39 protein-coding genes are annotated in these 55,603 nt (G+C 72.4%); 8 read left to right on the top strand and 31 right to left on the bottom strand.

The genetic code is table 11. The features are described from left to right. Window positions 1-54: 54 nt before the first annotated feature. The 9 genes from ACFWBB_RS31355 to rimP form a co-directional block, all read right to left on the bottom strand. Window positions 55-1,002: a bifunctional riboflavin kinase/FAD synthetase gene (locus ACFWBB_RS31355; protein ID WP_385279054.1), complete on the bottom strand. Its 948-nt coding sequence runs from the start codon at window positions 1,000-1,002 to the stop codon at window positions 55-57. A gap of 166 nt (window positions 1,003-1,168) precedes the next feature. After that, window positions 1,169-5,065, bottom strand: coding sequence for a serine protease (locus ACFWBB_RS31350; RefSeq protein WP_385279058.1), 3,897 nt, complete (start codon window positions 5,063-5,065; stop codon window positions 1,169-1,171). 574 nt (window positions 5,066-5,639) lie between these two features. After that, window positions 5,640-6,548, bottom strand: a complete 909-nt coding sequence (gene truB, locus ACFWBB_RS31345) for a tRNA pseudouridine(55) synthase TruB (RefSeq protein WP_385279052.1) — start codon at window positions 6,546-6,548, stop codon at window positions 5,640-5,642. Beyond that, window positions 6,545-6,997, bottom strand: coding sequence for a 30S ribosome-binding factor RbfA (rbfA, locus tag ACFWBB_RS31340; protein WP_385279050.1), 453 nt, complete (start codon window positions 6,995-6,997; stop codon window positions 6,545-6,547). Before rbfA ends, truB begins: the two co-directional genes overlap by 4 nt. A 51-nt stretch (window positions 6,998-7,048) precedes the next feature. After that, entirely contained in the window at window positions 7,049-7,342 is a 294-nt protein-coding gene (locus tag ACFWBB_RS31335; RefSeq protein WP_385279048.1) for a DUF503 domain-containing protein, read from the bottom strand. A gap of 182 nt (window positions 7,343-7,524) precedes the next feature. Beyond that, window positions 7,525-10,692, bottom strand: coding sequence for a translation initiation factor IF-2 (gene infB / locus ACFWBB_RS31330; RefSeq protein WP_385279046.1), 3,168 nt, complete (start codon window positions 10,690-10,692; stop codon window positions 7,525-7,527). A 147-nt stretch (window positions 10,693-10,839) separates the two neighbouring features. Next, entirely contained in the window at window positions 10,840-11,136 is a 297-nt protein-coding gene (locus tag ACFWBB_RS31325; protein ID WP_385279044.1) for a YlxR family protein, read from the bottom strand. 101 nt (window positions 11,137-11,237) lie between these two features. Beyond that, complete coding sequence (gene nusA / locus ACFWBB_RS31320; RefSeq protein WP_385279042.1) at window positions 11,238-12,245, bottom strand: transcription termination factor NusA; 1,008 nt, start codon at window positions 12,243-12,245, stop codon at window positions 11,238-11,240. A gap of 2 nt (window positions 12,246-12,247) precedes the next feature. After that, window positions 12,248-12,784 carry a ribosome maturation factor RimP gene (rimP, locus tag ACFWBB_RS31315; protein ID WP_385279040.1) on the bottom strand — a complete coding sequence of 179 codons (537 nt, stop codon included), beginning with the start codon at window positions 12,782-12,784 and terminating at the stop codon, window positions 12,248-12,250. 225 nt (window positions 12,785-13,009) lie between these two features. Between rimP and ACFWBB_RS31310 the strand changes: the two genes are divergently transcribed. Genes ACFWBB_RS31310 through ACFWBB_RS31300 form a run of 3 tightly spaced genes read left to right on the top strand, consistent with a single transcriptional unit; the run spans window position 13,010 to window position 15,046 of the window. After that, window positions 13,010-13,603, top strand: coding sequence for a hypothetical protein (locus tag ACFWBB_RS31310; protein WP_385279038.1), 594 nt, complete (start codon window positions 13,010-13,012; stop codon window positions 13,601-13,603). Further along, on the top strand, window positions 13,600-14,118 hold the full coding sequence (locus tag ACFWBB_RS31305; RefSeq protein ID WP_385279033.1) for a ferritin-like domain-containing protein: 519 nt from the start codon (window positions 13,600-13,602) through the stop codon (window positions 14,116-14,118). Before ACFWBB_RS31310 ends, ACFWBB_RS31305 begins: the two co-directional genes overlap by 4 nt. 28 nt (window positions 14,119-14,146) lie before the next feature. Then, window positions 14,147-15,046 carry an aminoglycoside phosphotransferase family protein gene (locus ACFWBB_RS31300; protein ID WP_385279031.1) on the top strand — a complete coding sequence of 300 codons (900 nt, stop codon included), beginning with the start codon at window positions 14,147-14,149 and terminating at the stop codon, window positions 15,044-15,046. Window positions 15,047-15,666: 620 nt separating this feature from the next. On the opposite strand, the gene ACFWBB_RS31295 is transcribed toward ACFWBB_RS31300, so the two are convergent. The 12 genes from ACFWBB_RS31295 to ACFWBB_RS31240 all read right to left on the bottom strand — a co-directional run bounded on the left by ACFWBB_RS31295 (window position 15,667) and on the right by ACFWBB_RS31240 (window position 28,766). Next, on the bottom strand, window positions 15,667-15,885 hold the full coding sequence (locus tag ACFWBB_RS31295; RefSeq protein ID WP_385279029.1) for a ferredoxin: 219 nt from the start codon (window positions 15,883-15,885) through the stop codon (window positions 15,667-15,669). A gap of 1 nt (window position 15,886) precedes the next feature. Continuing rightward, window positions 15,887-17,107, bottom strand: coding sequence for an NADH-ubiquinone oxidoreductase-F iron-sulfur binding region domain-containing protein (locus ACFWBB_RS31290; protein ID WP_385279027.1), 1,221 nt, complete (start codon window positions 17,105-17,107; stop codon window positions 15,887-15,889). Continuing rightward, complete coding sequence (locus tag ACFWBB_RS31285) at window positions 17,104-17,685, bottom strand: ferric reductase-like transmembrane domain-containing protein (RefSeq protein WP_385279025.1); 582 nt, start codon at window positions 17,683-17,685, stop codon at window positions 17,104-17,106. The genes ACFWBB_RS31290 and ACFWBB_RS31285 overlap by 4 nt, the downstream gene beginning before the upstream one ends. Next, window positions 17,682-18,656 (bottom strand): FAD:protein FMN transferase, encoded by a 975-nt coding sequence (locus ACFWBB_RS31280; protein ID WP_385279023.1) that lies wholly within the window; start codon window positions 18,654-18,656, stop codon window positions 17,682-17,684. The genes ACFWBB_RS31285 and ACFWBB_RS31280 overlap by 4 nt, the downstream gene beginning before the upstream one ends. Further along, window positions 18,656-19,078: a hypothetical protein gene (locus tag ACFWBB_RS31275; RefSeq protein WP_385279021.1), complete on the bottom strand. Its 423-nt coding sequence runs from the start codon at window positions 19,076-19,078 to the stop codon at window positions 18,656-18,658. The genes ACFWBB_RS31280 and ACFWBB_RS31275 overlap by 1 nt, the downstream gene beginning before the upstream one ends. 115 nt (window positions 19,079-19,193) lie before the next feature. After that, window positions 19,194-20,894: a proline--tRNA ligase gene (locus ACFWBB_RS31270; RefSeq protein ID WP_385279019.1), complete on the bottom strand. Its 1,701-nt coding sequence runs from the start codon at window positions 20,892-20,894 to the stop codon at window positions 19,194-19,196. Window positions 20,895-21,001: 107 nt separating this feature from the next. Continuing rightward, window positions 21,002-21,532, bottom strand: coding sequence for a GNAT family N-acetyltransferase (locus ACFWBB_RS31265; RefSeq protein ID WP_385279017.1), 531 nt, complete (start codon window positions 21,530-21,532; stop codon window positions 21,002-21,004). A gap of 21 nt (window positions 21,533-21,553) precedes the next feature. Beyond that, window positions 21,554-22,402: a GNAT family N-acetyltransferase gene (locus tag ACFWBB_RS31260; protein ID WP_385279015.1), complete on the bottom strand. Its 849-nt coding sequence runs from the start codon at window positions 22,400-22,402 to the stop codon at window positions 21,554-21,556. Between the two features lie 341 nt (window positions 22,403-22,743). Continuing rightward, window positions 22,744-23,901: a flavodoxin-dependent (E)-4-hydroxy-3-methylbut-2-enyl-diphosphate synthase gene (gene ispG, locus ACFWBB_RS31255; RefSeq protein ID WP_385279013.1), complete on the bottom strand. Its 1,158-nt coding sequence runs from the start codon at window positions 23,899-23,901 to the stop codon at window positions 22,744-22,746. A 230-nt stretch (window positions 23,902-24,131) separates the two neighbouring features. Continuing rightward, entirely contained in the window at window positions 24,132-25,436 is a 1,305-nt protein-coding gene (locus tag ACFWBB_RS31250) for a M50 family metallopeptidase (RefSeq protein ID WP_385279011.1), read from the bottom strand. Continuing rightward, window positions 25,433-26,686 carry a 1-deoxy-D-xylulose-5-phosphate reductoisomerase gene (gene dxr / locus ACFWBB_RS31245; RefSeq protein ID WP_385279009.1) on the bottom strand — a complete coding sequence of 418 codons (1,254 nt, stop codon included), beginning with the start codon at window positions 26,684-26,686 and terminating at the stop codon, window positions 25,433-25,435. Before dxr ends, ACFWBB_RS31250 begins: the two co-directional genes overlap by 4 nt. 109 nt (window positions 26,687-26,795) lie before the next feature. Continuing rightward, the gene (locus ACFWBB_RS31240; RefSeq protein ID WP_385279007.1) at window positions 26,796-28,766 is read right to left on the bottom strand and encodes an acyl-CoA dehydrogenase family protein; all 1,971 of its coding nucleotides are present in this window, start codon (window positions 28,764-28,766) and stop codon (window positions 26,796-26,798) included. Between the two features lie 414 nt (window positions 28,767-29,180). Between ACFWBB_RS31240 and ACFWBB_RS31235 the strand changes: the two genes are divergently transcribed. Continuing rightward, the gene (locus ACFWBB_RS31235; protein ID WP_385279005.1) at window positions 29,181-30,194 is read left to right on the top strand and encodes a LacI family DNA-binding transcriptional regulator; all 1,014 of its coding nucleotides are present in this window, start codon (window positions 29,181-29,183) and stop codon (window positions 30,192-30,194) included. Between the two features lie 151 nt (window positions 30,195-30,345). Beyond that, window positions 30,346-32,388: a TIM-barrel domain-containing protein gene (locus tag ACFWBB_RS31230; RefSeq protein WP_385279003.1), complete on the top strand. Its 2,043-nt coding sequence runs from the start codon at window positions 30,346-30,348 to the stop codon at window positions 32,386-32,388. Between the two features lie 73 nt (window positions 32,389-32,461). Here ACFWBB_RS31230 and ACFWBB_RS31225 read toward each other — a convergent pair whose 3' ends face one another. The 7 genes from ACFWBB_RS31225 to ACFWBB_RS31195 all read right to left on the bottom strand — a co-directional run bounded on the left by ACFWBB_RS31225 (window position 32,462) and on the right by ACFWBB_RS31195 (window position 43,671). Further along, window positions 32,462-33,175, bottom strand: a complete 714-nt coding sequence (locus ACFWBB_RS31225; RefSeq protein WP_385279001.1) for a hypothetical protein — start codon at window positions 33,173-33,175, stop codon at window positions 32,462-32,464. 46 nt (window positions 33,176-33,221) lie between these two features. Next, entirely contained in the window at window positions 33,222-35,471 is a 2,250-nt protein-coding gene (locus ACFWBB_RS31220) for a glycoside hydrolase N-terminal domain-containing protein (RefSeq protein ID WP_385278999.1), read from the bottom strand. Continuing rightward, complete coding sequence (locus ACFWBB_RS31215; RefSeq protein ID WP_385278997.1) at window positions 35,468-37,447, bottom strand: beta-galactosidase; 1,980 nt, start codon at window positions 37,445-37,447, stop codon at window positions 35,468-35,470. Before ACFWBB_RS31215 ends, ACFWBB_RS31220 begins: the two co-directional genes overlap by 4 nt. After that, window positions 37,447-39,645: a 1,4-beta-glucanase gene (locus tag ACFWBB_RS31210; protein WP_385278995.1), complete on the bottom strand. Its 2,199-nt coding sequence runs from the start codon at window positions 39,643-39,645 to the stop codon at window positions 37,447-37,449. Before ACFWBB_RS31210 ends, ACFWBB_RS31215 begins: the two co-directional genes overlap by 1 nt. Window positions 39,646-39,975: 330 nt before the next feature. Beyond that, complete coding sequence (locus ACFWBB_RS31205) at window positions 39,976-40,911, bottom strand: carbohydrate ABC transporter permease (RefSeq protein ID WP_385278993.1); 936 nt, start codon at window positions 40,909-40,911, stop codon at window positions 39,976-39,978. Continuing rightward, window positions 40,908-41,942 carry an ABC transporter permease gene (locus ACFWBB_RS31200; RefSeq protein ID WP_385278991.1) on the bottom strand — a complete coding sequence of 345 codons (1,035 nt, stop codon included), beginning with the start codon at window positions 41,940-41,942 and terminating at the stop codon, window positions 40,908-40,910. Before ACFWBB_RS31200 ends, ACFWBB_RS31205 begins: the two co-directional genes overlap by 4 nt. A gap of 25 nt (window positions 41,943-41,967) precedes the next feature. Then, window positions 41,968-43,671: an extracellular solute-binding protein gene (locus tag ACFWBB_RS31195; protein ID WP_385278989.1), complete on the bottom strand. Its 1,704-nt coding sequence runs from the start codon at window positions 43,669-43,671 to the stop codon at window positions 41,968-41,970. 324 nt (window positions 43,672-43,995) lie between these two features. On the opposite strand from ACFWBB_RS31195, the gene ACFWBB_RS31190 reads away from it, so the two are divergent. Beyond that, on the top strand, window positions 43,996-46,893 hold the full coding sequence (locus ACFWBB_RS31190) for a glycoside hydrolase family 3 C-terminal domain-containing protein (protein WP_385278987.1): 2,898 nt from the start codon (window positions 43,996-43,998) through the stop codon (window positions 46,891-46,893). A gap of 134 nt (window positions 46,894-47,027) precedes the next feature. On the opposite strand, the gene ACFWBB_RS31185 is transcribed toward ACFWBB_RS31190, so the two are convergent. The 3 genes from ACFWBB_RS31185 to gabT form a co-directional block, all read right to left on the bottom strand. Beyond that, window positions 47,028-48,473 carry an aldehyde dehydrogenase family protein gene (locus ACFWBB_RS31185; protein ID WP_385279056.1) on the bottom strand — a complete coding sequence of 482 codons (1,446 nt, stop codon included), beginning with the start codon at window positions 48,471-48,473 and terminating at the stop codon, window positions 47,028-47,030. Window positions 48,474-48,511: 38 nt separating this feature from the next. Next, entirely contained in the window at window positions 48,512-49,288 is a 777-nt protein-coding gene (locus ACFWBB_RS31180) for a phosphatase PAP2 family protein (RefSeq protein ID WP_385278985.1), read from the bottom strand. 443 nt (window positions 49,289-49,731) lie between these two features. Beyond that, a complete protein-coding gene (gene gabT, locus ACFWBB_RS31175) occupies window positions 49,732-51,066 on the bottom strand; it encodes a 4-aminobutyrate--2-oxoglutarate transaminase (RefSeq protein ID WP_385278983.1) in 1,335 nt (444 codons plus the stop codon). Between the two features lie 237 nt (window positions 51,067-51,303). Between gabT and ACFWBB_RS31170 the strand changes: the two genes are divergently transcribed. Both ACFWBB_RS31170 and ACFWBB_RS31165 read left to right on the top strand, forming a co-directional pair. After that, window positions 51,304-53,685, top strand: coding sequence for an ATP/GTP-binding protein (locus ACFWBB_RS31170; protein WP_385278981.1), 2,382 nt, complete (start codon window positions 51,304-51,306; stop codon window positions 53,683-53,685). A 122-nt stretch (window positions 53,686-53,807) separates the two neighbouring features. Continuing rightward, window positions 53,808-55,436 (top strand): PucR family transcriptional regulator, encoded by a 1,629-nt coding sequence (locus ACFWBB_RS31165; RefSeq protein WP_385278979.1) that lies wholly within the window; start codon window positions 53,808-53,810, stop codon window positions 55,434-55,436. Window positions 55,437-55,603 lie beyond the last annotated feature (167 nt).

Genomic DNA, 55,603 nt, shown 5'->3' with positions numbered 1-55,603 from the left:
GTCCTGGGACACCGGCCGCCCTTCGGCCGTTCATGGGTCGAGCCCGTGGGGCGGCTACTGCTGCGCCGCCACCAGTTCCTTGCACCGCCGCACGTCCACCGCCATCTGTTCCAGCAGCCCGTCCAGCGAGTCGAACTTCGCCTGGCCGCGCACGAAGGCGAGGAAGTCGACGGCGACGTGCAGGCCGTAGAGGTCGAGGCCGACACGGTCGATGGCGTACGCCTCCACCGTGCGCTCGGTGCCGTCGAACTGCGGGTTGGTGCCGACGGAGATCGCGGCCGGCATCGCCTCGCCGTTCGCGTGCAGCCAGCCCGCGTAGACGCCGTCCGCCGGGATCGCGGTGTGGGGCAGCGTTTCGACGTTGGCCGTCGGGAAGCCGAGTTCGCGCCCCCGCTGCGCCCCGCGCACCACGATCCCCTCCACCCGGTGCGGGCGGCCGAGGATCTCACCGGCGCCCGCGAGATCGCCCTCGGCGACCAGCCGCCGGGTCAGCGTCGAGGAGAACGGCTGACCGCCGCCCGCCTCACCGCACAGCACCAGGTCGACGACCTCGACGTCGAAGTCGTAGACCTTGCCCTGCTCGGTGAGGAACTCGACGTCGCCCGCGGCCTTGTGGCCGAAGCGGAAGTTCGGACCTTCCACGACCGCCTTGGCGTGCAGCTTGTCGACCAGGACCTTGACCACGAAGTCAGCGGGGGACAGCTTCGAGAACTCCGTGGTGAACGGAAGGATCAACGACGCGTCCACGCCCAGTTCCGCCATCAGTTCGGCGCGGCGGTGGTGCGGGGCGAGCAGCGGCGGGTGGCTGCCGGGGCGGACGACCTCGCTGGGATGCGGGTCGAAGGTGACGACGACGGCGGGAATCCCCAGTTCACGGGCGCGGTCCACGGCGTGCCGGATGATCAGCTGGTGCCCGCGGTGGACCCCGTCGTAGGACCCGATGGTGACGACGCTGCGTCCCCAGTCCTCGGGGATGTCCTCCAAGCCACGCCAGCGCTGCACTGTGACCGCTCCTCGAACCCGTGTCCGTAACTGACATTGCCTCTTACGCAGGACTAAGGGTGCCATGCCGGGTGCTTACGGCCCGCATCGGCATGGGGGCTGTGACCCTGCCCACGTGACCCTGCCCACGTGCCGGGCCACGACGGCGACGCGTGCGAACGACGCGTCACGCGGGCACCCGCGTCCCCGCCACGTTCTCGATCATCCGGCGGGCGCTGGGGCCGACCACCGCCGCCCACTCCCCCGGCGCCTGCGTGAGCCAGTCCACCACCTGCGCCGCGAAGCCCGGGACGTGCCGGGCCAGCTCCACCAGGCCCCGGTCGAAGCGGGTCGCGCCCTCGGGGGTGCGCACCAGGAGCAGGCCGGTGCGGTGGACGAGAGCGCGCAGTTCCTCGCCGCTGCGCCCGGCGGCCGCGTGCAGCACGGCGTCCAGGACCGCCGGGGCACTCTCGCGGGTGAGGAGGTGTTCCAGGAGCTCGTCACGGAGGGGGCGGGACTCCGGAAGGCCGGGCGCGGCCACCACACCGGCCAGGGCGGCCCGCACCTGCTCGGGCCCGTCGGCGTCCAGCATCCCCGTGACCAGCGGCAGGAGGACGGCCCTGGCCGCGGGGCCCTGGTCGAGACGCCGGTCGACGTGCTCGGCCACGTGCCCGGCGGCCTCCGGTCGCCGCTCCACCGTCTCCCGGACGAGGGCGGCGACCCGGTGGGCCAGGGCGGGTGTGGTGACGTCGGCGAGCGCGCGCAGGATGCTGCCGGTGTCCGCACGGCCGGGACCGCGCAGACGGGACCGGAAGGCGTCCAGGACCTGCTCGGGGTGGGTGCTGAGGGCGGCGAGCAGGGTGCTCGGCGGCAGCTGCGGATCGCCCGCCGTGAACCGCTCCAGTGCCTGCGGGAGATGCCGGGAGCGGGTCTCCGGGTCCCGGACGAGGAGCGCGAGGGCACCCCCGTGCAGGGTGCGGTCGGTGGGGCGGGCGAGCAGCGCCAGGGCCGCGTGGCGCAGCAGTCGGCGGTCGGCCTCCGTCCCGATGTGCGGGGCGGTGCGCAGTCCGTACGTCACCGCCGCGACCCGCCGGGCCGACCGCTCGTCGTGCGACCACCGGTCGACGGCCCGGCACAGCGCGGACGGCTCCTCCTCCGCCAGTACGGCGAGCAGCTCGTCGGCGCGGGGGTGCGCGCAGTCGACGAGGACCTCCGTCAGGTCGTCCAGCGCCTGGTGCCGGTGGGTGTGCAGCAGCGCCTGCGCGGCCGTCGCCACGGTGGCGTGCGGGGTCGCGGGCAGCGGCCGCTCGTCGTCGAACCAGCGGGCGAGGTACGGCTGTACGGCGTTGGCGTCGGCGGCGAGCAGCCGGGCGACGGCGTCCAGGTAGCGGGGGGCGTCCGCGTGGTGCGGGGCCCCGTCGGCGGGGACCAGCCGGCGCAGGAGGTCGAGACGGGCGTCGGGCGGCAGCGCGAGTTCCGCCCAGAACGCCGGGCCGAAGTCCACGAACCGGCCGTGCGGCTGGGCACCCGCGCCGATCAGGTCCGCCAGCAGACGCAGGACACCCGTGTACGGCGTCGCGTCCGGGACGCGCTGCAAGGTCTCGGTGAGCAGCCTGGCGGCCCACCACGAGTCCGGGTCGGCGTCCAGGGCATGAATCAACTCACGCAACCTCAGGGCGAGTTGATGTGGCCCCTGCTGGCGGGCGAGGAGCAGCAGGGCCTGCACGACGGGGCCGACCCGGTGGTGCGGGACGGGCAGCGGGGGCCTCCCGTCGGGCGTGCGACGGCGGTGGACCAGGGCGCGCAGCGCCTCGTCCAGGTCGAGGTGGAGGCCCTGGATCCAGTCGGCGAGTTCCTCGTGGGCGAAGCGGTAGCCATGGCCCGCCGGCACGAGGAGGCCCTCGGTGAGCACGGCGGACGCCCAGCCGACGCCGCCGCCGAGCCGGGCCGGTGCCCGCCCCCAGGGGAACACCGCCTCGAACGACGCCCGGTCCAGTTCGCCCTGTCCCGGCCCGAGGCTGCGACGGGCGGCTTCGTGCACCTGGCCGGAGACCTTCGCCGCGAGGCGTCGTACGGCGGTGCCGCGCAGCCCGTTCTCGGCGGCCAGGCGGACCGCGACGCGCAGGCACATCAGGTCGAGGTACGCGGAGAGGACGTCGTCCCGGTCGACGGGGGCCGGGGCCTGCGGGGCCGGGAGGGCGGCACGGACCTCGGAGAGCAGACGGAGGGTGAGGGGGTGCCGGTCGTCGGGGGCGGCCAGGGCGGCCTCGGGCACGGAGTACCGGGCGCGGGCCTCGCGCGCCTCGTCGGCCGTGAGGTCGCCGAGGCGGACGCAGGGCGGCAGCGCGTCCCCGGCCGCCGCGGTCCCGTACAGCAGCTCGGGCGGGAAGTCGGCGCCGACCCGTTCCCAGTACTCCCCCCGGCACGCCACCACCAGCCGCGTCCCCGTCTCCCGCAGCCAGTCGGCCGTGCCCTCGGTCCACTCGGCGAGCCGGTGGGCCAGGGCCGACGGCATCTCCTCGGGCCCGTCGAGGAGCAGCAGCAGGGGGCGCCCGACGGCCCGGGCCAGTCGTGCGAGCCGCTCCGGCGTGACGTCACCGAGGCCACAGGCCAGGGCAGACCCGGCCGAGCCGGAGCCATGCCCCCACCCCGAACCCGACACCGAGCCGGACACCGAGCCCGAGTCCGAGCGCACGGTCGAACCCGAGGCCGATGCCCGTCCCGGTACCGAGGCCCATCCCGAGCCCGGTGCCGACCCCCACCCCGATGCTGACTCCGAACCCGATGCCGAGTCCGAACCCGAGCGCAAAGTCGAACCCGAGGCGGATACCCCTCCCGGTACCGAGGCCCGTCCCGAGCCCGGTCCCGGCCTCGACGCCGACCCCGACCCCGACCCCGAGGCCGTCACGATGCGGGCCGCACGGTCCAGGGCACGGCAGGCCGCGTCGGCGAGTGAGTCGTCCCCGTCCCTCAGGTCGGCGCCGCGCAGCCACAGGGTGGGGGCCGGCTGAGCCCCCCGGGCGCGGCGTGCGGCGAGGGCGGCCAGGGCCGTCGTACGGCCGCTGCCCGGTGCGCCGACGAGGGCGAGGACGGCCGCCGGGCTCGCCGCGAAAACCGCGAACTCCCTTGCGAGAAAGCCGCGTTCGACCGGTTCCACCCCGGCGGCGAAGGAATCGGTTCCGGTGCGGCCGAGGTGGCCGGGCAGCGCTCCGGGCGGGCCGTCCGAAGCAACCGAGGTGGCCGTCAGCTCGAGGAGACCCGCCAGGTTGAGGTCGACGCCGTACGCGGGCACGGTGGCCGCGTTGCGGGCGAGCAGTTCGGCAAGCGGCCCGTCGGCGGGAGCTCCCGCATCCCACGCGGTCCCTGCCCCCGCCACACCGCCATGGCTACGGCCACGGCCACCACCGGCACCGCCACCAGCACCAGCACCAGCACCAGCACCAGCACCAGCACCAGCACCAGCACCAGCCAGCGCCTCCCCCACTCCCGCGGACGGCGTCGTCGCCAGGTCGCCGCCGCCGCTCGGTGGTGAGTCAACACCGTCGGCGTCGGTGGCCGGAACGCCGGGACGCAGGGGCACCGCGAAGCCGACCTCGCGGTGGCCGGACTGGAGCGCCGTGCCGAGGACGGCGACGACCGCTCCGGTCTCGGCGTCGAGGACCGGTCCCCCGGCCGCGCCCCCGCCCAGCCGCAGCGCGTCCCGGCCCGCCGTGCCGATCGCCAGCTCCAGGGCGCCGTCGAGGAGGTGGAAGCGGTCCGTGGCCGTGTACGTCACGGATGTCTCGGCCAGCACCCGCGCCTCGCGCCAGCAGCCGGCGGCCAGCCGTACGTACCTGCCGGTCTCGACACCGTCCCGCACGGTGACCGGCAGCGGGCCCACGCCGAGGCCCTCGGTGCGTACGAGCGCCAGGTCGAGGTCCGGGAGGGGGGTGACCGCGTCGGCGGTCACCACGCAGCTGCGGTCGCCGTCGGCGCACAGGACGAGCCCTGGCAGGCCGTCGACCGCCTCATGGCTGGTGATCACCGTGCCGTGGTGGTCGGCGACGAAGCCGGTGCCGCGCGGCCGGCCGGCGAGGTCGCGGATGCGGACGAGAGAGCCATCGGCGGCAGGGGCGACAGACGCGTCCGGAAAGTCCGAGAAGCCGGAGGAGGAGCCCAGGGGGCAGTCCGAGGAGTCCAAGGAACCCAGGGAGCCGGAGGAGGAACCCAAGGAGCCGAGGGGAGAGCCCGGAGAGCCCGAGGAGCCCGGAGAGCCCGAGGAATCGGGAGAATCCGCCGGCTGGTACCGGCTCGCGCCCCGCTGGGAGTCGTGCCGCGGTGTCCGCGGGCCGCCTCGTCCCGCCATCGTCGTACCTCCCGCCCCGCCCGCGTGTTCTGTGTCCGACGGTAGGGGCGGAATGATCAGCAGGACAGATCGCGGAACGAACGCGCCCCCCTGCGCTCCCTCGGTTCACTCCGAGCGCCTGCCCGGACGGGTGAATGAAGGGGGGCCGTCGGACACACCCTAGGAGTGGGGGAACCGAGGGGGGACCGTGGAGCGGCGGCGCAGCACAACCCCGTGTTCGCCGCTCCACGGGCACCTCGGAACCGCCGGTCCCGGAACGCGTCTCGGTACACGGGGGACGCGCCTCGGGCACCGGAAGACGTGCCTCGGGCCGTTAGCCGCCGAAGACGGCCAGGCTCTTGGCCTTGCCCTTCTGCTCCTCCACCAGGGCCAGGAAGCGGCCCTCGGGGTCGAAGACGGCTACGGCGCCCGCGCCGGCGTACTCGTCGGGCATCTCCAGGCGTACGCCGTTGGTGAGCAGCTGGGCGCGCTTGGCGTCCACGTTCCAGCGGGGGAACGCGGCGGTGGCCGCCTCGGCTACCGGCATCACGGTCAGCTCCTGCTGGAGCTGGTCGAGCGTCTTCGCCGAGTCCAGCTTGTAGGGGCCGACGCGGGTGCGGCGCAGGGCGGTGAGGTGGCCGCCGACGCCGAGACCGGCGCCCAGGTCGCGGGCGAGGGCCCGGATGTAGGTGCCGGAGGAGCAGACGACGGACACGACCAGGTCGAGGACCGGGGTGCCGTCCTCGGCGACGGCGTCCCGGACGTCGTACACCGAGAAGGAGGAGACGGTGACCGGGCGGGCCGGGATCTCGAAGTCCTCGCCGTCGCGGGCCCGCTTGTAGGAGCGGACGCCGTTGATCTTGATGGCGCTGACCTTGGACGGCACCTGCATGATGTCGCCGCTGAGCTCGGCGATGCCCGCGTCGATCGCTTCCCGGGTGACCTTCGAGGCGTCCGTGGACCCCGTGATCTCGCCCTCCGCGTCGTCCGTCAGGGTCGTCCGGCCGAGCCGGATCGTGCCCAGGTACTCCTTCTCGGTGAGCGCCAGGTGCCCGAGGAGTTTCGTCGCCCTCTCGATGCCGAGGACGAGGACGCCCGTCGCCATCGGGTCGAGTGTGCCGGCGTGGCCGACGCGGCGGGTCTTGGCGATCCCCCGCATCTTGGCCACGACGTCGTGCGAAGTGAAGCCCGACGGCTTGTCGACGATGACAAGGCCGTCGGGCGGGGTGTGCTTGCGGTTCATTCGGTGGAGTCGTCCGTCTCGTCCTCGTCACCGGGCTTCTTGTACGGGTCGGCCTCGCCGGCGTACCCGGCACCCGCGGACACCTCGCGGACCTTCTCGTCGGCGGCACGCGCCTTGTCGAGGAGGTCGTCGATGGTGCGGGCGTTGTCCGGCAGTGCGTCGGCGACGAAGGCCAGCGTCGGCGTGAACTTCACGCCCGCGGCGCGGCCCACCTCGGAGCGCAGGACGCCCTTGGCGCTCTCCAGGCCGGCGGCCGCGGCCGCCCGCTCCTCGTCGTCCCCGTACACGGTGTAGAAGACCGTGGCCTCCCTGAGGTCACCCGTGACCCGGGTGTCCGTGATGGTGACATGGGAGCCGAGCCGCGGGTCCTTGATCCCGCGCTGCAGCTTCTGGGCCACCACCTGCTGGATGAGGTCCGCCAGCCTCTTGGCGCGCGCGTTGTCGGCCACTGGTCCGTCTCCCGTTCTTTCTTCTTCTCTTGCGTTTGCGTGGTCGGTCGGTCAGTCGTCTTCGCCGTGGAAGCGGCGTCTGACCGACAGCAGCTCCACTTCGGGGCGCCCGGCGACCAGCCGTTCGCACCGGTCCAGTACATCGGTCAGGTGCTCCGCGTCACCGGAGACCACGGCGAGGCCGATCACGGCCCTGCGGTGGAGGTCCTGGTTGTCCACCTCGGCCGCGCTCACCGCGTACTTGCGCTGGAGCTCGGCGACGATCGGACGGACGACGGAGCGCTTCTCCTTCAGCGAATGTACGTCGCCGAGGAGGAGGTCGAAGGACAGAGTCCCCACGTACATGTGTAACCGGTTCACCCGCCGGTACGGGATCGATGGCCCTGCCGCCATGGGACAGGGACATCAGGAACGGTACAGCGTTCCCGGCGGTGACTCGACGGGGTTTTACCCGCCCGTGCGTCCGCCGGACGCCGGACCGGCCGGCGGGGAACGATCCCCCGCCGGCCGGTACGGACCATGGGTGCTTACACCCGCGGCTTCTCCCGCATCTCGTACGTCGCGATGACGTCGTCGATCTTGATGTCGTTGAAGTTGCCGAGGTTGATACCGCCCTCGAAGCCTTCGCGGATCTCGGTGACGTCGTCCTTGAAGCGACGCAGCCCGGAGATGTTGAGGCTTTCCGCGATGACCTTGCCGTCGCGGACGAGGCGCGCCTTGGTGTTGCGCTTGACCTCGCCCGAGCGGACCAGGACACCGGCGATGTTGCCCAGCTTGGACGACTTGAAGACCTCGCGGATCTCCGCCGTGCCGAGCTCGACCTCCTCGTACTCCGGCTTCAGCATGCCCTTCAGGGCCGCCTCGATCTCCTCGATGGCCTGGTAGATCACCGAGTAGTACCGGACGTCCACGCCCTCGCGCTCCGCCATCTGCGCGGCACGACCGGCCGCACGGACGTTGAAGCCGATGACGATGGCGTCGGAGCCGGTCGCCAGGTCGATGTCCGACTCGGTGACCGCACCCACACCGCGGTGCAGGACGCGGATGTCGACCTCTTCGCCGACGTCGAGCTGGAGCAGCGAGGACTCGAGAGCCTCCACCGAACCGGACGCGTCGCCCTTGATGATGAGGTTGAGTTCCTGCACCAGACCGGCCTTGAGCGCCTCGTCCAGGTTCTCCAGGGAGAACCGGACTCCACGCCGGGCGAAGTTGGCGTTGCGCTCACGCGCCGCGCGCTTCTCGGCGATCTGACGTGCCGTGCGGTCCTCGTCGACAACCAGGAAGTTGTCGCCGGCGCCCGGGACGTTGGTGAGACCGAGGACGAGGACCGGGGTCGAGGGACCCGCCTCTTCCACGTTGTCGCCCTTGTCGTCGAGCATCGCGCGGACACGGCCGTACGCGTCGCCGACGACCATGGTGTCGCCGACCCGCAGGGTGCCTCGCTGGACCAGGACGGTCGCGACGGCGCCGCGGCCCTTGTCGAGGTGGGACTCGATCGCAATACCCTGCGCGTCCTGCTCCGGGTTGGCCCGCAGGTCGAGCGAGGCGTCCGCGGTCAGGACCACGGCCTCCAGCAGGCTCTCGATGTTGAGGCCCTGCTTGGCGGAGATGTCGACGAACATCGTGTCGCCGCCGTACTCCTCGGCCACCAGACCGAACTCGGTGAGCTGACCGCGCACCTTGGTCGGGTCGGCGCCCTCGACGTCGATCTTGTTGACCGCGACCACGATCGGCACGTCGGCCGCCTTGGCGTGGTTCAGCGCCTCGATCGTCTGGGGCATCACACCGTCGTTGGCCGCCACCACGAGGATCGCGATGTCGGTCGACTTGGCACCACGGGCACGCATGGCGGTGAACGCCTCGTGACCCGGTGTGTCGATGAAGGTGATCCTGCGCTCTTCACCGTTGACCTCGGTGGCGACCTGGTACGCACCGATGTGCTGCGTGATGCCGCCGGCCTCGCCCGCGATGACGTTCGTCTTGCGGATGGTGTCGAGCAGTCGGGTCTTACCGTGGTCGACGTGACCCATGACGGTCACGACCGGCGGACGCGCGACGAGGAACTCCTCGCCACCCTCGTCCTCGCCGAACTCGATGTCGAAGGACTCGAGCAGCTCGCGGTCCTCCTCCTCGGGGCTGACGATCTCGAGGACGAAGTTCATCTCGTCCGCGAGGAGCTTCAGCGTCTCGTCGGAGACGGACTGCGTGGCGGTGACCATCTCGCCGAGGTTCATCATCACGCCGACGAGCGACGCCGGGTTGGCGCCGATCTTCTCGGCGAAGTCGGTCAGGGACGCACCACGCGACAGGCGGACGGACTGTCCGTTGCCGCGAGGCAGCATGACGCCGCCGACCGACGGGGCCTGCATGGCCTCGTACTCCTGGCGCCTCTGACGCTTCGACTTGCGACCGCGACGCGCGGGACCACCGGGACGGCCGAAGGCGCCCTGTGTGCCACCACGGGCACCCGGACCGCCGGGACGACCGCCGAAGCCGGGACGGCCACCGCCGCCACCGAAGCCGCCACCGCCGCCGGGGCCACCGCCACCGGGACGACCGGCGAAACCGCCGCCGCCACCCGGACGCGCGCCGCCACCGGGACCGGCCGGACGACCTGCGAAGCCGCCGCCACCGGGACGACCGCCGCCGCCGGGACGACCGGCACCGCCGCCGCCACCCGGACCGCGGCCACCGGGGCCACCGCCGGGACGCGGGCCGGCAGCGGGACGCTGCGGCATCATGCCGGGGTTGGGACGCGGACCGCCGCCGGGACGCGGACCGCCGGGACCTGCGCCCTGCGGGCGGGGCATGCCGCCCGGAGCCGGACGAGCGCCGCCCGGAGACTGCGGACGGGGACCGCCGCCCTGGCCACCGGCGCCCTGCGGACGGGGACCGGCGCCGGGAGCGCCACCGGGGCCGCCGGGACGCGGGGCGCCCTGCGGACGGGGCGCCTGGGGGCGCGCCATACCGGCGTTGCCGCCGGACGTGAAGGGGTTGTTGCCCGGACGCGGACCCGTGGGACGGGCACCGCCCGGACGCGGGGCACCGGCGCCACCGGGGCGCTGGCCCTGCGCGGCGGCCGGACGACCCTGACCGCGGTCACCACGGTCACCACGGTCACCGCGGTCGCCACGGTCCTGGCCCTGACCGGGCGCGGGACGGCCACCGGGACGGGGCGCGCCGGGGCGCGGACCCTGGGAGGCCGGCCTCGGGCCGGACGACTGGGCCGGAGCGGCGGGGGCGTCCGAAGCAGCCGGAGCCGAAGCGGCCGGAGCCGGAGCAGCCGGCGGAGCGGTGAACTCCGGGGCGGCGGGGGCCGGACGCGGCGCGGGCTTGGGACCCGGACGCGGGCCGGAGGCCGCCGGTGCGGGGGCCGACGAGGCGGCCGGGGCCGCCGGAGCAGCCGGGGCCGCGGGCGTCTGCGCCGCGGGAGGCTTGGGGGCGGCCGGCCGCGGTGCGGCCGGGCCCGGACGGGCACCTTGCGCCGGGGACGGCGCGCCGGGCCTGGGGGCTGCCTTGCGCGGGGCGGGCTTGCCGCCGCCCTGGAAGGCGTCAGTCAGTTTGCGGACAACGGGCGCTTCGATGGTCGAAGACGCCGAACGGACGAATTCACCGAGTTCCTGGAGCTTGGCCATGACAGCCTTGCTCTCCACCCCGAACTCCTTGGCGAGTTCGTATACCCGGACCTTAGCCACTTCGCTCCTTTTAGGTCCGGGTGTGTCCGGACCGTCGCTACTTCATGGGCGTACTCATCGCGTGCTCATCGAGTGCTCATCGCAATCTCGACCTACTTCCAACTCGCGGGGTACCAGAGCCGCACGGAGGTTCCGTGCGACGCCTTCTTACGGTGTTGCCTGTTCGGCAACGGTCGTCTGCTCGACGTACTGGCGCAACACCTTTGTGTCGAGCGCTCCCGGGGCTCGCAACGCCCTCGTGAACGCCCGGCGGCGTACCGCCTGGTCGAGACAGACCGGGGCGGGATGCAGATACGCACCCCGGCCGGGCAGCGTACCGCGTGGATCGGGGACGCATGCGTCCTTGATCGCCACGATGCGCAGCAGCTCCGTCTTGGCCGCCCGCTCCCGGCACCCCACACAGGTGCGTTCAGGGCGTGCTCCGGCGTGCGTCCGGCCAGACACTATTAAGTCTACCTCCTCGCGGCGACCTCACCCCTTCGGGTCAGGCTTCGAACACTTGCCGCGTCACATCTGTCGTGATCTGAGCCCCGGGAGGCCGAGATCTATTCCCCCGCTGCCCGGCGCTGCTCGGTGGGCTGTTCGACGTCCGGACGGATGTCGATGCGCCAGCCGGTCAGTCGGGCGGCGAGCCGGGCGTTCTGGCCTTCCTTGCCGATCGCCAGGGAAAGCTGGTAGTCGGGCACCGTCACCCGCGCAGAGCGGGCCGCGAGGTCGACGACCTCGACCTTGGAGACCCGGGCCGGGGACAGCGCGTTCGCCACCATCTCGGCCGGGTCGTCCGACCAGTCGACGATGTCGATTTTCTCACCGTTCAGCTCGCCCATCACGTTGCGCACCCGGCCGCCCATGGGGCCGATGCAGGCACCCTTGGCGTTCAGACCCGAACGGGTGGACCTGACGGCGATCTTCGTACGGTGACCGGCCTCACGTGCGATGGCGGCGATCTCGACCGAACCGTCGGCGATCTCCGGCACCTCCAGGGCGAAGAGCTTCTTCACCAGATTGGGGTGCGTACGGGAGAGCGTCACGGACGGGCCGCGCACCCCCTTGGCCACCCGGACGACGTACGAGCGCAGGCGCAGGCCGTGCGGGTACGTCTCGCCGGGGACCTGCTCCTGCACGGGCAGGATGGCCTCCAGCCTGCCGATGTCCACGAGCACGTTCTTCGGGTCGCGGCCCTGCTGGACCACGCCGGTGACGATGTCGCCCTCACGGCCCGCGTACTCGCCGAGCGTCGCGTCGTCCTCGGCGTCGCGCAGGCGCTGCAGGATCACCTGTTTGGCCGTGGTGGCCGCGATACGCCCGAAGTCGGACGGGGTGTCGTCGAACGGGCGGGGCTCCTGCCCCTCCTCGAGGTCCTCGGGGTCCTCCTTCGCCCACACGGTCACATGTCCGGTCTCCCGGTTGAGCTCCACACGCGCGTGACGGCGGCTTCCCTCGGTGCGGTGGTAGGCGATGAGGAGGGCCGACTCGATCGCCTCGACCAGCAGGTCGAAGGAGATCTCCTTCTCCCGCACCAAGCCCCGCAGGGCACTCATGTCGATGTCCACGGCTACGCCTCCTCTTCCATCTCGTTCTCGTCGTTCTCGTTGATGTCGTGCTTGTCGCTCTTGTCCTTGCGGTTGAACTCGACCTGCACGCGTGCCTTGTCGATGTCACCGAAGGAGAGTCTGCGGGCGGTGGCCTTGCGGCCCTTCACGCCGGGCACCTCGAGGTCGAGCCCCTCGTCGTCGACCGTCAGGATCCTGGCGACCAGCTCGCCGCCCTCGGTCAGTTGGAACCGCACCAGCCGGTCGACGGCACGCACGTAGTGCCGGTGTTCGGTGAGAGCGCGCTCCGCGCCCGGGGTGCCGACCTCGAGGGTGTACTCGCCCTCACCCATCGCGTCCGTCTCGTCGAGCTTCGCCGAGAGCGCGCGGCTCACATCGGCGATCTGGTCCAGGTCCGCTCCGGTGTCGGAGTCGACGACGACGCTCAGCACCCGCTTGCGTCCGACGGAGTCCACGGCGATCTCTTCCAGATCCAGTCCCTGGGAGGCGACGAGCGGTTCCAGGAGCTCTCGCAGCCTCTCGCTCTGGGTGGTGCTCATCCGGGTGACTCCTCGGCCGCGTGTGCTGTTGTGGGATGGGGCGCGTGTCTGGTCAAAGGGTATCCGGTCGCAGGGTGTGTTGCCGTCCACCTGTGCACGGAGGGTGGCGAACCCTCGCGGGCCGGTGCCGCTGAGTGGTGCGGGCCGGACGCGCGGGTACGGTGATCACGGGCCCGCCGCCCACCAGGACGCCAGTTCCGTACGAGTTCCCCGAGGACGTCTGCCGTGCCGTTGCCCCTCCCTCCGCGCACCCCCTCGGGGCCGCGCAGAAGATCCCTGCTCGCGTCGGCCGCGGGAGCCTTGCTGCTCGTGGGCTGCTCGTCCGGTACGGAGGAGGCCGAGGAGAGCGCGAGCGGCGGCCCGTCGGTCACCCAGCGGGCACGCGCGCGTGCGGCCCAGGACAGCGGCGGGCTGGTGGCACGGTACGACGCCGTGCTCGCCGTCCATCCGGCGCTGGCGGGGCGGCTGGAGCCGCTCCGGGCGGAGGTCGTCCGGCATGTGGAGGCGTTCGGGGGCACCGGGACGGCGTCCCCCTCCGCCACCGCTTCCTCCACGAACTCCCCCACACTTCCTTCCACCACCTCCGCCTCCGCTCCACCGGTGGCTCCCACGGCCATCGGTGCGTCGGCCGCCGGTGCTTCGGCCGTGCCGGTCACCGACACGGCCGCGCTCGCCGAACTGGCCGCCGCCGAGCGGGCGCTCGCCGACCACAGGGCCACGGAGCTGCTCGACCTCCCGGGTGAACTGGCCCGGCTGCTGGCCTCGGTGGCGGCGGCCGGTGCGGCGCACGCCTATCTGCTGACGGAGGGGACGCGATGAGTGAGGCGACGAGTGCGGAGCTGACGGCCCTCCAGGCGGCGCTGGCCGCCGAGCACGCCGCCGTGTACGGGTACGGGGTGGTCGGCGGGCGGATCGGCGAGGCGCGGCGCGCCGAGGCGCGGGCGGGGTACGACGCGCACCGCGCGCGCCGGGACGCGCTGGGGCGCGAGGTGCGCGATCTGGGGGCCGAGCCGGTCGCCGCGAGCGCCGGTTACGCGCTGCCGTTCCCGGTGCCGGACTCCGTGGCGGCGGTCCGGCTCGCCGCCGAACTGGAGGAACGCGTGGCCGGGGTGTACTCCGACCTGGTGCGGGCAGCCGGGGACGCACGGCGCCGGGAGGCCGTGGCTTCGCTGCGGGAGGCCGCGGTCCGTGCGGTGCGCTGGCGCGGCGGGAGCGTAGCCTTCCCTGGTCTCGCCGAGCGGCCCGGTACGGATCCGGCCACGGGCTCGGCGTCCGTGCCGGCAGCGTCCACGCCGTCGGCGGCGGCAGCGCCCTCGGGGACACCGGCGGCTTGACCCGAAGAGCGAAGGGAACGACTCGCGCATGGCTTTCGAACCGCCGCAGCGTCTGGTCAGGGCGCTCGGTGAGACGGCACCGGACGGTGACGGCTGGTTGGAGAAGCTGCCGGAGGCGGCCCGACAGGCCGTGGCGCTACGCGAGTTGACCGTCGACCGGGTGCAGGTACCGGGCGGCCGGAGCAGTCTGGTCGTGCTCGTACGCCGGGTGGACGGCACGCCCGCCGTACTGAAGCTGGCCCCGCCCCGGTTCCGGCCGGAGGCCGAGCGGGCCGCGCTGGCGCACTGGGGCGGCCTGGGCGCCGTCCAGTTGCTGGAAGGACCGCAGACCGCGGGGGCGCTGCTGCTGGAGCGGCTGCATCCCGATGTGTCGGTGCGGTCGCTGGCGGAGGCCAAAGCCCTGCTGGAGGCGGCGGGGACGCTGCGGCGGCTGTGGGTGGAGCCGCCTGACGGTCATTCCTTCGAGTCCGTGGCCGACCGGACGGCACGGCAGGCGGCGGCGATGCGGGCGAGCGCCGAGGCGCAGCCGGAGGTGACCGCCCTGGTGGACGCGGCGCTCGCCGTCCGTGCGGAGCTGCTGGCTGCACCGCCCGAGCACCGGCTGCTGCACGGTACGTTCCGGCAGAGCAAGGTGCTGGCCGGTGAGCGGACGCCGTGGCTGGCCGTGGGCCCGGATCCGGTGGTCGGCGAGTGCGCCTTCGACCTGGCCCGGCTGGTCCGCGACCGGGTGGAGGACCTGATCGCCTCGCCGTCCGGGGCGTCGACGATCCGGCGCCGGGTGAAGCGGCTCGCGGAGTCCCTGGAGCTCGACCAGGAGCGGCTGCGCGGCTGGACGCTCTTCCGGGCCGTGGAGTCGGGTGTGCGGGCGCGCCGGGTCGGTCGGACACGGGACGCCGAACTGCTCTTGGAGTTCGCGGGCTGGCTGTAGCGGGGCCGGGGCGGGCCGCCCGGTCGCCGGGCCACCGGGTGGCGGGCCCGCCCGGTCGCCGGGCCACCGGGTGGCGGGCCCGCCCGGTCGCCACGCGGCCGCGGACGGGACGGCGCTCCCCTGCCGGAGATCCCCCCTGCCGTGGGTCCGGCCGACGTACCTCCCGAGCCTGCCGAGCCTGCCGGCCGGAGTCTCGCGGGGCGTGCCACCAAGCCCCTGCCGAGCGGTGTCAGCGCTCGGTCGATCGCGCATGCGGCCGCCTCTTGGCGAGGGCGGCGAACAGAGTCCCCTCAAGGGCCGGCAGGCGGGTGTGACTGCGGATGTGGGCGGCCGGACGTGGGCGGCCTGCTCCGCGGCGCTGGGGCAGTCCCGTTGCAGGTGGCCGGTGGCGCGCTCCGTGTACGGCACATGCGCGAACAGCGGGATGCCCCTGGGGGGAAGACGCCAGGACGCCTGCCGTCCTCCGGCCACAGGTCGCAGCAGGTGGGTGCCGTCCGGTCCGGCGCCGACGGCCGGAGTGACGACCGTGCTCGACGCGTGCAGCGCCGCCAGCCAGGCGAGGAGGTGCGCGCGTTCGTGCTTCCTCGTGGCCGAGGTGTGCTGATCCTCCTGCCCTCCCGTCAGCCCGCCCGCCCCGGAGTCAACGCCAGGGCGAGGACCGGGCAGTCGGCGGCTGCCCGCCGGGCCCGTCGCACCGTGCCGGCCGGGACCGGGGCGCCGCCGACCAGGGGGTAACCCCATTCGTCGAGGGCGATGTGTTCCGGCAGGAGTTCCGCGCACAGGCCGTGGCCCCGGCAGGACGTCCAGTCGATGACGATGTGCTGGTCCAGCTGGTCCATGTCAGTTCCGGTCCTCGGGGACGGGCAGCAGGGGTGTGCGGTCGGTCGCGGTGCAACGGCCGCGGGCGTGTGCGTCGACCTCGTCGGCGAAGGTCGTCAGGGCGCTGCGGACGAGACGGACGGTGCCGTCGGGGTGGTGGCAGGCTCCTCGGCCCTCGACCAGACCCGACCAGCGGGCCAGGTCGGCGCGGACGGTGCCCTGCGGGCCGGGGGCCGCGAGGGCGCGGAACGCGGTGGCGATGCGGGGCAGCCCGTTGAGGCAGGGGCCGCACTGGCCGGCCGACTGAAGGGCGAGGTAGCGCAGGACGCGGGCGGTCTCGGCGAGGCCGCAGCGGTCGGCGGGCAGCGCGGCGACCACGCCTGCCCCCAGACAGCTTGCGTCCAGGGCGAGTTCAGCGGCCTCCGGAGCCGGGATCCAAGTGCCGTGGTAGCCGCCCACCAGGACCGCCCGGACACCCTCCAGGGGCAGCAGCCGGCCGAGGGGCAGACCGTAGGGCGCCTCCACGACCCGGGGTTCGCGACCCGGCGCATGGACCGTGCACAGCACGCTGCCGGGCTGGGTCGGGGTGCCGACGGTGCGGTACCAGTCGGCGCCGTAGCGGGCGATCAGCGCAAGGTGGGCCAGGGTCTCGACGTTCTGCACGAGGGTCGGGGCTCCGTGCACCCCGCGCTCGCGGACCGGCGGCCGCTGACGGGTGGGCAGGGCCGCGCCGCCGGAGACGTACCGGGCGAGGGCGGAGGCCTGGCCGGAGAGGAACGACTTGGGCAGGCGGACGACCTTCACCGGGAGCGGGTCCGCGGTGCGCTGGGCGAGGGCTGATTCGAGCCAGGTCGCGCCGTCCTCCACGGCGAGGTACGCCTCCTCCGCTCCTACCGTGCGGGCCGCCAGCTGAAGCCCGTCCAGGACGAGGTGGGGCGACAGGCGCAGCAGGGTCTTGTCCTTGCGACTGGCCGGCTCGCCCTCGGCCCCGTTGGCCACGACGACGGGAGCGCGGCCGGTGCGCCGGCCGGCCTCGACGACGGAGACCAGCTTGCGGAAGGCCGGGAAGCCGGCTCCGCCGCGCCCGGTGAGCCCGGACTCGGCGACCGTACGGAGCAGGCTCTCGGGGTCGCCGTGGGACAGGGCGCCGTAGCGCCGGTGGTGGGTGGCGAGGTCGGCCGGGGCGGCGCCGGAGGCGAGGAGACGCGGGGGCATGAAGAGGTCCGGGAGGGTCGCGGTCATGGTCGGGCTCCTTCGGCGGTGCGCAGGAGAGCTGTGGGGGTGTGGCGGCCGGCGCGGACGGCGTGGGCGAGGCGGGCGGCGAGGGCGGCGACCGTCGCGGCCACGCAGCCGACGGTCAGCCAGGTCATCCAGTCGGCTCCGGTGTCCGTACCGATACCGATTCCGTGGACGAGCGCGACAGGCCAGGAGGCGTACGCCAGCCAGTGGACGGCCCGCCATGCGCGGTGGCCGAGGCGCTCCCGCAGGAGGCTGGTGACCAGGACGGCGAGCAGCAGGTCCAGGGCGACCGTGCCGAGGCCCAGCCAGAGCGGCTGGTAGTCGCCCGCGAACGGGACGAGGACGTCCACGACCGTGATGTCGACGTAGCCGTCCACGACCGCGGCGGTGATGTGCAGGGCCAGGAAGGCCATCGCGGAGAGGGAGAGCGTGCGGTGCAGGCTCATCGTGCCGAACCGGGGCAGGCCGGGCACCCGGGCCTTGAGCCGCACCGCGATGCCGAGCAGCACGACGACCGTGAACAGGACGAGGCAGACGGCGCCGGTGGCCCGGTTGGCGTACCAGAGGGTCACGGAGGTCACGCGGCCGCCTCCCGCGGCAGAGCGGGCGAGGTGGGCCAGCCCGGAGTGGTGACGACGGTGCCGTTCTGGGCCACCAGACGGGCCGGCAGCCCCCTTCGCGTCAGCCAGCGTTCCGCGCCCGTGCCCTTGACCAGGGCGGCGGTGCTCGCCGCGTTGGCGTCGGCGCAGGTCGTGGCGGCGACGGAGACCGTGCGCCAGGGCGAACGGACCGGCAGACCGGTGCGCGGGTCGACGATGTGGTGCAGGTCGTGGCCGCCCCGCCGCCAGCGCCGGGCGGTCGTGCCCGAGGTGGCCAGGCCGCCGCCGCGCAGGCCCACCCCGTCGTAGGACCCCTCGGCGGGCGTCTCGTCGACGGATCCCGTGACGTCCTGGACGCGGATCTGCCAGCCGCCCGCCGGGGACTCCCCCGCGACGGCCGTGTCGCCGCCCAGACTCACCAGGACTCCGCAGCCGGCCGCCGCGGCCAGCGTCCTCGCGGCCCGGTCGGCGGCCCAGGCCTTGGCGGTGGCACCGAGGTCGAGGCGGACGCCCTCGGGCACGGTGACCGTGCCGGTCGCGCGGTCCAGGCGTACGGTGCGCCAGCCGGGGGTGCGCCGGACGGTGAGCCGGACCGGGCGGTCGTCCTCGCGGACGAGGGTGAAGTCGCGGTCGTAGCCGATGGCGTCCATGGCGGAGCCGACGGTGGGGTCCACCGCCCCGTCGGTGGCCTCGGCCGCGCGCAGGGCCACGTCGAGCGCCTCGGCGAGCAGCGGGCTGACCCGGACCGGGCGGCCGGCGGTGCCGTCGAGGGCGGCCAGTTCGGAGTCGACGCGGAAGCGGCTGCACGCCGCGTCGACCTCGGCGAGGTGCCGGGCGAGGAGCAGGTTGCAGGACTCCAGCAGGGCCGGGTCGGTGACGACCAGGCGGACCGTGGTGCCGAGGGCCCGCCACTCCGCCGCGGCCGTGGTGCGGGACATGAGGGAGGCGCTCATCACGACGCTCCCGAGGTGGAGTCGGTCGAGCCGCCGGACGAGGAGGTGAGACCGCTGTCCGAGGAGGAGCTGCCGCTGTCCGTGGACGACGAGGTGCCCGAGGAGGAGTCCGTACCGCTGCCGGTGGCGTCGGTGGTACCGGCCTCGGAGCTGCCACCCGTGGAGCTGCTGTCCGTGCCGGTGGAGTCCGTGCTGCCGCTGTCCGATGAACCGGAGCCGGAGCCCGCGCCGCTCGTGCTGGAGGTGCTGCTGCTCGTGCCCGTGCTGCTCGCCGTCGTCTCGGCGTCGGCCTGCATGGTGCCGATCAGGGCGAACACCCCGGCCGCCGCGGCGAGCGTCACCGCCGCGGCCAGCGCGGCCGTACGCCGCGTTCCTCTGCGGACCGCTGCCGCGGCCCCCCGTTCCTCTTCCCTGGTCGCCATGACCGTTCCCCTCCGTAGTGACGTTCTGTCACGCCCTACGGTCGGGGAACGGCCTGAGAGAAGTCTGTGAGGCAGCCATACGCCCCGGCAGAACTCTCTGAGACGTTGCTTTAATTCACGCCGTCAGCCGGGCGATCGCCTCGTCGACCGTGAGCTCCTCGCGCTCGCCGGTCCTGCGGTCCTTCAGCTCCAGGACACCCTCGGCGGAGCGGCGGCCCGCCACCAGGATCTTCGGTACGCCCATCAGCTCGGAGTCGGTGAACTTCACGCCCGGCGAGACACCGGCCCGGTCGTCGACCAGGACGCGCAGTCCGGCCGCGCGCAGCTTCTCGGAGACGTCGAGCGCCAGCTCCGTCTGCAGGGCCTTGCCCGCCGCGACGACGTGCACATCGGCCGGGGCGACCTCGGCGGGCCAGCACAGGCCCTTCTCGTCGGCGCTCTGCTCGGCGAGGGCGGCGACCGCGCGGGAGACGCCGATGCCGTAGGAGCCCATGGTCACGCGGACCGGCTTGCCGTGCTGGCCGAGGACGTCGAGCTTGAGGGCGTCGGCGTACTTGCGGCCCAGCTGGAAGATGTGGCCGATCTCGATGGCGCGGTCCAGGTGGAGGCCGGTGCCGCACTTCGGGCAGGGGTCGCCCTCCTGGACGACGACGACGTCGACGTACTCGCCGACCTCGAAGTCACGGCCCGCGACGACGTTCTTCGCGTGCAGGCCCTCCTTGTTGGCGCCGGTGATCCAGGCGGTGCCCGGGGCCACGCGCGGGTCGGCGATGTACGTGACCTTCTCCAGGCCCTGCGGGCCGACGTAGCCGCGGACCAGGTCCGGGCGGCCCACGAAGTCCTCGGCGGTGACCAGTTCGACGGCGGCCGGGGCGAAGTGCGCCTCGACCTTGCCCAGGTCGACCTCACGGTCACCGGGCACGCCCACGGCGACGATCTCGCCGTCGACCTTGACCAGCAGGTTCTTCAGGGTGGCCGAGGCCGGGACGCCGAGGTGGGCGGCGAGGGTCTCGATGGTCGGGGTGTCCGGGGTCGGGATCTCTTCGAGCGCGGCCACGCCGTCGGCGTCCACCGGCTTCAGCTCGTAGGTGATCGCCTCGGTGTTGGCCGCGAAGTCGCAGTTCGGGCAGTCCGCGAAGGTGTCCTCGCCGGCGCCGGCCGGGGCGAGGAACTCCTCCGACTTGGAACCGCCCATCGCGCCCGCGGTCGCCGCGCAGATGCGGTAGTCGAGGCCGAGGCGCTCGAACACCTTCTGGTACGCCTGGCGGTGCAGCGCGTAGGACCGGGCGAGGCCCTCGTCCTCGGTGTCGAAGGAGTAGGAGTCCTTCATGAGGAACTCGCGGCCGCGCAGGATGCCGGCCCGGGGGCGGGCCTCGTCACGGAACTTCGTCTGGATCTGGTAGAGGATGACCGGCAGGTCCTTGTAGGAGGACGCCTGGTCCTTCACGATCAGCGTGAAGATCTCCTCGTGGGTCGGGCCGAGGAGGTAGTCGCCGCCCCTGCGGTCCTGGAGGCGGAACAGTTCCGGGCCGTACTCGTCCCAGCGGCCGGTCGCCTCGTAGGGCTCGCGGGGCAGCAGCGCGGGGAGGCTGACCTCCTGGGCGCCGATCGCGTCCATCTCCTCGCGGACGATGCGCTCCACGTTGGCGAGGACCTTCTTGCCGAGCGGCAGCCAGGACCAGATGCCGGCGGCGGTACGGCGGACGTAGCCGGCCCGGACGAGGAGCTTGTGGCTGAGGACCTCCGCGTCCGCCGGGTCGTCGCGCAGCGTCTTCGCCATCAACTGGGACATGCGCTGGACCGGTGCGTTCGCCATGGTTGTCGTACTCCTGCCGATGGGGGTCCCCCCGCCCGGGCGGGGCCGGGAGTGGGGAGGGTAATGGCTAGGAGGTTAGCCGGGGAGCGTGGCGGGCCGGAAATCCGTCAGCCCCGCAGCAGCGGAAGCGGGGCGCCCATCACCGCGTACGGGCGGGGGGCGCTGGGGAACAGCACCCGCCGGGCCAGGTCCTGGTAGCCCAGGGAGTGGTAGAGGGCGCGGGCGGGACTGTCGGTGTCGATCGCGGAGAGGATCGAGCGCGGCTCGGTCGCGGTGTCGGTGATCGTGGTGATCAGGGCCCGGCCCGCGCCGCGGTTCTGGTACGCGGGGTGGACGTGCAGTTCGGTGATCACGAAGGAGTCGTCCAGCCAGTGCTCGTTGCCCTGGGCCCGGAGGTAGGGCTGCACGACCGTCGACCACCAGTGGGTGCGGTCGTTGGGCATGCCGTAGACGAAGCCGGCGAGTCTGTCCCCGACGGTCGCGCCGAAGGCCCTCGCACCCGGGTTCGCCATGTGACGCAGGACGATCTGTCTGCGGACGGCCACCTCGTCGGGCCCCAGGCCGAAGGCGATCGCTTGGACGGCCAGGGCCTCGTCCACATGGGCGGGGAGGTCCAAGGAGCCGATCACGAGGTCCATGCCGGGGAGCCTACAGGTGCGCTAAAAGAGGACGCTCATGAAGGCGCCGACCTCCTGGAAGCCCACCCTCCTGTATGTGCGCCTCGCCGCGGTGTTGAAGTCGTTCACGTAGAGGCTGACCACCGGGGCCACGTCGGCCAGGGCGTAGCGCAGGACCGCGGCCATACCGGGGGCCGCCAGGCCCTGGCCGCGGTACTCCGGGGCCACCCACACGCCCTGGATCTGGCAGGCACGGGGCGTCGTCGCGCCGATCTCCGCCTTGAAGGCGACCCTGCCCCGGTCGTCGAGGCGGGCGAACGAGCGTCCGGAGGCCACGAGTTCGGCGACCCTGGCCTGGTAGAGCAGGCCTCCGTCGCCGGCCATCGGGGAGACGCCGACCTCCTCGGTGAACATCGCCACGCACGCCGGCATGATCGTGTCCATCTCGTCCTTGCGGACACGGCGGACGTACGGGTCCGGGGCGATGTCGACGGGCATGCGGTCGGTGACCATGAGGGGCTGCTGGGCGCGGACCTCACGGGCCGGGCCCCAGTGGGGTTCGAGCAGGCGCCAGAGCTGGGTCGTCGGCTCGGCGGGGCCGACGATCGAGGAGCAGCGGCGGCCCGCGCGGCGGGCGCGGTCGGCGAAGGCGCGCACGGCGCGGGGGGTGGCGCAGATCGGGACGAGGTTGGCGCCCGCGTAGCACAGGGACGTCAGCATGCCGTCCTCGTACCAGCCCCACATCTCGCCGCCGAGCCGCCACGGGTCGAGGCCCGCGACCTGGACGCGGGACGTCACGAAGGCGTTGGCGACCGGCTCGCGGTCGAGGACGGCGAGCGCGGCGTCCAGGTCGCTCGGTTCGAGGACCCGGGAGGTGGTCTGGGTCAACACGCGCGGGGCCTCACACTCAGGTCTGCTGATCCCCGCACTGTACCTGCGGAAGCTTTGCGGTGCCGCCCTGTGTTCAGTCGGCGTTCGTCTGCCGTGACCGTCGGGCTTGTCGTGCCGTCTCCTGGGAGAAGAGGCCTCGTCCTCGATCGCCGCACAGGCTGGAAATATGGACCGGCGCCCAACAGTTCCCGCACGGGCCGAAGCACCGAGAGGTACTGAACAGTCGCGGACGGGCCAGCGACCGGCGACCGGCGACCGGCGACCGGGTGCACAACGGTTCAGGCGGGCTCAAGGACCAATGCCCGCCGGAGCCGGGACGTGCGCCCGGGACCAACGGCCTCTCAGCCCGCGACCGACACCGACGGCTCGCCCGAGGCGATCCCCGCTGCCTCCATCTGTTCGGCCAGCTTCATGGCCTCCTCGATGAGGGTCTCCACGATCTTCGACTCGGGGACGGTCTTGATGACCTCGCCCTTCACGAAGATCTGGCCCTTGCCGTTGCCGGAGGCGACGCCGAGGTCGGCCTCGCGGGCCTCGCCCGGGCCGTTCACGACGCAGCCCATGACGGCGACGCGCAACGGGACCTCCATGCCCTCGAGGCCCGCGGTGACCTCTTCGGCGAGCTTGTACACGTCGACCTGGGCGCGGCCGCAGGACGGGCAGGAGACGATCTCCAGGCCGCGCTGCTTGAGGTTGAGGGACTCGAGGATCTGGTTGCCGACCTTGACCTCCTCGACCGGCGGGGCCGAGAGGGAGACGCGGATCGTGTCGCCGATGCCCTGCGAGAGCAGCGCGCCGAAGGCGACGGCCGACTTGATCGTGCCCTGGAAGGCCGGGCCGGCCTCGGTCACCCCGAGGTGCAGCGGGTAGTCGCTCTGCGCGGCGAGCTGACGGTAGGCCTCGATCATGATCACCGGGTCGTTGTGCTTGACCGAGATCTTGATGTCGCGGAAGTCGTGCTCCTCGAAGAGGGAGGCCTCCCACAGCGCGCTCTCGACGAGTGCCTCGGGAGTCGCCTTGCCGTACTTCTGGAGCAGGCGGCGGTCCAGCGAGCCGGCGTTGACGCCGATCCGGATCGGGGTGCCGTGCTCCTTCGCGGCCTTGGCGATCTCCTTGACCTTGTCGTCGAACTGCTTGATGTTGCCCGGGTTCACCCGGACCGCCGCGCAACCCGCCTCGATCGCCGCGAACACGTACTTCGGCTGGAAGTGGATGTCCGCGATCACCGGGATCTGGGACTTCTTCGCGATGGTGGCCAGCGCGTCCGCGTCGTCCTGGGTGGGGCAGGCCACGCGCACGATCTGGCAGCCGGACGCGGTGAGCTCGGCGATCTGCTGGAGGGTGGCGCCGATGTCGGAGGTACGGGTCGTGGTCATCGACTGCACGGACACCGGGGCGTCTCCGCCGACCGCCACGGATCCGACCTGGATCTGCCGGCTCTTGCGGCGCTCGGCGAGCTTGGTCGGAACGGACGGCATGCCGAGAGAAATCGCAGTCATCTGCTGTGCAACCCCAAGTCGTGGATCAAGGCCCAGGTCCCGTCGGAGGCGGGTTCCAGGCTTCGAGATTACGGCACCGCCCCCGGCGCGAGCACATCACTGCCCGCAAACCCACTCGATGGAAGGCGGTCCGCGACGACGGAAGGCGGCCCGGCACGAGGGATGTGCCGGGCCGCCGTGAACCGCGGATGACGGGGAGGTGACCAGGACCTGGCCCGGGCCGTGTCCGCCTAGGAGATCTTCACCGGGTTCACCACGTCCGCGATCAGGACCAGCACCGTGAAGCAGATGAAGATGCCCGCCACCACGTAGGCCACCGGCATCAGCTTCGCCACGTCGAACGGGCCCGGGTCCGGCCTGCGCAGGACCCTGGCGAGGTTGCGGCGCAGGGCCTCCCACAGGGCGCCCGCGATGTGCCCGCCGTCCAACGGCAGCAGCGGGAGCATGTTGAAGAGGAACAGGGAGAGGTTGAAGCCCGCGACCAGCATCACGGCCATGGCCAGTTGCTGCGAGGCCGGGATGTCCAGGGTGAAGATCTCGCCGCCGACGCGGGCCGCGCCGACCACGCCCATGGGTGAGTCGGGCTCGCGGGGCGCGCCGTCGAAGGCCGCGTTCCACAGGGCCGGGATCTTGCCGGGGAGGGCGGCGATGGAGTCGACGGCCTCGCCCACCCGGTCGGTCATCCAGGACACGGAGTCACCGAAGTCCTGCTTGACGACGCCGGTGGCCGCGCTGAAGCCGAGGAAGCCGGCCTTGATGTACTCGCCCTGGACGTACGTCCCGTCGGAGTCCTTCTTGGCGACCTGGTTGGTGGCGATCGTCGTGTGCAGGGTCAGTTCCCTGCCGCCGCGGTCGACGACGATGGCCACGTCCTTCCCCGCGCTGACCCGGATCAGGTCGGAGAGGGTGTTCCAGTCGTCCGTCCTCCGACCGGCGAAGGAGACGATCTTGTCGCCCGGCTTCATGCCGGCGGCCGCGGCCGGGGAGGCCGGGTCGGTCGACTTGCACGCGTCGCGGTTCTGGCTCTGCGAGATGACGCAGGGCGAGACCGAGCTGACGGTGGTGGTCTGCTGCTGGATGCCGAAGCCCATCAGCACGGTGAGGAACAGGCCCACCGCGAGCACCAGGTTCATGAAGGGGCCCGCGAACATCACGATGACCCGTTTCCACGGCTTGCGCGTGTAGAACATGCGCGACTCGTCGCCCGGCTGGAGCTCCTCGTACGCGGCCGAGCGGGCGTCCTCGATCATGCCGCGCCAGGGTGAGGTGGAGCGGGCCGTGATCCGGCCGTCGTCGCCCGGCGGGAACATTCCGATCATGCGGATGTAGCCGCCGAAGGGGATCGCCTTGAAGCCGTACTCGGTCTCGCCCCTCTTGCGGGAGAAGACCGTCGGGCCGAAGCCGACCATGTACTGGGGTACGCGGATGCCGAACATCTTGGCCGTGGACAGGTGCCCCAGCTCGTGCCAGGCGATCGAGATCAGCAGGCCGACCGCGAAGACGACTATGCCGAGGATCATCATCAGGGCTGTCATGCACGCGCCTCCGCGGTAGCCGTCAGTTCCTGGGACCGGGCCCGTGCCCAGGTCTCCGCTTCGAGGACGTCCGACACGGTGAGTGAAGTTCCCGTCGCCGGCGTGCCGTGCTCCTGCACGACCCGGGTGACGGTCTCCATGATCCCGTTGAACGGCAGCGCGCCCTTGCGGAACGCCTCCACACACTCCTCGTTGGCGGCATTGAACACCGCCGGGGCCGTGCCCGCGAGCTCGCCCACGTGCCGGGCGAGGTTCACCGAGGGGAACGCCTCGTTGTCGAGCGGGAAGAACTCCCACGTCGACGCCGTGCTCCAGTCGAAGGCGGGCGCCGCGTCCGGGACACGCCGGGGCCAGCCCAGGCCGATGGCGATCGGCCCCCGCATGTCGGGGGGCGTCGCCTGGGCCAGCGTCGATCCGTCCGTGAACTCCACCATCGAGTGAACATACGACTGGGGATGCACGACGACCTCAATGCGGTCGAAGGGAATGTCGTAGAGGAGGTGCGCCTCGATCACTTCCAGGCCCTTGTTGACCAGGGTGGCGGAGTTGATCGTGATCACCGGGCCCATGGACCAGGTGGGGTGGGTGAGGGCCTCCTCGACCGTCACGTCCGCCAGCTGCCGCTTCGTGCGGCCCCGGAACGGGCCGCCGGAGGCGGTGACGACCAGCTTGCGCACCTCCGCGCGGGTGCCGGCGGCGAGGGCCTGGAAGAGGGCCGCGTGCTCGGAGTCCACCGGGATGATCTGCCCGGGCCCGGCGAGCGCCTTGACCAGCGGGCCGCCGACGATGAGCGACTCCTTGTTGGCGAGCGCGAGGGCGCGGCCCGCCTGCAGGGCGGCGAGGGTGGGCGCGAGGCCGATGGAGCCCGTGATGCCGTTGAGGACGGTGTGGCAGTCCGAGGCGGCGAGCTCGGTGGCGGCCTCCGGTCCTGCCAGGATCTCGGGGAGCGGCTCCCCCGTCCCGTACTCGGCGGCGAGCGCCTCGCGCAGGGCCGGCACGACGTCCTCGCGGGCGACCGCGACGGTCCGTACCCGCAGCCGGCGGGCCTGTTCCGCGAGGAGGGCGACCCGGCCGCCGTTGGCGGACAGGCCGGTCACCCGGAAGCGGTCCGGGTTGCGCAGCACGAGGTCGATGGCCTGGGTGCCGATCGAACCGGTGGAGCCGAGGATCACCACGTCCTTCGGGCCGTCGCCCGCGACCGGGTCGTGGACGAGGTGCGGGTCGGCGAGGGGGGCTGGACTGTCGCTCATCCCCCCATTGTTGCCGTACCGGGTGTGTGGCAGGACAGGGTGCCCCCCGCTCGTCCCCCTCATGAGGGGCTCGGAGCGGGGGGCACCCGGTGGACATGTGCGCGATGCCTCACCTGATCGGGCGGTGGACGTTCTCGCGCTCGCTCGGTCCGGGTGTGGTGTCGGCGATCCAGGGGCCCTCCCCGGACGGGTCGACGATGCCCTGTTCCAGCCACTCGTAGGTGCCGGCCATGACCCCCTTGACGACCTTGCGGTCCACGTCGTCCGAGTTGCTCCACAGCCGGGTGAAGAGCTCGTCGACGCGGATGCGGGACTGGCGGCAGAAGGCGTCGGCGAGCTGGTAGGCCTGACGGCCGTTCTCGCCGCGCGAGCGCAGCAGTTCGGCGCGCACGCAGGCCGCGCTCATCGCGAACAGCTCCGCGCCGATGTCGACGATCCGGCCGAGGAAGGCCTGCTTGGTCTCCATCCGGCCCTGCCAGCGGGACATCGCGTAGAAGGTGGAACGGGCGAGCTTGCGCGAGTGCCGCTCGACGTACCGCAGATGCGCGGAGAGATCGACGCCCTGCTTGAACTCGGCGTACGACGCGGGCAGCTGGCCCGGCCCCGCGACGAGTTTCGGTAGCCACTTGGCGTAGAAGACCCCCGCGTTGGCGCCCGCCTTCGCCTTGTCCTGGAGGGACTTGTCCGGGTCGATGAGGTCGCCGGCGACCGTGAGGTGGGCGTCGACGGCCTCCCGGGCGATGAGGAGGTGCATGATCTCCGTCGAGCCCTCGAAGATGCGGTTGATCCGCAGGTCGCGCAGGACCTGTTCGGCGGGGACGGCCCTCTCGCCCCGGGCGGCCAGCGACGCCGCCGTCTCGAAGCCGCGGCCACCGCGGATCTGGACCAGTTCGTCGGCCATGCGCCAGCCCAGCTCGGAGGCGATGAGCTTGGCCAGCGCGCCCTCGATCCGGATGTCGTTGCGGTCCTCGTCCGCCATCTGCGAGGAGAGGTCCAGCACCGCCTCCAGGGCGAAGGTCGTCGCCGCGATGAAGCTGATCTTCGCGCCGACCGCCTCGTGGTGGGCGATCGGCCTGCCCCACTGCTCACGGGCCGCCGACCATTCGCGGGCGATCTTCAGGGACCACTTGCCGGCGGCCACGCAGGACGCGGGCAGCGAGAGCCGTCCCGTGTTGAGGGTGGTCAGGGCGATCTTCAGGCCCACGCCCTCGGGGCCGATACGGTTCGCGGCCGGGACGCGCACCTGGTGGAAGCGGGTCACGCCGTTCTCGATGCCGCGCAGGCCCATGAAGGCGTTGCGGTTCTCGACGGTGATGCCGGGCGAGTCTGCCTCCACGACGAAGGCCGTGATGCCGCCCTTGTGGCCCTCGCTCTTCGGCACCCGGGCCATCACGACCAGCAGGTCGGCGACGACGCCGTTGGTCGTCCACAGTTTCACCCCGTCGAGGACGTAGTCTCCCCCACTCTCGAAATCGCTCGAGCCGGAGGGGCCCCCATCGTCGGGAACCGCGCTCGTCGCGAGCCGGGCGGGGTCGGAGCCGACGTCCGGTTCGGTGAGGAGGAAGGCGCTGATGTCCGTGCGGGCGCAGCGCGGCAGGAACCGCTGCTTCTGCTCCGGGGTGCCGAACAGCTTCAGCGGCTGCGGTGCGCCGATCGACTGGTGCGCCGACAGCAGCACGCCGACCGCCGGGCTGGCCGAGCCCACCAGGGCCAGCGCCTTGTTGTAGTACACCTGGGTGAGGCCCAGGCCGCCGTACTTGGGGTCGATCTTCATGCCGAGGGCGCCGAGCTCCTTGAGCCCGTTGATGACCTCGTCGGGGATCCGGGCCTCACGCTCGATGAGGGCCGCGTCGATCTTCGTCTCGCAGAAGTCGCGGAGTTTCGTCAGGAACTGCTCGCCGCGCCGGACGGCCTCGTCGGTGGGGAGCGGATGGGGATGGATGAGGTCCAGCCGGAATCGGCCGAGGAACAGTTCCTTGCCGAAGCTGGGCTTGCGCCAGTCCTGCTCGCGCGCGGCCTCGGCGACCTGTCGGGCCTCACGCTCGGTGACAGTGGGTTTCTTGAGGGGTGGTGCGGACATGAGGCTCACCTCGCCGCGAATCGGGATCTCGGACCACATTGGTTACCGATGGGTGCTACCCGATCGTTGGTACCCGATCCGGGGCGAGGTGGCCACCCCACGCGCGTACGTTCGGCCGGCGCAGGCCCGGTACCGCCGGGGTCCGGACGGCCCGTTTCCGCCAGGACCGCGGCGCCCGCTCCGACCCCGGTGAGGTACGCGCCCCCGGCGCGTCGCCTGCGCCGAACGAGTGGTGGTCGCGGGGGCCGGAAAAGCTTGCCGTACCCTTCTCCACCATTCCCCCACAACTCCCTGTCGAAGCGCTTCGACAACCTATGGACACCCACCCCCGCTAGAGCTACTGTCGAACCACCCTCACCCGCCCCTGTTCGTCCCGCGCACTGTCGAAGCGCTTCACAAAACTTGGAGAGCTGGATGGTCACCCTCGCCGAGGTCGCCCAGCACGCCGGAGTCTCGGCGAGCACGGTGAGCTATGTCCTCAGTGGCAAGCGGTCCATCTCCACGACCACCCGGCAGCGGGTCGAGCAGAGCATCCGCCAGCTCGGCTACCACCCCAACGCGGGCGCCCGCGCACTGGCCAGCAGCAGGTCGAACATCATCGCGCTGATGATCCCGCTGCGCACCGACATCTATGTGCCGGTGATGATGGAGATCGCCATCGCGGTGGCCACCACGGCCCGCACGCACGGGTACGACGTCCTGCTGCTCACCGGCGAGGAGGGTTCGGACGCGGTCCGCCGCGTCACCGGCAGCGGGCTCGCCGACGCGATGATCCTGATGGACGTCGAACTCGACGACGAGCGGCTGCCGCTGCTGCGCTCCACCGACCAGCCGTCGGTGCTGATCGGACTGCCGGCCGACACCTCCGGCCTGACCTGCGTCGATCTGGACTTCGCGGCGACCGGTGCGCTGTGCGTGGAGCACCTGGCGACGCTGGGGCACCGTGACATCGCTGTCATCGGCGAGGCGCCCGCGGTCTACGAACGGCACACCGGCTTCGCGGAGCGCACGCTCGACGGACTCCGGCACCGGGCGAAGGAGCTGGGCCTGCGGCTGCTGCACCGCCCGTGCGAGGGCGGGTACGACGCGATGGCCGTGACCCTGGCCCGGATCCTGGACGAGCGTCCGGGCACCACCGGGTTCGTGGTGCAGAACGAGTCGGCGGTCGAGCCGCTGCTCGCGCTGCTGCGTCAGCAGGGCCGGGCCGTACCGGAGGACGTGTCGGTGGTGGCCGTCTGCCCCGACCAGGTCGCCGTCCAGGCCTCGGTGCGGCTGACCTCGGTCGCCATCCCCGCGCAGGACATGGGCCGGCACGCGGTGGAACGCCTGGTCGCCAAGCTGGAGGGGCACGGCGGCGACGAAGTCGTGCTGATCGCACCCGAGTTGACGGTCCGGGCGAGCACGGGACCGGCCCCCACCGTCTCCTGACACAAGCCGTCCTCCGACACGGCCCGGCTCCCGGCACAGCCCGGCCCCTCGACCCACCCCCCGTCTCCTGACCCGCCCCGCCCCGCCTCACCGCTGTCGTGCCCGTTGCCGGGGCACCGCCATGTCTGCACTCCTTCAAGGAGCACTCCACATGAACCAGCCTGCCGAAAACCAGCCTCAGGTCAGCCTCGCGCAGTCGTCGCCCACGGTCGGCACCTTCCGTGAGCGGGGCGGCGCCCTGGAGTGGAGCGGCCGCCAGGAGACGCTGCGGGTCGAGCCGTGGGGGCCGGACGCCGTCCGGGTGCGCGCCCGGCTCGGCGGGCCGATCCTCGAAGGGCTGCCGGGCGCGCTCCTCGAAGAGCCGCCGGCCACCGAGAGCAGTGTCAAGACCGGTGACGACGAAGGCGAGTTGACCGTCGGCGCCCTGACCGTCGTGGTGAACGCCGAGGGCATGATCAGCTTCCTGCGGACCGACGACCGCACGGAGATCCTGGCCGAGCAGCGCGCCCACTTCTGGTGGCCGGGCCCGCGCCTCTACACCGCCGTGGGCAACGGCCACCACCGCCTGGAGCAGCGCTTCGCCGCCTACGACGACGAGAAGCTGTACGGCCTCGGCCAGCACCAGCACGGCCGCCTGGACCAGAAGGGCCTGGTCGTCGACCTGGTCCAGCGCAACGCCGAGGTCGGCATCCCGGTGCTCACCTCCAGCCGCGGCTACACCCTGCTGTGGAACAACCCTGCGATCGGCCGGGTCGAACTGGCCGGCAACGGGACCCGCTGGGTGGCGGACTCGGCCCGGCAGATCGACTACTGGATCACCGCGGGCCCCCCGGCCGACGCGCAGCGCCGCTACAGCGCTGCCACCGGCCGGACCCCCATGCTGCCGGAGTGGGCTGCGGGCTTCTGGCAGTGCAAGCTGCGCTATCGCACCCAGGACGAACTCCTCGGCGTGGCACGGGAGTACAAGCGCCGCGGGCTCCCCCTGGACGCCATCGTCTGCGACTTCTTCCACTGGACCCATCTGGGCGAGTGGAAGTTCGACCCGGCCGAGTGGCCCGACCCGGCGGCGATGGTCCGTGAACTCGAGGAGCTGGGCGTCAAGCTGGTGGTGAGCGTCTGGCCGTCGGTGTCGCCGCTGAGCGAGAACCATCCGGTGATGGAGCAGCGCGGCTACCTCATCGGCACCCAGTACGGACCGATGGCCCACGCCGACTGGCCGGACAAGGGCGTCGCGTCGACCGTCCAGGTGGCGTTCTACGACGCGACCAACCCCGACGCCCGGGAGTTCGTGTGGTCGAAGATCCGCGACAACTACCTCACCCCGTACGGCATCACGGCGTTCTGGCTGGACGCCTGCGAGCCGGAGCTGAAGCCGGGCTTCCCGGAGAACCTGCGCTACTGGGCGGGTCCGGGCCTCGAGGTCGGCAACATGTACCCGGCCGAGAACGCCCGTACCTTCCACGAGGGCCTGCGCGCGGCCGGCGAGGAGGAGATCATCAGCCTCAACCGCTCGGCCTGGGCGGGCAGTCAGCGCTACGGCGCCGCCCTGTGGTCCGGTGACATCGGCACCGACTTCGCGACCCTGCGCCGTCAGATCGCGGCCGGTCTGAACACGGCACTGTCGGGCATCCCGTGGTGGAACACGGACATCGGCGGCTTCCACGGCGGCGACCCGGGTGACCCGGCGTACCAGGAGGTGATGGTCCGCTGGTTCCAGTTCGGCGCGCTGTCCCCGCTGATGCGCCTGCACGGCTTCCGCGACCCGGGCATGCCGCTGGGCCCGGACATGACCGGCGGCCCGAACGAGGTGTGGTCGTACGGCGAGGAGGCCGGCGCGGTCCTGGAGAAGTACCTGCGGCTGCGCGAGCGGCTCAAGCCGTACGTGCTCCAGGTCATGCGGGAGGCGCACGAGGAGGGGCTGCCGCCGATGCGACCGCTGTTCCTGGAGTTCCCGGACGACCGGGCGGCCTGGTCGGTGGACGACTCCTATCTGTTCGGCCGGGATGTGCTCGTCGCCCCCGTGCTGACGGCGGGCGCCACGGCCCGTACGGCCTACCTCCCGGCGGGCGCGACCTGGACGGACGCGTGGACGGGCGAGATCCACGAGGGCGGCGCGACGGTGACGGTCGACGCCCCGCTGGACCGCCTCCCGCTGTTCCTGCGGGACGGGGCGCGGCTGCCGGTGGCGGAGTAGCCGCCCGGGAGCGGAACGGGGACGGCCGGTCCCGCCATGGAGGCGGGACCGGCCACCCGGAACGGGAACGCGGTCAGCTGCTGCTGACGGTCAGGTTGTTGGTGGTGAAGTCCAGACCGCCGGACGACGAGGTGATCTCGTAGCCGAACTGCACGTCACCGATGGTCTCGTTGCCGAACCAGCCCTTGGTGTCCTTGATCCACTTGAGGATCGGCAGGATGCTGACCGTGCCGGAGGTCGAGTTGGAGGTGCGGACGAAGGAGAAGACCTCGTTCGCGCCGTTGTTCCCTTTGTAGACGGTCCAGGTGTGACCGCCGAGCGTCACGTTCCCCTGCGAGGTGCCCAGGGGACCGACGGCTCCGGTCTTGTTGACCCAGAGCATGATCTCGTAGTCGTAGTCGGTGTCCCAGATGTCGTACGACGTGTTGTACGCGCCGGAGGACGGGACCGTGACGTTGTAGCTGCTGGACAGCGAACCCAGCGAGGTGATCGACTTGTTGATCACCTTCTTGGAGTCCGGGTAGGACTTGATGCCGCCGGTGTTGGGGTGGTTGGCCCAGACACCCCAGTTCGTGCCGGAGTTGGCCCAGACGCACTGGCTGCCGGCGCCGGAGCCCCAGATGTTGTTGTAGAGCGTGTAGCCGTTGAGGCTGGTGTTGCCCCACTGGTCGCAGGTGTTCCAGACGGCGGCCGAGGCGGGGGCGGAGGCCAGTCCGACGGTGGCGCCGAGCGCGAGGGCCGGGGCCAGCAGTGCCTTGCTGATCCTGCTCAGAGTGCGTGTTGCCATGGTGTCCCTTCCATGGGTGGGGGGAAGTGCGCCTATTCGGGGGGAGTCACCACGTCCCCGGGGTGAGGACGTGGTCTTCTCCGGCGACGAGGTCGAGCGGTTGTGTGGCTTCGCCGTCGGAGGAAGTCCGGACTTCGATGCGATGCGTGCGGTGCGGCCTGAGGACGGCCCGGGCGCCTTCGGGGCCCCAGGAGAGGTCGAGTTCGGCGCCGAACCGGGTGCGCACGCCCCGCAGTTCGCCCGACGGGAGCGCCGGGGGAAGCGCGGGCAGCAGGACCAGCCGGTCGGGGGTCGACTGGACGAGCGCCTCGATCAGCACGGCGGGGAGGGTGTGCGCGGCGTCGGCGTTGTACACGTCGCGGCGGGGGTAGTGGGCGCTCATCAGGGAGGCGTGGAAGAAGTCGCCGTCCAGGACCTCGCCGAGGGCGTGGGCGACCCGGTGGCCGTCCCGGAGACGGGCCGCGATCAGTGCGTGGTGCAGGTGGCCGTGCGCGGAGTCGTTCTCGGCGCCACGCAGTTCGAGGGCGCGGTGGGCGGCGGCGGCCCGCTCCGGGGTGTCGTAGGGGTTGATCTCGTCCAGGGGCCAGACGCCGTAGAGGTGGCTCAGGTGGCGGTGGTCGTAGGTGTCGTCGAGGCCGGGGCGGGCCCACTCGGCCAGGGCGCCGTCGGAGTTGATCCGATGCGGCGGGAGGCGGTCGGCGAGGGCACGCCAGCGGCCGGCCCGCTCGGGGTCGTCCGGGTGGTACGCGGCGGCGGTGAGCAGTGCGTGCCGGGCCGCCGAGAGGTCCATGGCCGCGTTCACCGCGCCCCAGCTGCCGCCCGTGGGCCGGTTCTCCGGCGAGTAGGAGGGGACCACGACGAGCGGCCCCTCGGGGTCGTCGGGGTCGGTGCGGGTGAGGAAGTCCTCGTAGAAGAGGGCGACTTCGGCGAGGACGGCGGCGGTGCGCGGGTCGCGTCCGCCGCGTGTCTCGTCGTGGTCGACGAGGGGTTTGAGCAGCCAGTCGGCGCCGGCCGTCCACAGGTGGAGCGGGTATTCGCGGCTGAAGTGGTACGTCAGCCCGGACTCGCCGTCGGAGTGCGCGGGCGCGACCGCGCCGCGGGCGCCGAAGACCGCGCGGGCGTTCTCCCGCCAGTCGTCGAACTGCCGGTGGACCAGGGAGGCCAGCGCGTCGGTGACTTCGGGGAGGGCGGCGGCCGCGGCGGAGGCCGTCTGGAGATTGACGTTGGCGTCGTTGGTGAACGCGCCGGACCAGGCCGTGTCCCAGTCGCCGGTCCACAGGCCGGTCAGCCGGGGCGGGTTGAGGCCGGAGGAGGACAGGAGGTGGTACCGCCCCGCCGCGAAGAGACGCTCGAGGAGCGCCCTGCTGCGGGGGCGTTCCAGCAGCTCGGAGCCGGGGAGTCCGCGCTCGCCCGGCTCGGCGTGCAGGTCGAGGGTGACGCGCTCGTAGGCGGTGCGGTGCAGGGGGAGGTGGCGGCCGAGCAGGTCCTCGTAGGAGTGCGGCAGCTCACCCAGGGCGCGCTTTTCCCCGGCGACGTCCAGTTCGCCGGTGTGCCTGCGGACGCGGGTGAGCAGCAGCACGGACTCCGCTCCGGTGACCCGCACGCCGGGGTGGGTGAGCCGGGTGCGGCCGCCGGTGACGACGACGAGGGTCACGCCCGTGTAGCCGCGGTCGCTGTCGGGGTAGCGGGCGCGCAGGGTGAGCAGGGCGCCGTCCCCGGTGAGGACGGATCCCTGGCCGACGGCGAGGTCGGCGGGCGCGCCCGGCAGCCGGTGGTCCTGGAAGATGTCCAGGTCGAGGCCGGTGACCCGCTGGACGATCACGTCGTCGGCGCGGGAGACGAAGACCCGGCTGGTGCCGCCCGCGCAGGTCGCGGTGGCCTCGCCGGTGGTGAAGTCGACGGCCCGCAGGCGGTGACGGCGCGGCTCGTCCGAGGGCGCTCTGAGCCGGATCTGGAAGGCCGGGTGGAAGGGCTGGACCCATTGCAGGGACCGGTGGTCGGTGAAGCGTTCGGCGGCCTCCCACTCCCCGGCCAGCAACTTGTCCTGGAGGGCGGGGAGTTCGGCGGCGAGCTCCGGCGGGCGGGCGTGTTCGGCGCCGTTGGGGCGGACCAGGGTGTGGTGGGTGACGATGACCCGGTCGTCGTACGGATCGCCGAACGTGAGGGTGCCGTGCCTGCCGTTGCCGCTGAGGAAGGCGTCCTCCCAGCGCGCGGCGGGCCGGTACTCATGGGTGCCGTGCACGGGACGGTCGGTGCTCGGGAGGGCGGGGTAGGCCGGGGACGGGGTGTCGGTCATGAGCGCAACACCACCACGCCGTAGCGGCCCAGCGTGATCTCTCCCGTGAAGCGCGTCCCGGTCAGCAGGTCGTGGTGGGCGCCCGGGAGCTCGAAGGTCACCGGCTCGCGGCCGTGGTGCAGCAGGAACAGCAGCTCTCCCCGGCGGACCGCCTCGACGTGCGGCGGGAGGCCTTCGAGGACGGGCCGGGCGCCCGCGTCGGCGGCGACGCGGGCGAGCAGCGCGCGCAGGGCCTCGGGCTCGGGGAGGGTGGAGACGTACCAGGCGCGGTCGTTGCGCAGGACGGCGGGCAGTCCGTCGAGTTCGCCGCCCTTGTAGACGGATTCCACCGCGTCCGGTGCGGCCTCCAGCTCCTCCGACCACAGGGTCCCGCGGAAACCGTCGGTCTCGACGTGCTCCCCCGCCTCCAGGGGCCACCACTCGTGCAGGGTACGGATGCCGAACAGCTCGCGCAGGCGGGCGTCCATGCCGCCGGGGCGGACCCGGTCGTCCTCGTCGGCCACGCCGGTCAGGAAGCCTGCCACCAGGGTGCCGCCGGCGCGGACGTAGGCGAGCAGGTTGTCGATCGCCGCGTCCCGCATCGCGTACAGCTGGGGGACGACGACCAGCCGGTAGCCGGTGAGGTCGTGCCCGGGGTGGGCGAAGTCGGTGGTGAGCCGGCTCTCCCACAGGGCGCGGTGCCAGGCGTGCAGGACGGCCGGGTGGTCGACGTGGGTGGAGGGGCGGCCGTCCTGGGCGCCGGCCCACCAGGCGTGCCAGTCGTGCAGGATCGCGACGTCCGCCTGGATATGACCGCCCGTCACCTCGGGGCCGATCCGGGCGAGGTCGGCTCCCAGCTGCTTGACCTCCTGGAAGGTGCGGCCCCGCTCCCCCGCGTGGCTGACCATTCCGGAGTGGAACTTCTCGGCGCCCTGCCGGGACTGGCGCCACTGGAAGTAGCAGACGGCGTCCGCGCCGCGGGCCACGGCCTGGAGGGACCAGAGCCGGTTGAGGCCGCGCGGCTTGGGGTGGTTCACCCCGCGCCAGTTGACCGGTCCCGCCGCCTGTTCCATCAGCATCCAGGGGCCGCGCGCCTGGGAGCGGGTCAGGTCCTGCACCAGTGCCCCGTGCTGGGCGCCGAGCGGGTCGCGCGGATCGGGGTAGAGGTCGACGGAGACGACGTCCTCCTCCTCGGCCCAGCGCCAGGCGTCCTGGCCGAAGAAGAGCGGCATGAAGTTGGTGGTGACCGGGATGTGCGGGGTGTGCCGGGCGACGATGTCCCGCTCGGCGAGGTAGCACTCCAGGAGCATGTCGGAGGTGAAGCGCCGGAAGTCCAGCACCTGTCCGGGGTTCTTCAGGTAGTGGGGGCGGCGGGCGGGCAGCACGGTGTCCCAGCTGTCGTAGCCCTGGCTCCAGAAGTCCGTGCCCCAGGCGGTGTTGAGGGCGTCCAGGGTGCCGTACTTCTCGCGCAGCCAGCGGCGGAAGGCGGCGGCCGCCTCGTCGCCGTGGTCGGCCGTGCAGTACTCGTTGTTGATGTGCCACATGGTGAGGGCGGGGTGGCCGCCGTAGCGGGCGGCCAGGTCCTCGGTGATGGCGGCGGCGTAACGGCGGTAGGTGGCGCTGGAGTGCGAGAAGTGCTGACGTCCGCCCCACCACTCGACGTCGCCGTTCTCGTCGCGGGGCAGGGTGTCCGGGTGCAGCCGGCCCAGCCACGGGGGCGGGGCGGAGGTGGGGGTGGCGAGGACGACGCCGATGCCGTTCGCGAGCATCAGGTCCATCAGCGTGTCGAGCCAGCCGAACGCCCTGGCGCCCGGCTCGGGTTCGAGCCTGGACCAGGAGAAGACGCCGAGGGTGACCGAGTTGACGCCGGCCTCCCGCATGAGCCGGACGTCCTCGTGCCAGGTCTCCTCGGGCCACTGCTCGGGGTTGTAGTCGCCGCCGAAGAGGATGCGGCCGCGGGTGGCGTCGGCGAGGCCCGGCCGGTCGACGGCGGGCATCAGACGGGCTCTCCGTACTGGATGCCCCGGCCGTTGGTGGCGATGTAGACGCGGCCGTGGATGCGCGGGTCGGCGGCGATGGCCGCGCCGGTCCAACCCCACTGGTGCCGGTCGTCGTTGATCCGCAGCCAGGTCTTGGCGCCGTCGTCGGAGCGGTACACGCCGGTGATCGCCTCCGTCGAGCCGACCTGGTAGATCGCCGGGTACCCGGCGCCCTCGGCGGCCCTGCCGAAGGCGAGGGTGTACGAGGCCCAGCAGCTGGTCACCTTGGTGAAGGTCGCGCCGCCGTCGGTGGACCGGTACAGACCGTTCCACTTGGTGCTCAGCCAGAGGTCGCCGGAGCGCCCCGGGGCCGCGGCCAGCTGGAACTGGCTGTCGCCGGAGGGCAGTCCGCTCGCGCGGCCGGTGAAGGTGAGGCCTCCGTCGGTGCTGGCGAACAGGGTTCCCGTGTCGGTGTCGTACGCGTAGAAGCGTGCCGGGTCGGCCGGGTCGGCGAGCGGGGTGGCGCCTTCGGGGAAGGAGGGGACCTCGGACCAGGTGGCCCCGTTGTCCGTGGAGCGCCGGGCGGGGTACTTGGTGCCGTCCCAGTGCACGAAGGTCCACAGCAGGACTCCGCCGTCGGTGTTCGTGGCGATGGGCCCCGGCGCGTCCCTGGCGAGGGCGGGCTGGGCGGCGAAGGGCGCCCAGGTCTTGCCGCCGTCGTTCGAGTAGGCGCCGTTGCCGTGGTCGCCCCAGCCGGTGCGGACGACGTACGACGGCCGGTCCGCCGCCTGGGCGAGTCCCGTCACCGTCCCGAACACCGGGTTCGTCGCCATGCCCCGGGAAGGCGAGGCCGTGAGCCGCTCGTGGTACATCACCCCGACGTCACCGAGGCCGCTGATCAGGTGTGCCTGTCCGGTCGGGGGCGAGATCAGCTGCCGTACGGAGGTCTCCTCCAGACCCCGGATCTGCGGGGCCCAGTGCTTCAGGTCCCGGGTGCCGTAGAGCGTGGCTCCGGTGCCGAAGACGACGTGCTTCGAGTCGTACGGGTCGACGGCGACGGCCTGGATCCACCAGCCGAACTTGGGAGCGTCGGTGCCGAAGGTGAGGAACGGGGTCTCGGACACGTCGAGGACCGCCGCGTCCTTGAGCGACGTCCAGGTGCGGCCGCCGTCCGTGGTGCGGTACAGGGTGTCGACCGCCGCCCAGCGGTTGTTGGTGGAGACGACGACGGTGCCGGGGCGCCGGGCGTCCACGGCGACGCCGCCGTAGCCGAAGGTGTCACCGTCCGCGGGCCGGACCGGGGTGACGTCGGTCCACCTGCCGCTCGTGGTCGCCAGCTTGTGCACGCTGCCGTCCGCCTGGCCGTTCGGGCCGGGCGCGTCGGCGTACGTCACGTACAGCTCGCGGGTGTGGCGGTCGTAGGCGGCGCGGACGGGCACCTTGGCGGACATTCCGGTGGGCCGTCCCGGCACGGCTTCCCAGGTGCTGCCGTCGGCGGTCCGGTAGAGGTTCGGGGACCCCGCCGTCCCGTCGGAGTCGCCCCAGCCCGCGTAGACGGTGCGCCCGGCGGCGACGAGCAAAGTGACGCCCTGGCCGCTCGCGCCCGGCGTGCCCGGGAAGCCGGTGACCGCCGTCCAGGTGGCGCCGCGGTCGGTGGATCTGAGGAGCCCGTCGTGCCGGGTCCCGAGCCACAGGGTGTCGCTGTCCCGCGGGTCGACCAGCAGCCGCTCCCCCGTGCCCCGGCCGTCCTCGTTGCCGCCGAGCTTCACGGTGAGGTCGGTACGGGTCCAGGTGGCGCCGCGGTCCTCGGACCGCAGGACGGCGCCATTGCCGGCCCAGGACTGGGCGTAGGTGCCGAGCGCGAGGTAGAGGCGGTCCGGGTGCGCGGGGTCGACGGCGAGGGCCTCCACGCCGAGGAGGTTCCAGTCGTCCCAGCCGAGGTGGTCGGTGAGCGGGGTCCAGCGGGCCGCGCGGTCGTCCCAGCGGTAGGCGCCGCCGATGTCGGTACGGGCGTAGGCGAGTCCGCGGACCGCCGGGTGGAAGAGCACACCGGTGACGAATCCGGTGCCACCGATCACGGCGTTGCGCCAGCGGTAGGCGGTGGCGTGGGGTTCGGCGGCCTGGGCGACGCCTTGCCCGGCGGGCAGCGCGGCCACACCTACGGCGGCTGCCGTTCCGGCGATGAGCGTGCGGCGGCTTGGGGAGGGCGTGGGCATGAGGTACCTCGCAGGAGGGTCGTGGACCTGGGTTCGTTGGGTGCCGTGCGCTGGTGCCGGGCGCTGGTGCCGGGCTGCCGGGCTGCCGGGCTGCCGGGCTGCCGGGCTGCCGGGCTGCCGGGCTGCCGGGGGAGGTGTCGCTCACCCGCGCTCGCGGGGTGCCGCTGCGCCCACCCGTGCCGCCCGGGGGTCCCCCAGGCCCTTGAGGCGCTGAGGGAGGCACGATTGCCCGCAGCCGGGGCGTCTTCAGGATGGGGGAACTGCGCGATCAGCCCCGACCCGCCCGCGGCCGAAGTACGACAGTCCGCCGCCCCTCGCCCCGAAGGGACGTCAGCCCTTGACCGCCCCCGTCAGCATCCCCTTCTTGAAGTGCTTCTGGACGAACGGCGACAGCACCGCCACCGGCAGCAGAGCCATCACCATGACCGCCATCTGCACGGCCAGCCCCGACAGCTGCCCCGTCTTGATCGCCTGCCCCAGCCCGACCGGCGCCTCCTGCTTCTGCACCAGCTGGATCATGACGTTCTGCAGCGGCATCATGTCCTGGTCGTTGAGGTACAGGGACGCGTTGAACCAGGCACTCCAGTACCCGACGGCGTAGAACAGCGTGATGACGGCCAGCACCGCCCTCGACAGCGGCATGACGATCTGCCAGAGGATCCGGAAGTCCCCCGCCCCGTCGATCCGCGCGCTGTCGACGAGCTCCTGCGAGATCCCCATGAAGAAGCCGCGCAGGACCAGGATGTTGAACACGCTGATCGCGCTCGGGAGGATCAGCGCGAGGTAGGTGTCCATCAGGCCCAGGGACTGCACCAGCAGGTAGGTCGGGATCAGGCCCGCGCTGAAGAACATGGTCGCCAGCAGGACCATCAGGATCCAGCGGTGACCGAGCGAGCCCGAGCGGGAGAGACCGTAGGCGCACAGGACGGAGACGCCCATCGAGAAGAGCGTGCCGACGAGGGTGATGAGGACGCTGATGACCGCCGCACGGGTGACCTGTCCGCCGCTGAGCAGTTCCCGGTAGGCGATGAAGGTGATCCCCTTGGGCACCATCACCAGCCCGCCGGCCTCGTCGATGGTCTTCCGTGAGGAGAGGCTGGTGACGAGGACGATCCACAGCGGGAAGAGGATCGCCAGGCAGGCGAAGGCCAGGGCGATGCCCTTGCCGGCGAGGCCGGCCCCGCTGGGCTTCTCCTCCCACACGGGCCGCGGCGGCGCGGCCCACCGGCCGGGTGTGCGCACGGGTTTGTCGGTCACGGCGGTCACTTCTGGTACACCCCCTGCTCGCCCATGAGATGGGCCACCTTGTTCGCGACGAGCACCAGCCCCAGGCTGATGACGCCCTTGATCAGACCGGCGGCGGCCGCGTAGCCGAAGTCCTGGTTGCGGACGCCGTTCCACCACACGAAGGTGTCGAGGACCTCCGACGCCCCTGGTCCGACCGCGTCACGCTGGAGCAGGATCTGTTCGAAGCCCACCGTCAGCGCGTCACCCACCCGCAGCACCAGCAGCAGCGCGATCACCGGGCGCAGGGCCGGCAGCGTCACGTGCCACATCCGGCGCCAGCGGTTCGCGCCGTCCATCGCGGCGGCCTCGTACAGGTCGGGGTTGACCGAGGCCAGTGCGGCGAGGAAGACGATGATGCCCCAGCCGGCGTCCTTCCAGACGCTCTGCGCGGTGATCAGGAACTTGAAGGTATCCGGGTCGGTCATGATGTCGATGCCGTCGTACCCGTGCTGCCGCAGCAGCTGCGAGAGGAGCCCCGCGCCGCCGAACAGCTGCTGGAACACGGCGATGACCAGCACCCAGGAGAAGAAGTGCGGCAGGTAGAGGATCGCCTGCGACACCGCCCGGATCCGGGGCCTGACCACGCTGTTGATGAGCAGCGCGAGCATGATCGGGATCGGGAAGTAGAGCAACAGCTGGAGGAAGAACAGCACCAGGGTGTTCTGGACGGCCTCCCAGAAGGCCGAGTCCTCGAAGAGCCGCTGGAAGTTCTCCACCCCCACCCAGGGGCTGTGGAAGATGGCGACGATCCCGTTGTCGCTGATGTAGGGGTCGTAGTCCTGGAAGGCGACCACGTTGCCGAGAATCGGCACGTAGTTGAAGAGCAGGATGAGGACGATGGCCGGAAGCGTCATCAGCAGCAGGACGCGGTCCCGTCTGAGCCTGACCCGCAGACCCAGCTTCCCGGAGGACCGTTTCCCCTGGGGGCCGGTGGCGCCGCCGGGCGCCACCGGGGTCTTTCCCGTCTCGTCGGCCTCGGCCCTGCTCCGAGGCACCGTGCTGTGCGACACGGCCGTTCTCCTCGCCTCGCTGCCGTCAGCTCGTCGCCGTGCCGTTGTCGTCGAGCAGCTTCTGGTACCAGGCGCGCAGCTCGTCGCCGCCCTTCTTCTTCCAGTCGGAGACGGCCGCCTGCATGTCGCTGACCTTCTTGCGGCCGCGGACGATGTCGTCCTCCAGCTGCTCGAAGTTGTTGGAGAGGTTGGTCCAGCGGCTGGGCTCGGTGATCTGCATGCCGTAGAAGGCCGACTTCCTGGTGAAGGCGCCCATCCGCTGCTGCCACTCGACCTGGCCCTTGGCGATGTCCGGGAAGTCGGGGTGGGCGATGGTCGAGGCCGGGCTCGCGACCATCACGAAGGCGTTGAGGACCTCCTGGTTGCCCTTGTCGTTCTTGACGGGCACCCCGTCCTTGACGCTGTAGTGCGTGCCCTCCACCCCGTAGTTGGTGAGCATGTACTCCTTGGTGCCGTACGGGGCGGCGGTGACGTTGGCGACGGCCAGCACATCGCGGATGACGGCCTCGGAGGCCTTCTTGTTGACGAAGGCGAAGATGTTGGCCGGCTGGGTGGCGTAGATGACCGGGTCGGCGCCGCCGTGGCCGAAGATGTCCATGCCCCAGATCCGGAAGTCCGGGTTCTGGGCGGCCTGCGAGGCCTGCTGCCCGTACCAGCTGGAGATGTCGTTGTTGTAGATGAGGAACTCGCCGGCGGCGAACTTGGTGCTCGGGTCGACGGCCTGGCTCTTGCCCAGCTTGAAGTCCGGGTGCACGTAACCGGCGGCGAACAGCTTGCGGGTCCACTCCAGCGCTTCGAGGTAGGAGTCCAGCTCGATGCGGTTGATCAGTTTGTCGCCCTCGAGGATCCAGCCGAGCGGCTTCTCCCCGCCGGACGGAACTCCGAAGCTGTTGAACGCGGTCCACTTCATGTCGCCGCAGGCCCACACCTTGGCCTTGGCGTTGGTGATCTCCTTGGCCAGGGCCGTGAACTCGTCCGTCGTCGTCGGGACCTCGTAGCCGTTCTTGTCGAAGAGGTCCTTGCGGTAGAAGGGCACGATGTTGGTGACGTAGGAGGACGGCATCGGCAGACCGCGCAGCTTGCCGCCGAAGAGGGAGCGCTGCCAGGCGTCGGTCGGGATCGCCGCGAGGTTCGGGTACTCCTTGACCTTGTCACCGGACAGGTACGGGCCCAGGTCGGCGAACTTGCTGAGGATGGCGCTGGGTATCTTCCCGCCCATGTTCCAGCCGGGGACGACCACCACGTCCGGCACGTCGCTGGAGGCGAGCACGGCGCCGAGCTTCTGGTCGTAGGTGTTGCCGTCCTGGTTCTGCCAGACGACGTCGACGCCGATGAGCGCGTTCATCGCCGCGTAGTAGGCGTTGCCGCTCTTCGGCGGCGAGCCCCAGAAGGGCGACATGATCGTGACCTTGCCGCCCTTGCCGAGCTTCGTCGGCACCGAGGTCTTCAGCGTGGCGAGGTCGAGCTTGCTGCTGAAGCCGACCGAGGAGCCGTTCTTCGACGGGATGTCGGGCGTCACCACATTGGAGGCGACGTACGCCGGGAGGATCTTCTTGGCGTCCTTGCCCGAGGTGGTGCCGTCGCGCGAGCCGCCGTCCGTACCGCCGCAGGCGGCAAGCAACGGCATCCCTCCCGCCACCGCGGCGGTGGCGACCGCCGTGGAGGCGAGGAAGCTTCTCCGGCTGGGCCCGGAAGGACCAGCGGAGAGGGAAGCGGCGTTCGGCGTCATTGCGTCAACCCTTCATGGCGCACCAGGACACCCGGCGGTGGCCGTCGGCTGCGGTGTCTCGAGTGGAACTGGCTGAGCTGAAGCGGTCCTTCGACGCAGGTGCGGTGCTTATCAGTCGAAGCGCTTCGATGTTGCTGCGAGGTTAAGTGAACACCCTGGGGTGCACAAGGGCCGTCCCCAACATTCCTCCGAGGTGTCAGGGGTGACCCCTCCTCATGTGCTGCTTGAAATAGCGGTGAAGTCCCCTTGACACCCACCCCACCGTCGAATGAGCATCGAAGCGCTTCGAAAGAGCCCTCCGCTCCATCGCAAAGGGATCCCCACGTGACCGCACACACGCCGCCCACGCCGCCTTTCCGCGATCCGCAGCTGCCGTTCGCGAAGCGCATCGACGATCTGCTGTCCCGGCTGACCCCCGAGGAGAAGGTCTCCTTCCTGCACCAGTTCGCACCCGCCGTCGAGCGTCTCGGCATCGCCGCGTTCCGCACCGGCCAGGAGGCGCTGCACGGCGTCGCCTGGATGGGCCCCGCGACGGTGTTCCCGCAGGCGGTGGGCCTGGGCGCGACCTGGAACACCGACCTCGTGCGCCGGATCGGCGAGGCCGTGTCCAAGGAGGTCCGGGCGATGCGCGCCCGCGACGAGCGGGTGGGCCTGAACGTCTGGTCCCCCACCGTCAACCTGCTGCGCCACCCCCTGTGGGGCCGCAACGAGGAGGGCTACTCCGAGGACCCCCGGCTGACCTCCGCCATCGCCACCGCCTACACACACGGGCTGCGCGGTGACCATCCGACGTACTGGCGCACGGCCCCGGTCCTCAAGCACTGGCTGGCCCACAACAACGAGACCGGCCGGGACGTCACCTCGTCCTCGGTCCGTCCGCGCGTGCTGCACGAGTACGATCTGCGCGCCTTCCGCGGATGCGTCGAGGCGGGCGCGGTGGCCGGGGTGATGCCGGCGTACAACCTGGTCAACGGTCGCCCCAACCATGTCTCGCCCTTTCTGCGCGAGCATCTGCGCGCCTGGACCGACGAGGAGCTGCTGGTCTGCTCGGACGCGGGCGCGCCCTCCAACCTGGTGGATTCCGAGCACTACTTCGACACCCACGAGGAGGCGACGGCGGCCGCGCTCGTGGCCGGCGTGGACAGCTTCACCGACCACGGCACGGACAGCTCGAAGATCGTCGCCCGGGTCGAGGGCGCCCTGGAGCGGGGCCTGCTGAGCGAGGCCGACGTCGACGCCGCGGTCCGCCGCCAGCTCTCGGTCCGCTTCCGGCTGGGCGAGTTCGACCCGCACTACGACCCGCACGCCGGCACCGGCGAGTTCGACTCCCCGGCCCATCGCACGCTCGCCGGGGAGGCCGCCGAGCAGGCGATCGTCCTGCTGCGCAACGACGGTGTGCTGCCGCTGGCCCCCGACACCCGGATCGCGGTGGTCGGCCTGCTCGCCGACGAGTGCAAGCTCGACTGGTACAGCGGCACGCTGCTGCACCGCTCCACCCCTCTGGAGGGCCTCTACGAGCGGTTCGGCGCCGAGCGCGTGGAGTTCGCGGAGGGCGTGGACCGGGTCCTGCTCAAGACCTCCGCCGGGACGTTCCTGAAGGTCCCCACCGCCCCCGAGGCGACCGACGAGGTGCGCGGCGCCGAGGGCGCCCTCGACCCGGCGCTGCTCGCGGGCCGCACCGACCTCCCGCCGCTGACCACGGACGCGACCGGTACGGAGCTCGCGCTCGTCGACTGGGGCGAGGGCGTGCTGACGCTGCGCGCGCCCGACGGCCGCTACCTCTCCGTCGCCGAGGGCGGCTACCTGCGCGCCTCCGCCGACCAGCCCGGCGGCTGGGTCGTCCAGGAGACGTTCCGCCTGGTCCCGCAGGCGGACGCCGACGGGAACACCCACGGCTACGGACACGGCAACGGTCACCTCCTGCTGCATCTGGGAACGGGTCGCCCTGTCTGTGTCGCCGCCGACGGCGTCAGGGTTGCCGGGCCGGACGAGGAGAATCACGAGGTCGACACGGTCGTCGAAGTGGTCGTCGTCGAATCCGGCGAGGACGCGGTGACCCGGGTCACGGCCGGGGCCGACGTGGTCGTGGTCGTGGCGGGCAACGACCCGCACATCAACGGACGGGAGACCGAGGACCGCACCACGCTGCGGCTGCCGGCCCACCAGGAGCGGCTGCTGGCGGCCGCCCGGGCGGCGGACGCGCGCACGGTGCTGGCCCTGGTGTCGGCGTATCCGTACGCGATCGAACCGGGCCCGCTGTCCGCGGTGCTGTGGACGGCGCACGGCGGCCAGGCCGCGGGCACCGCTCTCGCGCGGGTCCTGGCCGGCGACGTCTCCCCGGCCGGACGCCTCCCGCAGACCTGGTACGCCGACGACGCCGATCTGCCCGATCTCCTCGACTACGACGTGATCGGCTCCCGTCAGACGTACCTGTACTTCGAGGGCGCCGCGCTGTTCCCGTTCGGGCACGGCCTGTCGTACGCGTCGTTCTCCTACGCGGACCTGGCGGTGCGGGTCGAGGACGGCAGGGCGCGGGTCTCCTGCACGGTGACCAACACCGGCGACATGACGGCCGACGAGGTCGCCCAGCTCTACACCCGCGCCGTGGACCCCTCGGTCACCCGGCCGCACCGCGAGCTGCTCGACCACCGCCGGGTCACGCTCGCCCCCGGCGCGCGGGCGGAGCTGTCCTTCGACGTCCCACTGTCCGCCTTCGCCTTCTGGGACGTGGCGCAGGGCCGGTGGCGCCTGGAGTCCGGCCCGTACGACCTCCTGGTCGGCGCGTCCAGCACGGACGTCCGGCTGTGGACGACGGTCACGCTCGAGGGCGAACCGCCCGTCCCGCGCCCGGTCCGCCGACGCGGCCTGGACGCCGTCGACTTCGACGAGCAGAGCGGCGTCGAGATCGTCGACCGTACGAAGGTGTCGGGGGACGCGGTGACGCCGGTGTCGGGCGGGACGGGCGAACTGGTCTACCGTTCCTGCGACTTCGGCACGGACGGCGGCACGAAGGGCGTGACGGTGACGGCGTCCGGCGCGGGCACGGTGGAGCTGTTCCTCGACGGCGGCCCGGTCCTGGCCACGCTGACGGTGGCCGCGCCCACGCCGGGACCGTACGACTACGTCACCGTCGACGCGGCCCTGACCGCCGAGGGCGTCCGCGACCTGCGCATCGGACTGCGCGGCCCACTGCGGCTCGCGCACGTCGGCTTCTCCGGCTGAGGGTCCGGAGGAAGCCGGCACGAAGAAGGGGCCCGGCACCGGAAGGCATCGGTGCCGGACCCCTTCGGGGACGGCGTTCGAACGCCGACCTCGAGGTTACATGAAAATGGTTCCCATTAACGGGGGTGGGAGCCTCAGAGCGCGAGCCCCGTCAGGACCAGCACCCGCTCGTACGTGTAGTCCTCCATCGCGAACCTGACGCCCTCGCGGCCCACCCCGGACTGCTTGGCACCGCCGTACGGCATCTGGTCGGCGCGGTAGGAGGGCACGTCTCCGACGATGACACCGCCGACCTCCAGCGCCCGGTGGGCGCGGAAGGCGACCTGGATGTCGTGCGTGAACACGCCCGCCTGGAGGCCGTACTTGGAGGAGTTGACGGCCGCGAAGGCCTCGGCCTCGCCGTCCACCCTGGTCACGGTGAGGACCGGTCCGAAGACCTCCTCGCAGGCGAGGGTGGTGTCCGCGGGGACGTCGGTGAGGACGGTCGGCGCGTAGGAGGCGCCGTCGCGCTTGCCGCCCGTGAGGAGGGCGGCGCCCGCCGCGACGGCCTCGTCCACCCAGGTCTCGACGCGCTTGGCCGCGTCCTCGCTGACCAGCGGGCCCACGTCGGTCTTGTCGTCGGCGGGGTCGCCGGTGACCTGGGCCTCGACGGCGGCGACGATGCGCGGCAGCAGCCGGTCGTACACGGAGGCGTCCGCGATGACCCGCTGCACCGAGATGCAGGACTGGCCGCCCTGGTAGTTGGAGAAGGTCGCGATGCGGGTGGCGGCCCAGTCGAGGTCGGCGTCGCTCGCGAAGTCGCCGAGGACGACGGCCGCGCCGTTGCCGCCCAGCTCCAGGGTGCAGTGCTTGCGCGGCACCGAGTCCATGATCGCGTAACCGACCTTCTCGGAACCGGTGAAGGAGATGACCGGCAGACGCTCGTCCTGGACGAGGGCGGGCATGCGCTCGTTGGAGACCGGCAGGATGCTCCAGGAGCCGGCCGGCAGCTCGGTCTCGGCGAGCAGGTCACCGATGATCAGGCCGGACAGCGGGGTCGCCGGGGCCGGCTTGAGGATGATCGGCGCGCCGGCCGCGATCGCCGGGGCGACCTTGTGGGCGCACAGGTTCAGCGGGAAGTTGAACGGCGCGATACCCAGCACGACACCCTTGGGGAAGCGCCGGGTGAGGGCGAGACGCCCCTGGCCGCCGGCGTCGGTGTCGAGGCGCTGGGCCTCGCCCCCGTTGAACCGCCGGGCCTCCTCGGCGGCGAACCGGAACACGGAGACGGCCCGGCCCACCTCCCCGCGCGCCCACTTGACCGGCTTGCCGTTCTCGGCGGAGATCAGCCGGGCGATCTCCTCGGTGCGCTCGGCGAGCCGCTTGCTGACGTGGTCGAGGGCGGCGGCGCGCACATGGGCCGGGGTCGCGGCGAACTCGTCCCGCACGGCGTGAGCGGCGGCCACTGCCTCCTCGACCTGCGCGTCCGTCGGGACGCTGACCTGGGCGACGAGCCGGCCGTCCCACGGGGAGGTGACGTCGAAGCTGTCCTCGCCGGTGACCTGGCGGCCGGCGAGCCAGAAGGCGTGGGTGGCCCCCACGTTCTTTTCCTGGGGCATGGTGAGTCCGGCCCTTCCGCTTAGGGGGTGTCCTGTGGCTTTCGTGCTCCACCGTAGGTGCGGGAAGCGGAAGGGTCGCTTGTCCGAGTCGTACGGGTGGACGGCCGGGGTTCGCCGGTTTGGCGCGGTCGGCCCGGCCCGCTGCCGCCCGGCCCGCTGCCCGGCCCTGCCGCCGTCCCGCGCCCCGACCGCGCCGGCGAGAGCCAGAACGCGCCGAGCAGCACCGAGCACAGACACCAGCTGGCCACGACGTCCAGCGGCCAGTGGTAACCCCGCCGGACCAGGCCGAAGGAGACGGCCAGGACGAGGAGAGCGCTCATGGCGACGGCCAGCCGCCGGGCGAGCGCCGAGCGCAGCCACGGCAGCAGGATCAGCACCGCCGAGCCGTAGGCGACGGCCGCCGTCGCCGTGTGCCCGGAGGGGTAGTAGCCGGTGGCCGGTGGCACGGCGGGCGTACCGGGCCGGTCGGTCCACTCCTTCAGGGGGACGACGATCAGCGGCACCAGCAGCATCAGGCCGAGCGCCGCGAGGGACGGCGTCCACCACCGCGCCTCACCCGCCGCTCTCGCCCGCCACGCCACGTACCCGGCGACCAGCACCAGTACGGGCACCGCGACCTGCACCTCGCCGAGGTCGGCCAGCAGCTCGGAGGACCGGCCGGGACGCACGAGGTCGCCGCTGAGGCGCTCGTCCAGCCGCAGGAGCGGCCCGTCGGCGGCGACCTGCCAGGTGATCAGCGCGAAGAGCAGGGCGGGCGGCAGGAGGCCGAGGAAGGCGCGGTTCGGGCGGGACGGCATGGGTCCCAGCTTGTCAGGAGCGGCCGGCCGGCCGAAAAGGGTCCCGGATCGAAAAAAGACCCCGGAGCGAATCCGGGGTCTGTGGTCTGCACCAGAGAAGGAGGTCGGCCACCCCGGAACAGGGGGGTGGTTCCGGGGTGGCCGTCCGGACCGGAAACCGGCCGCCCCGGGGGGTTTGGGGCGGGCGGCCGTCCGATCGGAGTGGAGCTCCGAAGCCGGAAGCTCCGGTTGTGTGCGCGAGGGCACGACCAGGTCGAAGCTGGGGAGGCCCCGGCCCGGTGTCCGTCCACAGTCCCCTGTGGACGGGGTGTATCTCTCATCTGGTGAAGAACCTACGGCAGTGACCGGCGGTAAGACAGGCCGTATTCCGTCCCGCCATCCTCCTCGCACACGTTCTTCACACGCTCTGCGGCCGATGGGAATCAGCTGTGCGAGCCCCGTGCTCAGATGCGCGTGAAAGCCTGCTCGATGATGTCGAGGCCCTCGTTCAGCAGGTCCTCGCCGATGACCAGCGGCGGCAGGAAGCGCAGCACGTTGCCGTAGGTGCCACAGGTCAGGACCAGCAGGCCCTCCTGGTGGCAGGCCTTGGCGAGCGCGGCGGTCGCCTCGGGGTTCGGCTCCTTCGTCGCACGGTCCTTGACCAGCTCGATCGCGATCATCGCGCCCCGCCCGCGGATGTCGCCGATGACCTCGAACTTCTCGGCCATGGCGGTGAGGCGGCCCTTCATGACGGCCTCGATGTGCTTCGCCCTGGCGTTGAGGTCGAGCTCCTTCATCGTCTCGATCGCGCCGAGCGCGCCCGCGCAGGCGACCGGGTTGCCGCCGTAGGTGCCGCCCAGGCCGCCCGCGTGCGGGGCGTCCATGATCTCGGCGCGGCCGGTCACGGCGGCGAGCGGCAGACCGCCCGCGATGCCCTTGGCCGTCGTGATCAGGTCCGGGACGATGCCCTCGTCCTCGCAGGCGAACCACTGGCCGGTGCGGCAGAAGCCCGACTGGATCTCGTCGGCGACGAAGACGATGCCGTTGTCGGCGGCGAACTTGCTGATGGCCGGAAGGAAGCCCTTGGCGGGCTCGATGAAGCCGCCCTCGCCGAGCACCGGCTCGATGATGATCGCGGCCACGTTGTCCGCGCCGACCTGCTTGGTGATCTCGTCGATGGCCTGCGCGGCGGCCTCGGGGCCCGCGTGCTCGGCGCCGGTGGGCCAGCGGTAGCCGTAGGCGACCGGGACGCGGTAGACCTCGGGCGCGAACGGGCCGAAGCCGTGCTTGTACGGCATGTTCTTCGCCGTCAGCGCCATGGTGAGGTTCGTACGGCCGTGGTAGCCGTGGTCGAAGACGACCACCGCCTGCCGCTTGGTGTAGGAACGGGCGATCTTGACGGCGTTCTCGACCGCCTCGGCACCGCTGTTGAAGAGCGCGGACTTCTTGGCGTGGTCACCCGGGGTGAGCTCGGCGAGGGCCTCGGCGACCTCCACGTAGCCCTCGTAGGGGGTGACCATGAAACAGGTGTGGGTGAAGTCGGCGAGCTGGGCGGTGGCCCGTCGTACGACGGCCTCGGCGGAGGCGCCGACGGACGTCACGGCGATGCCGGAGCCGAAGTCGATCAGCCGGTTGCCGTCGACGTCCTCGATGATGCCGCCGCCCGCGCGCGTGGTGAAGACGGGGAGCACCGAACCCACGCCGGCCGCGACCGCGGCGGTGCGACGGGCCTGAAGTTCCTGCGACTTCGGGCCGGGGATGGCGGTGACGATGCGGCGCTCCTGCGGAAGGGCGGTCATGAGGGGCTCCTGGGGTTTTGCGGACACTTTCGTTCTTTTCTCGCAGGCTAGGACGGGGAGTGGGGGGTGGGCATGCTCCATGTGGGCGGTGTCGGCGGGGCGGCTTGTCCGTCATGGACAGTGCGCTCGGACCGTGATCGTCACGGGCCCGGCCGCGTAAGCGGTGAACTCCCCTTGTGGGCGCGTTAGATTGACTCGCTGATGGTGGACGGAACGGCTGGTCAGGGGGCAGGACCGATGGACAGCGACGGGACGCAGGACGCGCGGGGTACGCATGCGAATCCCGTGCCGCGCCCGGCGGGACCGCCGCGGCCGCCCTCGACACCACCGCGGCCGGACCGGGCGCCCGGCGTCCCACCTGCGGGTACGCCCTCCCCGCGGGCCTCGTCCGGCGTCGCCGGCTGGCTCGACGAGGAGCGGCCCACGGCCCGGACGGGCATCTGGCGCTTCGGGTACCGGCCGCCGAAGGCCGCGCGGACGGCTGAGCGGCTCGCGCCGGTGACGGTCGTCGGCATGCTGGTGCCGCTGGTGGTCGCGCTGGTGCTCTGGTCGCTGTGGCGCCGGGGCGGCCTGCCGTACCAGTTCACCCTGCTGCGGCTGTTCACCCCGGGCGACTGGTGGTGGGGCGGCACGATCGCCTCCCCGAAGTCCATGGAGGGCGCCGAGGCGCGCGTGGTGTACGACGGTGTGTTCTTCGCCGTCCTCGTCTACACCATGGGCCGGCTGGGCAGCTGGCCGCACGCCGTAAGGCACTTCGTCGGCCGCAGGCCGCAGCCCGCGCGGGCTGTCGCCGCCCTGCTGGGCGCGCTCGCCGCCCTCAGTCTCGTCTTCCCCGGCGCCTTCGGGGTCGGCTGGGACGCCCTGCCCGTCGTCGACCCCCTGTTCTCGCTGATCGTGCTGATCTCCGGCAGCTACGACCTGTTCGCCTCGCCCCTGTTCACGAACGCGCTGTACGCGGTCATCACGCTGCTGGTGGTGTGGCCGTTCGCACGTCTCGGTGGCTGGCTGCCGTACGTGCAGGAACGACTCGCCGCCCGGCGCGCCGGGCCCGGCCAGGTCCAGCCCGCTGCCGAGCGGCCGCGCGCCCAGTGGCCCGAGCTGCGCGACGCCGGGCAGTACGAGGCGGCCGAGCTGCTGACCGCCGAGGTGGCCGCCGGCCGGATGAACGACGTGGACTGCGTGCGGGTGCGACGGGCGTGGACGGCGGGGCTCGCGGAGTTCCGGGACATCGTGCTGCGGCAGGGCGGGGCGGCCTGGGCCCATCCGTCCGGCGCCCGGGACCTGCCCCGGCGCACCGCGCGCCACGATCTGCTCACCGGGCAGGTGCGCGTCGGCCGCTGGGTGGCCGCCGAGCGCACCCCGGTCGCCTATCACGACGCCGGCGCCGCTCTCGGCCCGGATGTGCTGGGCACCTCGCTGCTCGCGGTCGGGCCGTCCGGGTCGGGCAAGACCAGGACCCTGATCGAGCCGCTGACCGAGGCGCTGGCCCTCCAGGCGCTCACCGGGGCGTGCGCCGTCGTCGCGGTGTCCTCACCCGGCAACGGCCCGCTCGGCTCCGACTCCGCGTTCGACGTGATCGTCCGGATCGGGGACCCGTCGTCCGTGCACGACCTGGACCCGTACGCGGAGTCCGACGATCCGGACGAGGCGGCGGCGATCCTCGCCGAGGCACTGGTCGGTGACCTCGACACGGTGAGCGGCCAGAGCGCGGCCACGGCGCTCGCCCAGCTGCTGGGCCCGTACCGGACCGCGCACGGCTGCTTCCCCACCCTCCCCGAGCTGCGCGAACTCCTGGAGGGTGAACCGGCGGCGCTGGCCGCGCTGCGCGCGGCCGTGGCCGGTGACGAGGTGATGCGGCGTGAGCTGGAGGCGCGGGTGCGGCAGACGGGGACACCGGGCGACGCGGGCCGGGCCCTCGCCGACCGGCTGGCGCTGCTGAACCGCCCGGTGTTCGCGGAGTTCTTCGGCGGCGGCAGCAACGCGCACCGGGCGTTCTCGCTGCGCGCGGTCGCCCACCACCCGCTGCGGGTCCGCGTCGACCTGCCCGAGCGGGGGCACGAGGAGGCCGCCCGGCTGATCACCCGGCTGGTCCTCGCCCAGTTCCACACCGTCGTACGGGAGCGGCGCGAGCACTTCGCCTGCCTGGTCCTGGACGACGCGACGGGCACCGTCACCGACGGGTCGGTGCGCCGGCTCCAGCGGCTGCGCTCGCAGAACGCGGGCGTGGTGCTCGCCCTGCGCACGATCGGCGACGTCCCGGAGGCGCTGCACGGGCCGCTGTACGGGGCCGTCGGCTGCCGGATGGCGTTCGCCGGCATCACCACCTGGGACGGCAGCAGGTTCGCCCAGACCTGGGGCACCGAGTGGGTGGAGACCACGGAGGTCGCCAAGCACACCGTCTTCGCCGACCAGCCGATGACCCGCGCCATCCACGCCCTGCGCAAGCTGGTGACCGGCAAGGCGGTGACCACGGACGCGGTGACCGTCCGCCAGGTCGAGCGGGAGCGCTGGTCGGCGTCCCGGCTGGCGCACGAGGTACCGGCCGGGCACGCGGTGCTGTCCCTGACGAGCGTGCGGGGCGAGCACGCGCCACCGCTGCTGGTGGATCTGCGGGACTGAAGCCGCGTCCGGGGACCGTACGGTGAGGCAGAATCGGGACAGGCCGTTCATACGCGGCGGCCAAAAGATCACCCCGCCCGTCACGCCGATCACCGTCGATCCCTCCCCGACCTGAAGGCCCCATGCCTCCCACGCTCGCCTCGCTCGTCCATCACTCCGCGCTGAAGCTGACCGTGCGGGCGGGCGAGGGCCGCCTGGACGTGCCGGTGCGCTGGGCGCACGTCAGCGAGCTCGCGGACCCCGTGCCGTACATGGAGGGCGGGGAGCTGCTGCTGATCACCGCGCTCAAGCTGGACGCGGAGGACCCGGAGGCCATGCGGCGCTATGTGCGGCGGCTGGCCAAGGCCGGGGTGGTCGGGCTGGGCTTCGCCGTCGGCGTCAACTACGAGGAGATCCCGAAGGCGCTCGTGGACGCGGCCGAGGAGGAGGGCCTGCCCCTGCTGGAGGTGCCGCGCCGCACGCCCTTCCTCGCGATCAGCAAGGCGGTGTCGGCGGCCATCTCGGCCGACCAGTACCGGGCGGTCACGGCCGGGTTCGCGGCCCAGCGCGAGCTGACGAGGCAGGCGCTGACGGACGGCCCCGAGGGGCTGCTCCGCGCGCTCGCCGCGCAGGTCGACGGGTGGGCGGCCCTGTACGACGCCTCGGGCGCCGTCGTGGCGGCCGCACCGGAGTGGGCGGGCCGGCGGGCTGCGCGGCTCACGGCGGAGGTGGAGCGGCTGCGGGAACGGCCGGCCCCGGCCTCGGCGGTGGCCGGCGGCAGTGGGAGCGGCCCGGATGGCTCCGCGGGCGACGGCCGGCACGACGACCGGGTCGAACTGCACTCCCTGGGCACCGGCCGGCGCCCACGCGCGGCGCTCGCCGTCGGCACCGCCTCGGCTCCAGGCACCGCCGAGCGGTACGCCGTCCACTCGGCCATCGCCCTGCTCACCCTCACCACGGAACGCTCCCGCTCCCTGCACGCGGCGCAGCAGCGGATCGGCGCGGCGGTGCTGCGCATGCTGCTGGCGGGTGAACCGGACCATGCGCGGGCCGTCGCCGGGGATCTGTACGGCGGCCTGCTGGACGCCCCGTTCCGGGTGATCGTCGCCGACTCGGCGACGGCCGCGGCCCATGCGGGCGGTGACCCCTTCGACGGTCTCACCGAGGCCGTCGAGTCGGCGGCCGCCCGGGCCGGGGAGGCCGTGCTGGTGGTGCCCGAGGGCGAGCGGCTGGTGGCACTGGTCACGGACGGCGGCGCGGCCGTGGCGGCGGGCACGCGGTACGCGGCGGCGCTGGAGGCCGCCCGGGCGGCCGGGGGCGTCGGGCCCTCCGACGCCGGCGAGGAGGACGGACTCGTCGTGGGTCTGTCCGCGCCGGCCGGGCCGATCGCGGCGGCGGCCGCGTACAAGCAGGCCGAGCAGGCACTGTCGGTGGCGCGGCGCCGGGGCCGGATCCTCGTGGAGCACGAGCAGCTCGCGGCGGGCTCCGTGCTGCCCCTGCTCGCGGACGACGCGGTGAAGGCGTTCGCGGACGGCCTGCTGCGAGCCCTGCACGAACACGACGCGACCGGCCGGGGCGACCTGGTGGCCTCCCTGCGGGCCTGGCTCTCCCGCCACGGCCAGTGGGACGCGGCGGCGGCCGACCTGGGCGTCCACCGGCACACCCTGCGCTACCGGATGCGGCGGGTGGAGGAGATCCTCGGCCGTTCCCTGGACGACCCGGACGTCCGGATGGAACTGTGGCTGGCGCTGAAGGCGACGTCGGCGGAGTAGCACGACAGCAGGGCCGCAGGCCGCAGGGCCGCAGGGCCGCAGGCCGCAGGGCCGCAGGGCCGCAGGCCGCAGGGCCGCAGGGCCGCAGGGCCGCAGGGCCGCAGGGCCGCAGGGCCGCAGGGCCGCAGGGCCGCAGGGCCGCAGGGCCGCAGGGCCGCAGGGCCGCA

It is taken from the genome of Streptomyces sp. NPDC060000, assembly GCF_042737375.1.
GTDB lineage: Bacteria > Actinomycetota > Actinomycetes > Streptomycetales > Streptomycetaceae > Streptomyces.
Note: the sequence above shows the minus strand (reverse complement) of the source record. Positions and strands in the feature narration are given on the sequence as shown.

Bases quoted from the DNA above. Each gene is read 5' to 3' on its own strand.
- truB (WP_385279052.1), bottom strand. From the start codon at position 6,548: ATGAACCGCAAGCACACCCCGCCCGACGGCCTTGTCATCGTCGACAAG.
- ACFWBB_RS31335 (WP_385279048.1), bottom strand. From the start codon at position 7,342: ATGTACGTGGGGACTCTGTCCTTCGACCTCCTCCTCGGCGACGTACAT.
- rimP (WP_385279040.1), bottom strand. From the start codon at position 12,784: ATGAGCACCACCCAGAGCGAGAGGCTGCGAGAGCTCCTGGAACCGCTC.
- ACFWBB_RS31305 (WP_385279033.1), top strand. From the start codon at position 13,600: ATGAGTGAGGCGACGAGTGCGGAGCTGACGGCCCTCCAGGCGGCGCTG.
- ACFWBB_RS31300 (WP_385279031.1), top strand. From the start codon at position 14,147: ATGGCTTTCGAACCGCCGCAGCGTCTGGTCAGGGCGCTCGGTGAGACG.
- ACFWBB_RS31295 (WP_385279029.1), bottom strand. From the start codon at position 15,885: ATGGACCAGCTGGACCAGCACATCGTCATCGACTGGACGTCCTGCCGG.
- ACFWBB_RS31290 (WP_385279027.1), bottom strand. From the start codon at position 17,107: ATGACCGCGACCCTCCCGGACCTCTTCATGCCCCCGCGTCTCCTCGCC.
- ACFWBB_RS31280 (WP_385279023.1), bottom strand. From the start codon at position 18,656: ATGAGCGCCTCCCTCATGTCCCGCACCACGGCCGCGGCGGAGTGGCGG.
- ACFWBB_RS31275 (WP_385279021.1), bottom strand. From the start codon at position 19,078: ATGGCGACCAGGGAAGAGGAACGGGGGGCCGCGGCAGCGGTCCGCAGA.
- ACFWBB_RS31270 (WP_385279019.1), bottom strand. From the start codon at position 20,894: ATGGCGAACGCACCGGTCCAGCGCATGTCCCAGTTGATGGCGAAGACG.
- ACFWBB_RS31265 (WP_385279017.1), bottom strand. From the start codon at position 21,532: ATGGACCTCGTGATCGGCTCCTTGGACCTCCCCGCCCATGTGGACGAG.
- ispG (WP_385279013.1), bottom strand. From the start codon at position 23,901: ATGACTGCGATTTCTCTCGGCATGCCGTCCGTTCCGACCAAGCTCGCC.
- ACFWBB_RS31250 (WP_385279011.1), bottom strand. From the start codon at position 25,436: ATGACAGCCCTGATGATGATCCTCGGCATAGTCGTCTTCGCGGTCGGC.
- dxr (WP_385279009.1), bottom strand. From the start codon at position 26,686: ATGAGCGACAGTCCAGCCCCCCTCGCCGACCCGCACCTCGTCCACGAC.
- ACFWBB_RS31240 (WP_385279007.1), bottom strand. From the start codon at position 28,766: ATGTCCGCACCACCCCTCAAGAAACCCACTGTCACCGAGCGTGAGGCC.
- ACFWBB_RS31235 (WP_385279005.1), top strand. From the start codon at position 29,181: ATGGTCACCCTCGCCGAGGTCGCCCAGCACGCCGGAGTCTCGGCGAGC.
- ACFWBB_RS31230 (WP_385279003.1), top strand. From the start codon at position 30,346: ATGAACCAGCCTGCCGAAAACCAGCCTCAGGTCAGCCTCGCGCAGTCG.
- ACFWBB_RS31225 (WP_385279001.1), bottom strand. From the start codon at position 33,175: ATGGCAACACGCACTCTGAGCAGGATCAGCAAGGCACTGCTGGCCCCG.
- ACFWBB_RS31220 (WP_385278999.1), bottom strand. From the start codon at position 35,471: ATGACCGACACCCCGTCCCCGGCCTACCCCGCCCTCCCGAGCACCGAC.
- ACFWBB_RS31215 (WP_385278997.1), bottom strand. From the start codon at position 37,447: ATGCCCGCCGTCGACCGGCCGGGCCTCGCCGACGCCACCCGCGGCCGC.
- ACFWBB_RS31210 (WP_385278995.1), bottom strand. From the start codon at position 39,645: ATGCCCACGCCCTCCCCAAGCCGCCGCACGCTCATCGCCGGAACGGCA.
- ACFWBB_RS31195 (WP_385278989.1), bottom strand. From the start codon at position 43,671: ATGACGCCGAACGCCGCTTCCCTCTCCGCTGGTCCTTCCGGGCCCAGC.
- ACFWBB_RS31180 (WP_385278985.1), bottom strand. From the start codon at position 49,288: ATGCCGTCCCGCCCGAACCGCGCCTTCCTCGGCCTCCTGCCGCCCGCC.
- gabT (WP_385278983.1), bottom strand. From the start codon at position 51,066: ATGACCGCCCTTCCGCAGGAGCGCCGCATCGTCACCGCCATCCCCGGC.
- ACFWBB_RS31170 (WP_385278981.1), top strand. From the start codon at position 51,304: ATGGACAGCGACGGGACGCAGGACGCGCGGGGTACGCATGCGAATCCC.
- ACFWBB_RS31165 (WP_385278979.1), top strand. From the start codon at position 53,808: ATGCCTCCCACGCTCGCCTCGCTCGTCCATCACTCCGCGCTGAAGCTG.